This window comes from Streptomyces sp. NPDC002935 (assembly GCF_040611295.1).
Lineage (GTDB): Bacteria > Actinomycetota > Actinomycetes > Streptomycetales > Streptomycetaceae > Streptomyces.
This window is the reverse complement of the sequence record NZ_JBEXNW010000003.1, coordinates 1-57671: the sequence shown is the minus strand read 5'-3', so window position 1 is coordinate 57671 and position 57671 is coordinate 1. Positions and strand designations below refer to the sequence as shown.

The following is a 57671-nucleotide window of genomic DNA, read 5'->3' as shown; positions in this document are numbered from 1 at the left end:
AGGACCTGGTGCTCGTCACCAACGGTTCCATGACCGATGCCTCCAGCCTCGGCTCGCACACCTCCGCGCCTCCGCCGGCTCCGCATCGCTCGGACGCCTGGTTGCTGTGGCACCGGCTGGCCCGTGGCCGCGACGACTTCGGCACCCCCGACGTCTTCGACAAAAGCGTCAAGGAGTCCCGCTGGGAGTCGTTCACGGTCACCGCCAAAGACCCCGCCTTCCTGGCGGCGCTCGAAGAGTTCAGCGGCCGTCCGGCCGGCAAGGGCGGACTGATGACCTTCACCGAATCCAACTGGCTGCTCACCATCGTCGCCAACCGCCAGCCCGTCTACCGCGACCAGCCGGAGGACGTCGGGGTCTGGTGGGGCTACGGCCTGTTCCCCGGCCGCGCGGGCAACCACACGCCCAAACCGATGACCATGTGCACAGGCGCCGAGATCCTCGAAGAGGTCCTGCACCACCTTCCGTTCGACGAGCGGACGGCGGCCCGGGTCCGGGAGACCTCCACCGTCGTGCCCTGTGTGATGCCGTACATCACCAGCCAGTTCCTGGCCCGTCGCCGCGACGACCGTCCCCAAGTCGTCCCGAAAAGGTCGGTCAACCTCGCCTTCATCGGGCAGTTCGCCGAGGTGCCCGACGACGTCGTCTTCACCGTTGAGTACTCCGTACGCACCGCCTGGACGGCCGTGGCGCAGCTCCTGAAACTGGACAAGCATCCGCCGCAGGTCTACAAGGGCCATCACGATCCCCACGTCCTGGCAGCCGCCCTGGAGACCATGCACCGTCGATAGGTCACCGGAGGTACGAGGGCTGTCCGGCCCCGCAATGGGGACCATCGGCACCTGTGGGAACCGTGTGGCCCGAAAGACAGCGAACGCGTGACGTGAGCGGCACCCGTCCTCTGCGGTGTCGGTCCGCCTCCCGTGGGCGCTCGGTCATGCGCGCAATTGTCGGCGATCCGTCCGGTCAGCCACGTCCTGGTCTACGGCGACATCGTCATCCGCACCCATGGTGACGCCACCCTGACCCGGTACACCCGTCAGAATGAAGGTGAGGGGGCGGTCGTCGCGTACGAGGCCGACGACATCGACCCCGACACCCACCTCGGATGAAGCGTCGTCGTCACGGGCTTTGCGCGGCTGATCACCGAACCACGGGAGCTGGCCCGCTATCGGACCGTGTTGCGTCCGTGGGTGTCACAGAGGATGGATCATGCCGTCCGCATCAGCCCCGATCTGGTTCGGACACGGGCGTTCAAGAGTTCGCCGTGACGGCGGGTGAGTGGGCCCGCGCGGCGGGGCCGGCCTGCTTCACGTCCTCGGAGCGACCTCGGTCGGACCTGACCGTGGTGATGTCCGTGTGCCTGCCCGCAGATCTGCGGCCGTACTGAAGCGGGATGCGCGGCGCCGGAGGTGCCGGCGGCCGGCGTAGTGCCTGGGAGCCGGCGAGACGGTGACTTCGGCACCGTAGAACAGCCGCTTGCCGACTTCGATGAGGGCCAGATAGGCGACGACCATGCCGACCAGGGTGGCGAAGAACGCCATGGGAAGTGGTTGGAAGCCCAGTGTGTGGGCGACTGGGGTGGCCGGCAGTACCGCGCCGATCGTGACGACGCTCAGCGCGGCAAGAGTCAGCGGCAGGCTGGGGTGGCTGCGGAAGAACGGGATGCGGCGCGTTCGGATGGCGAAGATCACCAGAGTCTGAGTGGCCAGCGATTCGACGAACCATCCGGTCCGGAACTGGGCCGGCCCGGAGTGGAAGACCCAGAGCATGACGCCGAAGGTGATGAAGTCGAACACGGAGCTGAGCGGGCCGAAGGAGAACATGAATCGGCGGATGAAGGCGATGTCCCAGTGCGAGGGCTTCCGCAGCTGCTCCTCGTCCACGTTGTCCGTCGGGATGGCCAGCTGACTGCTGTCGTAGAGCAGGTTGTTCAGCAGGATCTGCGAAGGAAGCATCGGCAGGAACGACAGGAAGAGCGAGGCCCCCGCGGCGGATGCCATGTTGCCGAAGTTGCTCGAAGTGCCCATCAGCACGTACTTGATGGTGTTGGCGAAGATCCGGCGGCCCTCGCCCACACCGTCGGCGAGAACATTCAGGTCCTTCTCCAGCAGGATGACGTCGGCCGCGTCCTTGGCAACGTCGGTGGCCGAATCGACGGAGATGCCCACGTCGGCCGCGTGCAGTGCGAGGGCGTCGTTGACCCCGTCGCCCAGGAACGCGACGCCCCCGCGGCTGAGCCGTTGCGCGTGCACAATGCGTGCCTTGGCCTCGGGACTCACGCGAGCGAAGACAGTGGTCCCGGCTATCGCTTCGGCCAGTTGCGCGTCGTCCAGGGCGTCGACCTCGCTACCCGTCATCACCCCCGATTCGGGGAGCCCCAGGTCATGGCAGACCTTCGCGGCGACCGCGGCGTTGTCGCCGGTGACGACCTTCACCGCGATGCCCAGCCCGGACAGCCTGCGCAGCGCCATGGCAGCATCCGGCTTGGGCGGATCGATGAACACCAGCAGGCCGGCAAGGGTCAGCCCTCGCTCGTCCTCAGGCCCCACAGCCTGCGTTCCGGTGGCGACGGGCCGGATGGCGACAGCGACCACCCGGTTGCCCGCGGAGAACTCCACCGCCAGCGCGTCACGGGCTGCGGGCGGGACGTCGACACAGCGGTCCAGCACCGTCTCAGGAGCGCCCTTGGTGACCAAGCTCAAGCGGCCGTCACGGTCCCTCAACAGGACGGACACCATGCGTCGTTCGTGATCGAAAGGCAGCACCGAGACCTGCGCGTACCCGTCCAGACCGGCCCGCCCGTCGGCGGTGGCCGGGGAGCGCCACAGGGCCTGGTCCAGCGGGTTTCCCCCGACGTCCTGCGCGTCGCGCGCCTCGTTCTCCGTACCGAGGAGTCCCCACCGCACCACTGCCGCGGCATGTTGGCCGCCGGCCGGCACGGCGCGCATGTACTCGATCCGGCCCGTGGTGAGCGTGCCGGTCTTGTCGGTGAACAGTACATCGACATCGCCCAAGTCCTCGATGCACACCAGCCGTTTGACCAGCACCTTGCGCCGACTCATCCGCCGCGAACCGGCGGCCAGACTGGTCGACACGACTGCGGGCAGAAGCTGCGGGGTGATCCCCACCGCGATGGCGAGCGAGAACAGCAGCGCGTCGATGATCGGCTTGTGCAGCACTACATTGATCACGAAGATCGAGGTCGTCAGAGCGCCCGCGACGTAGACCAGCAGCATGGAAAAGCGCCGCAGGCCGACCTGGAACTCGGTGTCCAGGGGGTGGGTGTCGAGCCCGGCAGCGATCTTGCCGAACTCGGTCCGCGGTCCGGTGGCCACCACGACCCCACGTGCGGCACCGGTACGAACGACCGTGCCCATCAGTGCGCACCCGGACAGCTCTGCCAGGGGGGTCCCGGCCGTGACCGTGGCGAGGCTCTTGTCCACCGGAAGGGACTCTCCGGTCAGCACAGACTCGTCGCACTCCAGACCGGTGACCGCGGTCAGCCGCAGGTCGGCCGGCACGATGTCGCCCAGACGCAATTCCACCAGGTCGCCGGGGACCAGCGCTGTGACATCGACAGGCGTGGCCCTGCCGTCACGCCGTGCCACGGTCTGATGGTGGACCTGGGAATGCAGCGCCTCGGCCGCCTTTTCGGCCCGGTACTCGTTGACGAAGCCCAGTCCCACCGACGCAGTCACGATGAGCCCGATGACCACCGCATCGCTGCGCTCTCCCACCAGGAAGGACGCGACGGCTGCTGCCGCCAACAGACCGAGCAGCGGTGAGCGGAGCTGATGCCACAGGACCGGAAACACACGGGCACGATGCGTAGCCACCGCGTTGGAGCCGTACTGTGCCTGGCGTCGCAGAACCTCCTCGCCGGTCAGGCCTTCGCCGTCGACGACGTCGAGCGCGCGAAGCACATCGGCCGCCGGCAGAGCCGCGGCCGACACCACCCCCTGCGCGAGCGCGGGCGGTTGCGTCGGAGTGAAGACGCTCATCGTCTTCGGCTTCCGGAGACGTCGGAGCCCCCGTGCGAGCACGTGCTGGTCTCCTGATCTCGGCGCTGCAGCCTGGTCATAAGCATCGCGGCCTTTCGCCAGGCTGCGGGGATGGGCGCAGCTGAGGGTGTCGGCTGTCACCGTCGCATCGCCGGACGGCGGGGGGTAGGGGCGGTTCGACCCTTGTCAGGGACGTTCGGCCCAAGCGGTCCGGCCGGAGAGCAGCAGGACGGCCTCATACCCCCTGGACGCGAGGGGTACGTACCGGGAACGCCCGCTTTCCGGCGCCAGGTTTCGATCCGACGCCTCAGCGCGCGACGGACACACGGTTGTCCGTGTCCACCGATCGGGCCTGCACGGCCGTCGGGGACCTGTGCACGTGACGACGCAGCAACCGAACGGCGAGCGCATCGAGTGTCGCCGCGGCGACGAACGTCACGCCTGCGGCAACAATGAGAAGTACCGCGAACATCGTCCAGAACTCCGGCGTGAGACTCGTACCCATGGTTCTCACTTCCTCCGGGTCGCCTTCGTTTCCTTCCCTTGCAGCCAACTCCATGGGGAATCACGGCACATGTGCCAAGCGGTTCGACATGAGGTAGGAACGGGCCCTTGCGCCGCCGAAGCCCCTGCGTGTCGTGGGCCAGGCATCTCGGTCCGACCCGCCGACCTGCGTTTACCGGCCAGGAGAGATACAAGTGATAGGGGAGTCGACGCGACGGACGCGACGGGAGGACACGTACGGCGCGCCACGGCTCTGCTGTGCCTCTGCGGACCGAGAGCCCGGGGGCAGGATGGGCGACGAATGGACATGGAGAACGCCGGCTCCCCCGGAAACGGCCGACTTCCGGATCCGGTCACCGCGGCCACGGCAGTCGTCGACGCGCGCGGGATCGTGACGGGATGGAGCACCGGCGCCCAGCGATTCCTCGGCTACCCGTCCGAGGACGTCGTCGGGCGTCCCGCGGCCGGCCTGCTCGGCCGGAATGCCGACGCCTCGGTGGACTTCTCGGCAGCTGGTGCGGAATGGCGGGGAAACCCGCCCCTGCGACACCGCGACGGCCATGACGTGGAAGCCGAGCTGCAGGCGTACGCGTCAGTCGACCGCGAGGGCGGCACACAGTGGCTCATCGTGGCCACGCCGTCGCAGCAGCCGTATCCGCGTCCGGCGCCGCCTCCGTATGAAGCCGAGGCCACGACAGAGGAAGCCTTCGCGCAGTGCCACCTGCCTGTGATGATCTACGACGCCGAGTTGCGGGCCCTGCGCGGGAGCGCCGGCGCGGTCCGCGCACTGGGGCTCTCGGAGCGGCAGATGCGTGGTCGGCTCGTGACCGAAATCCTGCCTCCGCACATCTGCACCAAGGTCGAGGAGGGGATGCGCAGAGTTTTCGAGACGGGAAGGCCGGAGTATTTCCACGTGCAGGGCCGACCACGGCCAGAAGCCCACGGACGCGACTGGGCCGTCACCGTGTCCCCCGTCAGGAACCCGGCAGGGGAGGTACGCCACGTTCAGCTCGTGGCGCTCGACATCACCGAACTGCACCGGGCCCGAGAGCGGCTCGCCCTGCTGAACGACGTCAGCTCGCACGTGGGCAGCACGCTGGATGTGACACGCACGGCACAGGAAATGGCCGACATCGCGGTGGGCCGACTCGCCGACTTCATCAGTATCGACCTGCTGGACTCGCTGCTGCGCGGCTTGGAGCCCAGGCCGTCCGACGACGGTTCCATCGGTCTGTGCCGCGTCGCGCAGCAGTCCGTCCTGCCCGGTGTACCCGAGTCGGTGATCCAGCCAGGAGACATCGACTACTACCCGGAATCCTCACCCCCCGCCCGCTGCCTGCTCACCGGCCGTTCCTCACTGCACCGCACCCTGGACGCAGCCGTCGGCAGCTGGCAGACGGCCGACCCCGAGCGCGCGGAGAAGGTCCGCTCCTTCGGGATGCACTCGATCATGGTGGTCCCACTGCGTGCCCGAGGTATCACGCTCGGGGTGGCCGTGCTCGTGCGCCACCGGCGCCGGCATCCGTTCGACGACGACGATCTGCTTCTCGCGGACGAGATCGCCGCTCGGACTGCCGTCGCCGTTGACAATGCCCGCCGCTTCACCCGCGAGCGGAACACCGCCCTGGCCCTGCAGCGAAGTCTGCTTCCTCATGGGCTCGCCGCCCAGGATGCCGTGGAGGTGGCTCACCGCTACCTGCCGGCGCGCTCCCGGGCCGGGCTGGGCGGCGACTGGTTCGATGTCATCCCCCTGTCAGGCGCCCGGGTCGCCCTGGTCGTCGGAGACGTCGTCGGCCACGGGCTGCGGGCCTCGGCCACCATGGGGCGGCTGCGGACCGCGGTGCGCACTCTGGCCGACGTCGACCTGCCTCCCGAGGAACTCCTCGTCCATCTCGACGACCTGGTCACTCATCTCAAGTCGGAGGAGGGCGCCACCGCGGATTCGGAACTCGACGTCGTCACCGATCTCGTCGCCACCTGTCTGTACCTGGTCTACGATCCGGTCTCGCGCCGCTGTTCAGCCGCCGCAGCGGGCCATCCCCCACCCGCCGTGGTGACGCCCGACGGCAGAGCCGAATTCATCGAGCTGTCGGCCGGACCTCCGCTGGGGGTGGGCGGCCTCCCCTTCGAAGCCGTCGAATGGGAGGTACCCCGGGGCAGCCTCTTGGCGCTGTACACAGACGGCCTCGTCGAAGTTCCCGGACACGACCTCGACAGGGGCATGGCACTGTTGCTTCGACAACTGGAACAACCCGCGCGCTCACTCGATGCCACCTGCGACGACCTGATCCGGACCATGCTCTCTGCGCAGCCATCGGACGACGTCGCCCTCCTTCTGGCACGCACGCGGTCCCTCGACTCGGACCAGGTCGCCACCTGGGACCTGCCCTCCGAACCGGCGGCCGTGGCGGGCGCTCGGCGCGAGGTCTCCCTGCGAATGGCGGACTGGGGACTCGACGAGGCCGTCTTCACGGCCGAGTTGATCGTGAGCGAACTGGTCACCAACGCGATCCGCTACGGCGACCCTCCCGTCCAGTTGCGCCTGATCCGAGGCACCGCGCTCATCTGCGAGGTCCGTGACAGCAGCAGCACCGCCCCGCACATGCGGAGAGCCCGCACGTTCGACGAAGGCGGGCGCGGCCTGATGATGGTCGCCCAGCTGGCCGAGCGGTGGGGAACGCGCCACCTGCCCGGGGGGAAGTCGATCTGGGCAGAGATCGGCATCCCGAACGAGCAGCCGTAGGGGCGGTCACTGTCCGGCGATGCCGGTCATCGCCGTACCTCCTCGACCGTCGTCGCGTCTGCAGACACCTCCAGTCCATCGCGCCCGGTCCCCTCCCGCTGAGGCCGAACAGCCCCTATCCGGGTCCCTGAAGTCCCTTTTCTCCCGCGCAATCGCCGTCAGACTGTGAGGAAGGGGGGCCTCGACATCCGGCGGCGATCACCATGTCCGACCTCACCAGCACCGAGCTCTACGAAGTGACCATGCCCTCGGACACCGCCGTTTGCCGCTCCCCCGCGTATGACGTCTTCGGCGACGGCAGCGAACCCTCACGCCGCAGGCGATGCGGCGTTCACGGCGGTGGCCCTGCGCGGCGCCGAGCTGCGGGCCGTGCTCGACTGGCCGGACCGGCATGAAGGGAAGCCACCATGACCACGGAACCTCTTGACGTGAACACCGTCACGGCGCTCGTGACGGACGCCACCGCCGCGCCCTCGCTCCACAACGCTCAGCCCTGGGCGTTCCGCTACCTGCGGGACACCGGCGTCCTGCGCCTGTACGCCGACCCGGAGCGCACACTCCCGCGCACCGACCCGGAGAATCGAGGCCTGCGCATAGGCTGCGGCGCCGCCCTGCTCAACCTGCGCGTGGCCGCCGCCGCGGCGGGCCTGGCCCCGGTCGTCCGCCTGATGCCCGATCCGGCCCTGGCGGAGTTCCTCGCCGAGGTACATCTGTGCGGCACCGGACCACCCGACGACGCCCTCGCCCGGCTCGCCCCCTCGATCCAGCTGCGTCACTCCAGCCGCCTGGCCTTCCGCGACAAAGAAGTCCCAGCCGCCACAAAGGAAAGGCTCGCCGAGGCGGCCCGCGCCGAGGGCGCGCAGTTGCGGTTCCCGGACACCTGGCATGTGCAGTCGATTCTCGCGTCGGTGCGGGACGCCGAGGACCGGGAAGCACTCGAACCGGGAGTGCGCGAGGAAACGGTGCGGTGGACACGCACGGAGCCGTCAACTGCCGATGGGGCGGCGGACGGCATCCCCGCCGAGGCCTTCGGTCCGCGACAGCGCGGTGCATCGGCCCCTGTACGTGACTTCGCCGTCGGCCGTCCGGTGCCCGGGCGCGGCTGGGCGCGTTTCGAGCAGAACCCGAACATCGCTTTGCTCGGGACGGCCCGTGACGAGCCGGTGGACTGGCTGTGCGCCGGTCAGGCACTGGAGCGGGTCCTGCTCCAGGCCACCACGGACGGGCTGGTCGCCTCGTTGACGTCCCAGCCCCTGGAGTGGTCGGAGATCCGGTGGGCCGTCCGCGACCCGTTCTCGGCCATGGCGCACGTCCAGATGGTGATCCGGCTCGGCTACGGCCCCGAGGGCCCGGCGAGCCCCCGGCGGCCGGTGGCCGATCTGCTCGACGTCCGCTGACGCGGACACATCCGACTCCCGCTCGCACGCGAGCCGGCGCGCGGTCGCCGTGGGTTACACCAGGAACCCGAGATCGACCGGCTTCTTGAGCTTGTACGCACGGTCGCCGACGAAGAACAGGACCGCGGTGTGGGTCTCGCACATGCCCGCACGGACCAGCGGATCGCCGTCGTGCCGGGCACCCGAGCGGGGCGAGGCAGCGGCGTGAGGCCCCGGCGTCTCGTCGGGGCCTCGCTCAGTCATGAGGAACGACGGCGGCCGGGCAGTGCCCATGGTGAATGGCGGCCTGCGCCACCGGCCCCAGGTGCGGCGCCAGACCATGACGGTGCCGACGCCGGCCCACCACCAGCAGCGCGGCGCCCTCGGCGGACCGTACGACCGCCTTGGCAGGGCTTTCGAGACGGATGCTGTCGGCCACCTCCACCCGCGGGTACTTCTCTCGCCACCGGTGAAGCGCCTTGCTCACCTCCTCGTGCGCCTCGCGCGTCATCTCTTCGGTGACCCCGTGGTCCACGCCCCAGGGCACATGTGCGTGCAGCGGCACGCTGCGACCGTGGACGGCCAGGAGCGGTACGTCTCTTGCCGCGGCGGTCCGGAACGCGAATTCGAGCAGGTCGTCGGAGGATCCGTGCAGCTTCAGGGCTACGACCACAGGGCGCCCGGGCTCGGAAGGCGTCTTCTGTTCCTGGGGGTCGGCGCGGACCAACACCACCGGCCGTTCGGCCCGTGCCACGACGGGCATGCTGATGTCACCCAGGAAATAGCTCTCGACGGACTCCAGCCCGCGCGAACCGAGCACCGTGATCTCCGACTCCGACGCCGCTTGGAGCAGGGCGCTCTGGGCGTCGTCGGCGACCAGGTTCCCGACGACGGACAGGCCCGGGTGGCGGGCTTGGAGCTCCGCCTGGGCGGTGTGGACCAGACGCTTCGCCCAATAGTTCTGATCGACTTCGCCGGCGACCCGGGACGATGCCGGCGCCAGCATCGGCCACGCGTGCAGCAGGCGCAGAGGGAGCTTGCGCTTCTCGGCTTCGTCGGCGGCCCAGCGGGCGGCGGCCAGGCTCTCGGGCGATCCGTCGAGGCCCACGGTGACGGCTGGTTGCATGGCGGCGGCCTCCATCTCGTACGAAGCTGGAAATGATGGTGAACGAGTCCGCGAACGGAGCTTGGTCCGTGCGTCGCCTGCGCACCGGGGTGATGCGTTCTCTCAGGATCACCCCCAACTCCTCCGTGGCGCATGTGGAGCCCCGGAGGAGGAGCCGAAGAGGTGGAATCCGGCATGAGAGGTGACACGAACGTGGCGAGTCCCCTCGTGGTCGGAGTGGACGGATCCGAGACACCTGGAGGCGCCTCGTCGACGAGGGGCGCAGCGCCTTCGCCGTGGTACTGGTGTCCAGAGGACTCGGGGACCTCACCGGCCTGCTCCTGGGCTCGGTCAGTCTTGTTGTGGCGGCACGTACCGACGGCCCGGTCGTCGTGGTCCGCGGCGCTCCCGAGCATCGCGCCGACCGGTTCGGGAGCGTCGTCGTGGGTGTCGAGGACGGGGAGGGCAGCGGCACGGCCGTGGACTTCGCGTTGCGTGAGGCGCGGGTGCGGCGCTGCCGGCTCGTGGCGTCGCACGCCTGGAGCACACCGGCCGGTGCCTGTACGACACCGCGAGCCACGTCGTGGTTGCTGGAGGCTCATCGGCGGCCGCCGGCGCAGGTACTGGACGACGCCCTGCGCGGCCGTGCCGAAAAGTACCGCGACGCCACGGTGAGCCGGCGACTGATCGAGAAACCGGCACGCCCGGCGCTGCTGGAAGCCGCGTCGAACGCGGACCTGCTCATCGTGGGCGCGCGGCGGCGACTTGGGCATCCTGGTCTGCAACTGGGCCTGGAGCTTCTCCTGCCAGTGCGACAGCACCCAGCCGAAGCCGCTGGTTGTCGCATGCTCCGTGCAGTCGGCTACCCCGGGAGCTCCGTGCGCTCCCACCACTCGTAGACGGGCAACTGGCCCTGCTCGGTCTCCTGCTGACGCGTCGTGGCCCGGAAGTGCTCGTACCCTCCACGGAACGGCACTTTGACGTCGAGGTCGGGCGCCGGAACCGAGACGATCCGCTCAGGAAGATCGTCAGGGCCACCCTCAAGAACTGCTCTTGTCGCGTCGGTCATGACCAGATCTTCTCTGCCCATGCCGGAGCGCACCCCCGCGACGCGCCGAGGTGCGCTCCGGCCGTTCGCGTGGCGGGCGATGTTGGCCGACTTCCCGGCGTGGGACCGGCTTTCACCTCGATCGGGGTCGATCGGCCCTGGTGGAACGGGAGGGCGCGTGATGTGCTGGTAGTGGCGGGAAGGACCCCTTCGAGACGCGGAGAAGCGGCCGGCAGCCGCGCACCGCGCAATCCGGACCCGCGAGAAGCGGGTGGCGCCCTTCCCGTCCAGCCATGCCGTGGCCGGGTCGCCGATGCCGCGAGCCTCGGCGGATCCAGGTGACGAGCACGATCCAGGCCTCGATGACATCGCTGTGCCGGCGCAGCGGATTGCTTCGCCAGCGCCACATCCTCACGGTGGTCCGCTTCTTAGGGCGTGTCCGTGTCATCTTCACCGCCCCCTTGCCGTACCGGCGGCTCCACCTCGCTCTGTTCGGGGCGGTCGGGGTCGGTATCGGGGAGGTCGGGGTCGAGGTTCGGGTGGCGGGGCGGCCCGGCCAGCACGCATCGCACGTCGACGACTCCCGGCACCGCCCGGGCGAGCCGGGCGGCCAGCGGAATGAGGGCGGTCTCGTGAACCCGGCCGGCAAGGGTGACGACACTGTCGTGCACCTCGACCCGGATCGGTCCGGTGTGCGTACCGAAGATCCGTAGGACGACCTCCCGGCGCACCTCCTCGGCGATGTCCTCGATCGGTGTACCACCCAAGGAGAACGGGCACCGTCGTGCTTCCTCCCAGCGGAACTCCCTACCCGTGACCGCTGTCCGGATCCAGGCGCGCCAGGGCCGGAAGTCCCGGGAAAGGGCTGGACGGCCCCTGCCACCGCCGGACGCCGGGGACGATCGTGAAAGGTGGTACCCCCAAACCGCACGGCATCGCAGCAAGAGAGAAGGCGGTGGAGACAATGACTCTCCCCCTCGTCGTGGGCGTCGACGGATCGGACGGCAGCCTCCTGGCCATCGACTGGGCGGTGGACGAGGCCACCCGCAACGGGCTTCCGCTGCGGCTGGTCTACGCCTCACTGTGGGAGCGTTACGAGGGAGCGTTGCCGACGATGAGCCGGGAGCGCACCTCCGAGAAAGTGCTGGCGGAGCACATCGTCGGTTCGGCGGCGGAACGCGTCCGCCGGCACAACCCCGATCTCAAGGTCTCCACGGAAGCGGTGGCCGCCGAGGCGGTGTCCGCGCTCCTGGACGAAGGAAAGAATGCCGCCGCCCTGGTCACCGGTTCACGGGGCCGCGGAGAGCTGAAGGGGACGCTGCTCGGCTCGGTGGGTCTGGCGGTCGCGGCCCGCGCGTCCTGCCCGGTCATCGTGGTCAGGGGTGACAAGGCCGCTCTGGCCGGCTCGCACGGGCGCATCATGCTCGGCGCCGGAGACCCCGAGACGGGCCATGAGGCCGTCCGGTTCGCGTTCCGGGAAGCCGAGGCACGTGGGTGTGAGCTGGACGTCGTCCGCGCCTGGCGCTGTCCTGTACGCGAGACGGCCGAGGACCGGGCGTCGGCCGAGGAGCCGGCCCATCAGCATGAGCAGCAGGCTTCCGCCCTGCTCGACACCCTTGTCGCCGACGCGGCGGCGGAGCATCCCGATGTGCGGCTGCGCAGGACACCGATCGAAGGATCGGCCCGCAAGGTGCTCGTCCAACGCTCGGCCGCCGCCGACCTGGTGGTCCTCGGGGCGCGGCGCAGGTCCGGTCGCTTCGGTCTCCAGCTCGGCCGTGTGTCCCACACCTTGCTGCATCACGCGGCCTGCCCGGTGGCCGTCGTACCGCAGACGGTCTGATCCGTCGCCGTCCGAGGGCGCCCATCAGGCGTTTCCGCGGACGGGGTCGTCGGCATCGTCAACGGCCTGGGCACCGGCGCCGATCCGGGGCCGGTCGGCCCCGCAGAGGGACCAATGGGTCCTGGGTCGGAGGCGCCGAGAAGAGAGACGCTCATGCTCGGAGCCGCACCGATCTCTGATGGTGCCGACTCCCTTCACGCACCGCCGCTCACGCGGCGGTGCCCTCTCGACGACGGAGGCTTGCTCCCATGACCCGCCAAGACGATCCCCGCGCAGCCGCCGAGCCCGCCGCCCCGCCGACCGAGATCGCCATCGCGGTGGACCGGCTGGTGACGAACGGGCTCAAGGCGCTCGCGGAGTACGAGGCACTCGATCAGGAGCAGGTCGACCTCATCGTCAGGAAGGCCTCGGTGGCGGCCCTGGACCAGCACACGGCGCTCGCGCGGCTCGCGGTGGACGAAACCGGGCGGGGCGTGTTCGAGGACAAGGCCGCAAAGAACATGTTCGCCTGCGAGTACGTCACCCACAGCATGGGCCCGATGAAGACGGTCGGCGTCATCGCCCGCGACGACATCGACGACATGATCGAGGTGGCGGAGCCCGTCGGCGTGGTGTGCGCGATCACACCCGTCACCAATCCGACCTCCACCACCATCTTCAAGGCGCTCATGGCGCTGAAGACCCGTAACCCGGTCGTGTTCGCCTTCCATCCCTCCGCCCAGCGCTCCAGCGCCCGAGCGGCCCGCATCGTCCGCGACGCGGCGGTCGCCGTGGGCGCGCCGGAGCACTGCGTGCAGTGGATCGAGGCCCCGTCCGTCGAGGCGACCGGCGCCCTGATGCGGCACCCGGGGGTCTCACTGATCCTCGCCACCGGCGGCAACGCGATGGTCAGGGCCGCCTATTCGGCCGGTAAGCCTGCCCTGGGGGTAGGCGCCGGGAACGTCCCCGCCTATGTCCACCGGGGCGCCAAGGTGCGCCGCGCCGTCAATGACCTGGTGCTGTCCAAGTCGTTCGACAACGGCATGATCTGCGCCTCCGAACAAGCTGTCATCCTGGACGGGGAGATCTACGACGCCGTCCTGGCGGAATTCCGCACCCTGCACGCCCACTTGGCCACCGCCGAGGAGAAGGCGATGCTGGAGGCGTTCCTGTTCCCCGTCGGCGCCGCCGGCTCGGGCTGCGAGCCCAAGGTCAATTCGGCGGCTGTAGGCCGGAGTCCGGCCTGGATCGCCGAGCAGGCCGGGTTCTCCGTACCGGCCGGCACGTCGCTGATCCTGGTCGAAGCCGACCGGGTCGGCCCGGACGAGCCCCTCACCCGGGAGAAGCTCTGTCCCGTCCTCGCCGTCCTGCGCGCCGACTCCGAACAGCAGGGCTTCGACCTGGCCGCCGACATGGTCGCCTTCCACGGGCAAGGCCACAGCGCCGTCATCCACACCGAGGACCCCGCGCTGGCGGAGGCGTACGGAAAGTACATGAAAACCGTGCGGATCATCGTCAATGCCCCTTCCTCCCAGGGCGCGATCGGCGGCATCTACAACAGCCTGCTGCCCTCGCTGACCCTGGGCTGCGGTTCGTGGGGCAGCACGTCCGTGTCCAACAACGTCAGCGCCGCTCAACTGCTGAACGTCAAGCGGGTCTCGACCCGTCACAACAACCTTCAGTGGTTTAAGGTCCCACCGAAGATCTACTTCGAGCCGGGGGCCATCCGCTACCTCGCCTCGATGCCGGACGTCCATCGCGTCACCGTCGTCACCGATGCGACGATGACCCGTCTGGGCTTCGTCGACCGGGTGGAGCGCGTGCTGCGGCGGCGCGGGGAGCCGATCACCATCCAGGTCATCGACAACGTCGAGCCCGAGCCCAGCATCGACTCGGTCCGGCGCGGCGCCCGCCTCATGGGCGACTTCCGCCCCGACACCATCATCGCCCTCGGCGGCGGCTCGCCCATGGACGCGGCCAAAGTGATGTGGCTGCTGTACGAGCAGCAAGCCGAGGGCAAGGACGTCGACTTCGCCGACATGCGGCACAAGTTCTCCGACATCCGCAAGCGCGCCTTCCGCTTCCCCGTCCTGGGCAAGCTCGCCCGTCTCGTGTGCGTCCCCACCACCTCGGGCACCGGCGCCGAGGTGACCCCGTTCGCCGTCATCTCCGACCCCACCACGGGCAAGAAGTACCCGCTGGCCGACTACGCGCTCACTCCGAGCGTCGCCATCGTGGACCCGCTCCTCACCACCGGGCTGCCCCGCGCGCTGGCCGCCGACAGCGGCTTCGACGCCCTCACCCACGCCGTGGAAGCGTACGTGTCCGTCTACGCCAACGACTTCACCGACGGCCTGGCCCTGCACGCGATCCGGCTGATATTCGGCAACATCGAGGCAGCGGTGAACGACCGAGCGGACCGGCCTCAGGCCAGGGAGAAGATGCACAACGCCGGCACCATCGCGGGCATGGCCTTCGGCAACGCGTTCCTCGGCATCGTCCACGCCATGTCGCACACGCTCGGCGCCACCTTCCACATCGCGCACGGCCGGACCAACGCCGTTCTGCTGCCGCATGTCATCCGCTACAACGGGACCGTCCCGACGAAGCTCACCGGCTGGCCCAAGTACGAGGACTACCGCGCTCCAGAACGCTTCCAGGACATCGCCCGCACGCTCGGCCTTCCCGCGACCACCGCGGCCGAGGGCGTCGAGTCACTGGCCGCGGCGGTGGAGCGGCTCCGCGACTCTTTGGGCATCGAGTCGTCGTTCCAAGCCCTCGGCATCGACGAGCGCACCTTCCTCGACGCCTTGCCCCAGCAGTCCCTCAACGCGTACGAGGACCAGTGCGCGCCCGCCAACCCGCGCATGCCCATGCTCGATGACATGCAGGAACTCATGCGCGCGGCCTACTACGGCCGTCCGGGCGCCGAGCCGTCGAAGCGACCGTAGACCGTGGATCGGCCCCGCCACTGCTGCCGGCCTCGGCCGAGGCCGGACATCCCTGAGGAGGAACTCCGTATGAGCACCGAGGACACCGACGCGACCCCCCTGGTTCGGTTGCGCTTCGATGGTGCCGTGGACGAGCAGACCCTGGCGTACGCCCGCGCGAAGATCGACGCCGTCGTGAACAGGCCGGGGCTTCCCGCCGTCACCGGCGAGGTTCGCATCGTGCGCGCCGCCGCTCACCACACGGACCGGCCTTGGTCGGCCACCGCCGAGCTGCATGTGGGTGGTCACCAGGTGATCGCCACCGCCGAGGAGAGGACAGGCACGGAGGTGGTCGATCGGCTCCAGGACAGGCTTCGCCGTCAGACCGACAAGGCCGGGCACACCCGGGACGCCGGGCATCGGACCGCGCCCCCGCCCTGGCGCGACCTTGACCAGCCGTCGCATTCGGCCGAGGAGCCCGGCCGTGCGGCGGAGGCCTCCCCCACGGCGTGAATCCAGGGGTGGCATCTGCAGATTCGGTTCAGACCACGATCCGCCGTCCCGTGACGGCGTGCGGCTCGATGCGCACCCAGACGTCCCGTCTGCCTCCGGCCCACGGGGCACTGTATGCCTGTTCCGCGAGCCGACGCGCCTCTCCGGGATCCGTCACCGTCTGGGCCTGGCCTCGGACGAGTACGCTCCATCCCTGGCTGAATGTGTCGTCGATGCGGTCGACCTCGAAGGCGACCTGCGAGCCGGCCGCCAGCGACGGAGTAGCACCGTGGGCGGTTCTGAAGACGATGGCGGTGTCGATCACGCTGTAGTTGACAGGGACAATCACCGGGCCCTCGGCTGTGGACACCGCCAGCCGACCCACACCGTGCTGTGCCAGCAGGTCGGCGCATTCGGCACTGCTCAGGTGGGTGAACTCGGGGGCGCGACCAGCCTGTGCGGAGCCAGGGGGCAGGTCGACGTCCCCGCCGGTCAGCGCCGACGCCGTGGTCCGCAGAGCGGCGGCCAGCGTGAGCAGGACTTCCCGGCTCGGGGCGGTGCCAGAATGCTTCTCCAAGTGCGCCAGATACGTGGAGGCCATCCCTGCTCGGGCGGCCACCTCCTCTGTCGTCAGCCCGAGTTGAGTGCGGCGCGCGACAAGCCGGCGGCCCAGATCACCCGAGGACACACCCTCCGACACGTGCGTGTGGGTCCGCTCGTCCATAACCTGTCACGTCCTCTCATGAGGCGGTCCGTGCGGCGGCTTCACCACCCGCCACAACCTGAGAAATGCCGGAATTGCACGATAAGTTCATCTTGGACCTCTCTTGCTGTGCCTCGCATGGGCCGTCCGGCCCATGCGGGCGATCCAGTCGGCCCGGGCGCCCAACCACACGGGCCGGACCCAGGTGAGCAGCGCTCTCAAGGCCGGAGTCAAGATCACTGTCTGGCAGGATCGACAGGGCCGGCTTGACCGCCCCGGCATCCGGCTGACAGCCGTCGGATGCTTCCGCCGATCGCGAGGTCCCTATCAGCCCCGGTGGCACGCGCGCAATCCGTGTGAGGTCGACTGACGCGAGGCCGGCTGTGGTGCCCGGTGCCATGTCGGCTCCGCCCGCCCGCTTCTAAGGTTCCGCAACGCCTCGATGTGCCCGGCGCCCAGTGATGCGCCGACGGCCGTAAGAGCACCGGGGCACTCGACGAAGGAGCCGCCGATGCCACATCCATCAGCCCATGGACGCCACTGGAGCCGGTGGGGCGGCGCCCTGCCCCGTCTCCTCACTGTCGTCGCCCTCGTCCTGGGCGTCGCGCTGACCGGTCCCGCGCCCGCTCACGCCGCCGTCGCACTCACGCGCGTCGGCAACTTCGGCTCCAATCCCGGCGCGTTGAACATGTACGTGTACCGGCCGGCGTCCCTGCCCGCGAACCCGCCCGTGGTCGTCGCGCTGCACGGGTGCACCCAGAGCGCCCAGGTCTACGCGGACAACTCCGGGCTGCCCCAACTCGCCGACCGGGACAAATTCCTGCTCGTGCTCGCGGAGACCACCTCTTCGAACAACCTCAACAAGTGCTTCAACTGGTTCCAGTCGAGCGACAACCAGCGCGATCAGGGGGAAGCCCTCTCCATCAGACAGATGGTGAGCAGCGCCGTCTCCACGTACGGAGCGGACTCCCGGCGCGTCTACGTCACCGGTCTGTCCGCGGGCGGCGCCATGACCGCGGTCATGCTCGCCACCTACCCGGACGTCTTCTCCGCCGGCGCGGTCGTCGCGGGACTGCCCTTCAACTGTACGAAGGACAACAGCCCGTACGTGTGCATGAACCCCGGGGTCGACCTCAGCCCGAGCGACTGGGCCCAGCGGGTGCGCGACGCGTACCCGTCGTACACCGGACCGTGGCCGCGCACGGCCATCTGGTACGGCGACCAGGACACGACGGTCGCTCCGCTCAACGCCGGTGAGCTGCGCGATCAGTGGACGGCACTGCACGGGCTGCCCCAGACCCCCACCCGCACCACCAGCATCGGGCCCGACTCCACCCGGCACGACGAGTACCTGGCCGCGGACGGCACGGTCGCCGTCGAGGTCGACCGGGTTCCCGGCATCGGTCACGGCACCCCGGTCGAACCGGGCACCGGCGCCCAGCAGTGCGGCAGCACGGGCGCCCCGTACTTCCTGAGTTCGATCTGCTCCAGTCACTGGATCGCCCGGTTCTTCGGCCTAGACGGCTCCGGGACCGGAACGGGCTCATTGCCCGCGCCGACCGGGCTGGCGGCGACCGGAGCCACCGACACGAGCATCAGCCTGAGCTGGAACGCCGTCAGCGGCGCCACGGACTACGTCGTCCACCGCGACGGCACCCCGGTCGGAACACCGAGCGGCACGTCGTACACGGACACCGGGCTGCAGACGGGCACTTCGCACGCCTACACGGTCGCCGCCCGGGACGCCGGCGGCACGGCGGGATCCGGCTCGGAGGCGATCACCGCAACCACCACCGGCGGCACCACCGCCTGCTGGACGGGCAGCAACTACAGCCACGTCCAGGCGGGACGGGCCACCACGAGCGGTGGCTACAGCTACGCCAAAGGCTCCAGCCAGAACATGGGTCTCTACAACACCTTCGTCACGCACACCCTGAAGGAGTCGCCCACCGGCTACTACACCGTTGCCGACAGCGGCTGCCCCTGACCGGCCCGCAGCTCTCCAGTCCGGCGAGGCGACCAGGCCCGCCATGGTGGCCGGCGACCCTATCGGGGCCGCCACCATGGTGGGCCGGCACATGTCCCGAGCAGTCACGTCGCCCCTAGCCTCCGGTGCGTCCACCACGAACCACTCGACCCGGAGGCCCCGGATGCCCTCAGCCCGTACGACCGTCGCCCCGCCCCGCGGACGACGGCCCAGATGGCGCGTCGCTCTCGGAGCACTGTCCCTCGCCGCCGCCTGTTCGACCGTCCCCGCGCCGGCCGCGGCGGCGCCCGCCGTGGTCGGCGACGGGACACCGGGCGGGCACTGCGCCGCACGCGATCTGCCGCCGCGCGTGCCGGGCGCGGACTTCCAGCAGGCCGACTGCCTGGACGAGTTGACCACCGCCGGGACCGTGGCCTCGGGCCACACCGACCCGGCCGACTACGCGGGCCTCACGCCCAAGGACCTGCCCACGCCCAGCGGAGTCCCCGGGATCCAGATCGACGGCTACTTCCCCGACACGTCCACCACCGACACCAACCACGGCTGGAACCACGACGCGCAGTTCGTCATCCGCCTTCCCGACCGCTGGAACGGCGGGCTGGTCGTCGCCGGAACACCGGGCAACCGCGAGCAGTACGCCAACGACCGAGCGATCTCCGACTGGGTGCTCTCCCGCGGCTACGCCTACGCCGCCACCGACAAGGGCAACACCGGGCTCGCCTTCTACCGCGACGGCCGCCGGCCCGGCGACGCCATCGCCGAGTGGAACATGCGGCTCACCCAGCTCACCCGGGCCGCCCGCTCCGTCGTCAGGCAGCGATATCACCGGCCCCCGGCCCGCACCATCGCCACCGGCATCTCCAACGGCGGCTACCTCGTCCGCTGGCAGCTGGAGAACCATCCCGAGCTGTTCGACGGAGGAGTCGACTGGGAGGGCACGCTGTGGCGCTCCGACGGCCCCGACCTGCTCACCTTCCTGCCGCCCGCACTCCGCCACTACCCCGTGTACGCGGCCGGGGGCGCCGGGAGCGAGCAGGCCCAGGAGGCCATGCACGCCGCGGGCTACCCGGCCGGCTCGGAATTCCTGTGGCCGTATCACCACCAGGTGTACTGGGACCTGACCCAGCGCATCTACCGCGAGGAACTGGACCCCGGGTACGACGGCGCGACCGAGGCGGGAACCCCGTACTGCGCCTCCGGCACCCCCGGCTGCGACGCCGACTACGACTACGCCACCCGGCCGGGAGCGGTCCACCGCGCCGTCGACCGCATCGCGCTGACCGGACGCATCGGCAAGCCGCTCATCACCCTCCAGGGCACACTCGACGTGCTGCTGCCCATCAGCCAGGACTCCGACGTCTACGCCCGCATGGTGCGCGCGGCCGGGCGGGGCGGGCTGCTGCGCTACTACCGCATCGAGGACGGGACGCACACCGACTCGCTCGTCGACACCTTCCCCGACAAACTCCGACCGATGGTCCCCTGCCACCGCTCCGCCTTCACTGCCCTCGAACGATGGCTGGCCGGCGAGGGCCGTCCTCCCGCGGGCCACACCGTCCCGCGCCCGGCCGACGCCGACCGGACGACGCTGCTGACCAGTTGCCCGCTGGAATGAAGCGTGTCTCTTCGCGGCTCCCGACGGTAGCGGCCGGACACCGCGACCGGCGCTCGGCTCTCAGTAGGCGGACACACCGTGATCCCTGAAGCGTTGACGGACCCGGTCGATCATGGCGGGATCGGGAACGGGGTTGTCTCGCAGCGGGAACGGGATCCCGAGAGCGTCGTACTTCTCCGCACCGAGCTTGTGAAAAGGCAGTACGTCGACCCTGTCGACTGTGCTGAGCTTCGCGACGAACCGGGCCAGGGAGTCCACCGATTGCGGATCATCGGTCCAACCGGGGACCAGCACGTAGCGGATCCACATCGGGACGCCGAGGCGGTCAAGGCGCGTGGCGAAGTTCAGGGTGGGTTCGAGTCGACCGCCCGTCAGCTCACGATAGGTGCCGGTGTCGAAGGACTTGATGTCGAGGAGCACCAGGTCGGTGTCGGCGAGGAGTTGGTCGGTGGCGCGGGTGCCGAGGAAGCCGGAGGTGTCCAGGGCGGTGTGCAGTCCGGCTTCCTTGCAGCGGCGTAGCAGTGCGGCGGTGAAGGCGGGCTGGAGCAGGGGTTCGCCGCCGGTGATGGTCACGCCGCCGCCGGCGGTGGTGACGAACGGCCGGTACTTCTCGATCTCCGCCATGACCTCGTCGACGGTGGCCTCCCGGCCGTCACGCATGTGCCAGGTGTCGGGGTTGGCGCAGTAGAGGCAGCGCAGCGGGCAGCCGTTGACGAAGAGGACGAACCGGGTCCCGGGACCGTCCACGCCGGTGGACAGGTCCCAGGAGTGGATCCGGCCCGTCGTCATCGTCCTCACAGCGTTCCGTGGAAGGTCCGGCTGATCACGTCGAGCTGCTGCTCACGGGTCAGGCGTACGAAGTTGACGGCGTAGCCGGAGACCCGGATGGTCAACTCCGGGTACTTGTCCGGGTGTTCCATCGCGTCCTCCAGGGTGGCCCGGTCCAGGACGTTGACGTTCATGTGGAAGCCGCCGGAGGCCATGTACGCGTCGAGGATGCCGACCAGATGACCGGCGCGCTCGCCGGGCACGTGCCCCAGTCCCTCCGGAGTGATCGTCGTCGTCAGCGAGATGCCGTCGCGGGCGTGCTCATAGGGCAGTTTGGCGACGGAGAGCGCGGAGGCGGCCACCCCGTGCCGGTCGCGGCCGTTCATCGGGTTGGCGCCGGGTGCGAAGGGCTGTCCCGCGCGGCGGCCGTCGGGTGTGTTGCCGGTGTGCTTGCCGTAGACGACGTTCGAGGTGATCGTCAGCACCGACTGGGTGTGTTCGGCGTCCCGGTAGGCGGGGTGCTCACGCACCTTCGCCATGAAGGAGTCCACCAGGCCGACGGCGATGGCGTCCGCCCGGTCGTCGTTGTTCCCGTACGCCGGGTGGTCGCCCTCGATCTCGTAGTCCACGGCCAGCCCGGTCTCGTCGCGGATCACCTTGACCCGGGCGTACTTGACGGCGGACAGGCTGTCGGTGGCGACGGAGAGGCCGGCGATACCGCAGGCCATGAAGCGGTGCACGGGGTGGTCGTGGAGCGCCATCTCGATGCGTTCGTAGGCGTACTTGTCGTGCATGTAGTGGATGACGTTGAGCGCGTTGACGTAGGTCTCCGCCAGCCAGTCCAGCATGGCGTCGTAGGCCTTCGACAGTTCCTCGTACTCCAGGTACTCGCCGGTCAGGGGCGGCATCTCGGGGGCGATCCGCTCGCCGCTGATCTCGTCCCGGCCGCCGTTGACCGCGTACAACAGCGCCTTGGCGAGGTTGACCCGCGCGCCGAAGAACTGCATCTGCCTGCCGACGGCCATCGCGGAGACACAACAGGCGATCGCGGTGTCGTCGCCGGTGCACGGGCGCATCAGCTCGTCGGACTCGTACTGGATCGCGCTCGTGTCGATGGAGACCTTGGCGCAGAACTCCTTGAATCCGGACGGGAGTCGGGGCGACCACAGCACGGTCAGGTTGGGCTCGGGGGCCGGACCCAGGTTGTAGAGGGTCTGCAGGAAGCGGAAGGAGGTGCGGGTGACGAGCGGGCGGCCGTCCTCGCCGATGCCGCCGATGGATTCGGTGACCCAGGTCGGATCGCCGGAGAACAGCGCGTCGTACTCGGGGGTGCGCAGGAACCGTACGATGCGCAGCTTGATCACGAAGTCGTCGACCAGTTCCTGGGCGCGGGTCTCGTCGAGGACGCCCTTGGCCAGATCGCGCTGGAGATACACGTCCAGGAAGGTCGAGGTGCGGCCCAGCGACATCGCCGCCCCGTTCTGCTCCTTCACGGCGGCGAGATAGCCCAAGTAGAGCCACTGCACAGCCTCGTGGGCGGTTTCGGCGGGGCGGGAGACGTCGCAGCCGTAGGTCGCGGCCATCCGGGTCAGCTCGTCCAACGCCCTGATCTGCTCGGCGAGTTCCTCGCGGTCGCGGATGATGTGCTCGGTCGACGGCGCGGCGTCGAGTCCGGCGCGTTCCGCGCGCTTGGCGACGATGAGCCGGTCCGTGCCGTACAGCGCCACACGCCGGTAGTCGCCGATGATCCGGCCGCGGCCGTACGCGTCGGGCAGACCCGTGATGATGCCGGCCTTGCGGGCGGCGCGCATCGCGGGCGTGTACGCGTCGAAGACACCGTCGTTGTGGGTCTTGCGGTAGGTGCCGAAGACGCGGGTGACGAAGTCGTCGGGCTCGTAGCCGTACGCCTTCAGGCTGTTCTCGACCATCCGCAGGCCGCCGTTCGGCATGATGGCGCGCTTGAGCGGCGCGTCGGTCTGCAGGCCGACGATCAACTCCCGCTCGCGGTCGATGTATCCGGGCGCGTGCGAGGTGATCGTCGAGGGGGTCCCGGTGTCGACGTCGAGGATTCCCCTGCGCCGCTCCTCCGGGAAGAGCGCGCTGACCGTGCCCCAGACGGCCCGGGTGCGCTCCGTCGGGCCGGCCAGGAAGGCCGCGTCTCCTTCGTAGGGCGTGTAGTTGGCCTGGATGAAGTCGCGGACGTCGATGCGCTCGCGCCACGCCGTCCCGGCGAAGCCCTGCCATGCCTCGGCCGTCCGGCCACCAGCCGTCACCGTTGCGGTCATCGCCGGTCTCCCTTCACGCTGCGCGGAATGTCCTGCACTGCCGATACTTGTCGGCCGGGGTGACCGGGACGAGGGCCGGACAGTACCGGCCGGGACGCCGAACGCCCTCGCCCGAGGGCCGTTCGGCCCACCCCGTGATCGCGGAAGGTCAGGAAGGCCCCTGCAGCCCGTACTCCGGACGACCTGCGACGAGTTCCCGGCCGGTGACCAGTTCGGACACGATGCGGATGAAGACATCGCTGGGCGAGGCCACCCAGGAACGGGGTCCTGTCCGGGTCAGGCGATGGTGCTCGGCGGGATCGCTCACCACCATGGCGCGCCCCGTCACGACCACGCTCCAGCCGGAGTGCGCCGCCGCGTCCACCACGTCGGCCTCGAACGCCACCACCACACCGTCGATGGAACGGGCCAGTTCCGAGTCCGCCGACGTCCGCAGCACGACGGCGGACTCCGCGTCGAGACAGAAGTTGACCGGCAGGACCGCGGGCAGGGCGTCCCGTGTGTGGACGACCCTGCCGATGGGCACCCCGCCGAGCCGGTCCAGGCATTCCTGCCTGCCGAGTTCACGAAATCCGTCGTCGGGGTTCATCAGCGGAGCCAACTCTCACGCGGTACAGCGCTTCGGCCACAAGCGACGCCTCTGCCTGTGGCAAGACAGCAATCGGGGCCAGGTCTCATCGGCCTCAGCTCGGCCTCAGCGGTCTCCGGAGAACGGAGAAGGTCACTCCTTCCTGGTGTCGGGGCGCGGCGCCCGTATCACCGCACCGCGATCCGGCGTCCGCTGATCCGGTCCTGCTCGACGCGTACCCACAGGTCGCGCTCTTCGCCGCCGGCCCAGGGACGGCTGTAGGCGAGAGCGTCGAGCCGGCGCCTGATGTCGGGGTCGGTCACGGCCTGGGCGCTGCCCTGGACAAGTACGCTCCAGCCCTGGCTGAGGGCCTCGTCGACGTGATCGACCTGGAAGGCGACAGGGGATCCGACCGCTGCCGCAATCACCGAATCCGGCGCGGTCCTGAAGACGATCGCGCCGTCGATGACGCTGTAGTTGACGGGAAGGATGACAAGGCCGTCCTCGGTATCGGTGGCGAGCCTTCCGACGCCGTGCGTGGACAGTCGTGCAAGGCAGTCCTCGGGGCCGAGTTCGATCAGTTCGGAGTGCCCGGCGGCCTGGCCGAGGCCCGGCGGCAGGTCGGCCTCGCCGCCGTACAGGGCGGCGACGCTCGTGTCGAGGGCGTCCGCGAGCCGGATCATGACGCCGGCTCCGGGCGTCGCCGTGGACTGTTCTTCCAGGTACTGGAGGTAGCCGGCAGCGGTGCCCGCGCGGGCGGCCGCGTCGTCCCGGGTCAGGCCGAGTTCCTCGCGCCGCGCGGCGATACGCCGCCCGATGTCGCCCGGTGCCGCCGCGGGCGAAGCCGCCGTGCGGACCGTCGGCTGCGGTGTCTCCCTGATGTCCGGTGTCGCGACCGACATCGCCCCGGCTGTGCCCTCGTCCTGCGGTGTCCCGCTGGGCATGCCCCTTCGTGTCTGTTCGGACATGGCCTTCGCTTCCTTCCGTCAGGGCGTCCTGACCGTCAGGGCGTCGTGCCGCGGCTCGCCCAGGACCACCTTGAGCGCGCCGGTGTCGGCCGCCCGTGCGAAGACGTCGTACGCCTCTTCCATGTGGTCCAGCGGGAACGTGTGGGTGATGAGTGAGGCCGCCGGGAGCCGGCCGGCGGCCATCATGCGCAGCAGGGTGGGGGTGGAGTGGGTGTCGACCAGGCCGGTGGTGATCGTCACGTTCTTGATCCACAGGCTTTCGAGGTGCAGGGTCGCGGGCCGGCCGTGCACGCCGACGTTGGCGACGTGTCCGCCGGGCCGCACCATGCGCGTGCACATCTCGAAGCTCTCCGGGACGCCTACCGCTTCGACGACGACGTCGGCGCCGAGCCCGTCGGTGAGGTCGGAGACGAGTTGCTCGGCCTCCTCACCCGCCATCGCGACAGCGTCGGCGCCAAGACGCTTGGCGGCGTCGAGACGGGCCGGAGCGAGATCGACGGCGATGATCTTCTCCGGCGAGTAGAGGCGCGCCGTCGCGATCGCGGCGAGCCCGATGGGCCCCGCTCCTACGACGGCGACGGCGTCTCCAGGGCGTACCCGCCCGTTGAGCACGCCGACCTCATAGGCGGTGGGGAAGATGTCGGCCAGTAGAACCGCGTCCTTGCTGTCCACGGCTCCGGGCAGGAGGTACGTGGACAGGTCGGCGTGCGGGACGCGGACGTACTCGGCCTGCGTGCCATTGATCAGGTGGCCGAGGATCCAACCGCCGCCGCCGCGGCACTGGCCGTATGCGCCCTCCCGGCAGAAGCGGCAGCGGCCGCACGCCGTGATGCAGGAGACCAGGACACGATCGCCCGGTCGGACCGTGCGCACATCGCTGCCGACCTCGACGATCTCACCGACGGCCTCGTGGCCGAGGACCGTGCCAGGAGTCACCTCCGGCACGTCGCCCTTGAGGATGTGCAGGTCGGTGCCGCAGATGGTGACGGTGTCGACCCGGACAATGGCGTCGGTGGCCTCCTGAATACCGGGATCCGCCACGCTCTCCCACGCGGACTTTCCCGGGCCGTGGAACACGAGTGCCTTCATGACGATCCCTTCACGTCGCGACGTGACCTGGTGGTTCCAGCCTGACCCCTGCGGACGCCTCACGCATGGGCCGGTCGGTCCCCACCGCGGGACCGGGCGGCCCCTGCCGCCCCATGAGGGCGCCGCGAACCCCAGGGCTGCTCATGGCACACCCCGATCCGGACGCTCAGTCGTCCGGGACCACCGCGACCGGTGCGGCGGAGCGGTTCAGCGCCGCGTTGATCCTTCAGCGGCCCGCTCCGCCCTCGTGCGACAGCACCCCGCTCAAGGCCGGCGTCAGCCTTTCCGAACGCCTGTCGTCAGCACGGTGCAGATGTCTGCCGCCCATGCCTCGATCTGCTCGAAGTCTCGGAAGTCGCCGCCTTTGCCGGAGGAGACGATCTTCCGGGCGATGAATCCCTTCGCCCCCTCTTCGAGGCACCCGCCGAACGTGACGTGTTCCGTCACGTCGAGCCGGTGCATCGCCCGCTTCACGCCGGGCACGGGCGGGATGTCGCGTTCCGAGGCAGAGGCGTCGAGCGGGCCGCTGCTGAAGAACCACAGGGGGAGCCCGGCGAGCGCGCGGCCGTGCCGGCGCACGAAGCGGCGCGCGTCCTTGTGCCAGCGCCCCGCATACAGGCCGCCACCGACCACGACGGCGTCGTACGGCTCAACGCTCGTCACGGAGCGGGCGGGCACCGCCTCGGCGGACATCCCCTCCTTGCGCAGGACCTCGGCGACGGTCTCCGCGATCCGCGCCGTGGATCCGTTGGTCGTCCCATAGGCGACCAGAACGTTGCTGAGCATGGTGGTACGCCTCCTCTCACAGCTTCCGCAGCCAGTCCTCGGTCACTCCGTGCACGGCCGGCTCGTCCGGGCGCAGGTGTGCGTCGTCGAAGCGATAGGTGAGCTTGTCGACGACGCTGACAGCCCCGTCGATCCGGCGGCTCATGGCGACCGCGATCTCCGCCTCGCTCCGGCGCTCCACGTGGCCGTCGAGCGTGATCACCCCCTCGTGGACCGTGACCGTCACGATCTGCGGTGTCAGCCACAGCGACCGCACCAGGACCTCGTCGATCACCTCGGAGCGGATCTCCCGGTCCGGGCGCAGGAAGACCTGGAGCAGGTCGCGGCGGGTCACGATGCCGACGAGCCGGTCCTCCTCGTCCACCACCGGCAGCCGCTCCACCCGGTTCTGAGCCATGGTCCTGGCGGCTTCGGCGATGGTGTTCTCCGCGTAGACGGTCACGGGCGGTACGGACATCAGCTGTCCGGCGGTACGGGCTCGCGCCTTGGCCGCCTGCCGACGGGCACCGCGGGTCGGCAGGACGAGCCGGAAGCGGCGATTCGGCGCGTACGGGTCGGGGGTCTGTGCCTGCCGGGCGAGGAGATCGGACTCGGAGATCACCCCGATGACCTTCTCGTCCTCGTCGACGACCGGCAGCCCGCTGATGCGGTGGCCGGCGAGCAGCCGTGCCACCTCCTTGAAGGGGGCGCCGTACGGTGCCCGGACGACGTCCGTCGTCATCACGGATCCGACTTTGTCATGCTTCATGTCCGTTCCTCCTCAGCGCAGTCGGCGCAGATAGGGGTCCTGCGCGCGGCGCGGCAGCAGGCGGACGCGTGCGTCGAGCACGCTGACCGCGCCGGGGGTCGCGAGGACGGGGTTGAAGTCGGCCTCGGCGAGCTGTGGAAGATCGCTCGCCATGCGGGACAGGCGCAGCAGCACCCGTTCCAGACCTTCGAGGTCCACCGGTCCGGCGCCATGTGCGCCGAAGAGCAATGGTGCGCAACGCGGCGAGGTGATCAGGTCGTGGACGTCGTGGTCGGTCAGAGGGGCGAGGCGGGCCGCGTGGTCGGCCAGTACCTCCGTCGCCGTACCGCCGAGGCCGAACAGCACGAGGGGTCCGAAGACCTCGTCCTGGACGACCCCGGCGAACAGTTCGGTGCCGCGCGCGGCGAGCGGCTGGACGACCACTCCGGTCAGGAGTCCGGCGAACCGGGTCTCGAAGTCCCGGAAAGCGGCGCGTACTTGGGCGTCGCCCTGGAGGTCGAGGTGCACGGCGTTCTGTTCGCTCTTGTGGAGCACGCCGGGCCAGTGCGCTTTCATGACGACGCGGCCGTCGGGCCCCCGCAGCCGTTCGGCGGCGATGACGGCGTCGTCCTCGGTCTCGGCCCAGGTCCAGTTCAGTTGCGGAACGCCGTAACAGGCGAGCAGTTCCGCGCAGGTGCGGGGGTCGAGCCAGCCGCCGTCGGGGTGTGCCGCGAGGAAGGTCTCGGCGACCGTCCGGGCGCGCCCGGTGTCGATGTCCGGGAGGTCGGGGACGGTTCCGGCGGGCCGGCTCAGCCAGGCCGCACGGTGGGCTGCGTGGGCCAACGCCCGTGCCACCGCGCCCGGTTCGGAGTACGACGGAATGGTGCCGCCGTCCGCGGCGGGCAGCAGCTCGACCGGCAGTGCCTGCTCCAGTCGTACGACGGCGACCGGACGCTCCCGTCGAGCGGGCCCGTCGGTGAGCGCGCGGACCAGATCGTCGCCGGTCGCCGTGGCGACGGCGGTGGGAACGAGGGCCACCAGGACCGCGTCGATACCCGGGTGCCGGGCGACCCGCTCCACGCAGTCCCGGAGCTGCTCCTCGCTGACGGCCGCGGTGGCGTCGACGGGGTTGCCCACGGCGGCGCCCTCCGGCAGCACACCGAGCAGGTCGTCCATCAGCGCAGATGTCAGGACCGGGAGGGCGAGTCCGGCCTCCGCGCAGGCGTCGGCGGCCAGGACGCCCGCGCCGCCCGCGTTGGTGACGATCGCGACGCGGCTGCCGGTCGGCAGCGGCTGGGCGTGCAACAGGGCGGCGGTTTCCAGGAGTTCGCCCACGGAACGGGTGGCGGTGATGCCCGCCTGGGTGAACAGCGCCTGCCGGGTCATGGTGCGGGTGGCGGCGGCCGCGGTGTGCGAGGCGGCGGCACGGCGGCCCGCGTCGGTGCGGCCCGCGTCGACCGTGAGGACGGGCATCCGCCGGGTCACCCGGCGGGCGGTGCGGGAGAACGCGCGGGGGTTGCCGAACGACTCCAGGTGCAGCAGGGCGAGGTCGGTGCGGCCGTCGCTCTCCCACCACTGGAGCATGTCGTTTCCGCTGACGTCGTACTTGTCGCCCAGCGAGGCGAAGGAGGAGACGCCGATGCCGAGCCGGGACAGCCCGTCGAGCAGCGCGATACCGACGCCGCCCGACTGCACGGCGACCCCCGCCGTCCCGGGGCGCGGGTGCCCGGCGGCGAACGTGGCGTCGAGGGCGAGTTCCGGGTCGGTGTTGGAGACACCGAGGCAGTTCGGCCCGACGAGCCGCATGCCGTACGTGCGGCACGCGTCCAGCAGTCCCCGGCCCTGGTCCGCGTCCAGCCCGGCCGTCACCACCAGCAGCGCCCGTACGCCGGCCTTGCCGCACTCCTCGGCGGTGGCGGGCACGGCGGCGGCCGGGATCGCGAGGACCGCGAGGTCGGGGACGCGGGGCAGGGCACTGACCGAGGGGTAGGACGGCACGCCGAGGATCGAGTTCACGCCGGGGTTCACGGCGAACAGCCGCCGGGTGAAACCGCCCGCGTGCAGATGGTGCAGGAGGGCCCGGCCCACCGATCCCGGCCGGCGTCCCGCGCCGATCACGGCCACGGTGTCAGGGCGCAGCAGCGGCTCCAGGCTCGCCACGTCGGCTCCCTTGCCGCGGGTCTCGACGGCCGCGAGGTAGGTGTCGTCCTCGGCCAGTTCGATGGTGCAGCGCACTTCTGGGCCCTCGAAGTGCCGGGACGTGCGCAGGCCGAGGTCGGCGAAGAGCCGCAGCACCTCGTGGTTCTCGGACAGCGCGTCGGCGGTGAAGGTGCGGACGCCCGCCTGGCGGGCGGCGGAGACCAGGTGCTCCACGAGCAGGGTGCCGACGCCCCGGTGGTGCAGCCCGTCGGCGACTGCGATGGAGATCTCGGCCGTGCCGTCACCGCTCTCGTCCCCGGTCTCGCCCCCGGTCTCGTACTCGGCGAGACCGATGACCTGGCCCTGCGTCTCGGCGAGCAGCGCCCGGTAGCCGGTCCGCGGCGGGGCACAGGCCCTGTCTGCGGCCATCTCGGCGGAGCGGTGGCTCGCGGCGAAGAACCGGAGGCGGAGGTTGTCGGGGGACATCTCCTCGTACAAACCGTGCAGTTGCTCGTGGTCACCGGGCAGCACGGAGCGTATGCACACCGTGGTGCCGTCCTGGAGCAGGGCGTGCGTCAGGGGGCGGTCGTGGTCGTCGTCCGTCATCACTGGCCTCCTCGAAACCTGTCGACACTTCGATCATCCAGCGATCCAGGGGCCGGCCCCAGGGGCTGACCGGGTGCACCGCATGGGCCGGTCGGCCCCGATCCGGTATTCAAGAAGCGCAAGGCAGGGGCATCGACCGCGCCAGAAGCCGCTCTTGCTCCGGAGGCAGTTCAGAAGCACGCCGGGCTCGCTCCCTCTGGAGGGAGCGAGCCCGGTGTCTCGGGTCCGTGGGTGTGCAGGATTCGCCCGGGCCCGCGGTCACCGTGTGCTTGGCCGGTGCCGCATGGGGCCATCGCCTGCGGGTGTACGTCAGTCGTCGGCGACCAGCGCGGTGAGGTCGAGCAGGCGGTTGGTGTACCCCCACTCGTTGTCGTACCAGCCGAAGACCTTCGCCAGCGTTCCGTTGGCCTGGGTCAGGGCCGGGTCGAAGATGCAGGACGCCGGGTCGCCGATGACGTCGCGGGAGACTATGGGCGCCCGCGAGACACGGAGAAAACCCTTCAGGGGACCCTCTGCGGCCTCGGCGAAGGCGGCGTTGATCTCGTCTGCCGTCACTTCGCGGCGCAGCACCACCGCGAGGTCGGTGAGCGAGCCGTCCTCGACGGGCACGCGGACCGCGATACCGTCCAGGACTCCGGCCAGCTCGGGCAGGACCAGTCCGACGGCGCGGGCGGCGCCCGTACTGGTCGGGATGATGCTGAGCGCCGCCGAGCGGGCGCGGCGCAGGTCCTTGTGCGGGCCGTCCAGCAGGGACTGGTCGTTGGTGTAGCCGTGGATGGTGGTCATCACGCCGCGCTCGATCCCGAAGGCTTCGTGGAGCACCTTGACCATCGGGGCGACGCAGTTGGTGGTGCAGGAGGCGGCCGACACGATCCTGTCGGAGGCGCGGTCGTAGGTGTCGTCGTTGACGCCCATCACGATGGTGGCGTCCGCGTTCTTGCCGGGTGCCGACAGCAGCACCGTGTGGGCGCCGCTCTTCAGGTGCAGGGCGGCGCTGTCCCGGTCGCGGAAGCGGCCGGTGGACTCGATGACGATGTCGGCGCCGTTGTCGGACCATTGGAGGGCCGCCGGGTCCCGCTCGGCGGTGACGGCGATGCGCCGGCCGTCGACGGTGATCGAGCTGTCGTCGTGCAGCACCTCGCGCCCGAGACGTCCGAACGTCGAGTCGTACTCAAGCAGGTGGGCCAGGGTGGCGGGCGGCGCGATGTCATTGATCGCGACCACCTCGACGTACTGGGTGCCCGCCTCGGCTCGGTCCAGTGCCGCGCGCAGATAGGTGCGGCCGATGCGGCCGAAGCCGTTGATACCGACGCGTACGGTCATGACGTTGAACTCCTTTGCAGGGTGAGGGTTTCAGCACATATTCAGTCGGCGGACTCGGGATGTGGCCGGTGCGAGAGCGACGCCGACACCGAGCAGACCGGCCGAGACCCCGGCCTCACCCGGCGCCTGGGCCGAACGGGTCCTGCGCAGCGACGGGAAGCGGAACCCTGCACGCTGATGGGTGCTCGTGGACTGCCATCGGGTGACCCCCTTCGGAAGAAGGACGATGCCGAGCTGGTACCCGACACGGATCACTCTCCCGACACGGAGCACGCCGTGCCCGGATGCCGAAGGGCCGTGCCCTTTGGGCTGAACGGCCCTATCCTGCAACCCGGTTGGTCCCACCGATCCGGGCTGGACCAACCTGTACGGCCTGTTGGTCCGACTTCGTCCGCACTTCACCCGGGAGGAGAGAGCAACTGCCTCTCCCTCGTGCCGGGACGGCCGCCACCCCCACCGGGTGCCGGGCGTCCACCGCGGTGCCGAGAACCTCGTGCCCGCACAGCCCAGGACGTGGGGCCGGTCGGCCCCTTAGCAACCTCCGCCCGTGACGGCAGTCTGAGGAGATCCGCACGCTCACAGCACCTCGTCCGGCAGGAGGTCCTCATGTCTTCGACCTATCCGGACTCGTCGACGCTGGAGACTCTCATCTCGGCCGCCATCGCGGCACCTTCGATGCACAACACACAGCCGTGGCGCTTCCGTCTCGCCGACGAGTCGCTCACTGTGGAAATACACGCGGCCCCCGCGCACGGGCTGCCCCGCGAGGATCCCCAGGGCCGGGGTCTGCACATCGCCACGGGCGCGGCCCTGTTCAATCTGCGGGTGGCGGTGACGCACCTCGGCTGGAAGCCGGTCTCGCGACTTCTCCCCGATCCCCACGACCCCGGGTTGCTCGCCTCCGTCCGGCTCACGCAACAGGCGAGCCCTCGCGCACTGCACGCCGGCGACCTGTACGAGGCAATCTGGCGCCGGCACAGCAGCCGGTTCCCCTTCCATGACGAGGCAGTGCCCGGCAGCGTCATGAACGACCTCGTGGAAGCCGCTCAACTCGAAGGCGCCAAGCTGACCGTGACCGCCCCACGCGAGGCGGAGCGGCTGCTGCGGATCACTGCGGAGGCGGAGCACCGAAACCACTGCGACCCTTACCGCAGCGCCGAAAGCCGCCGCTGGACGAGCCGGGCCGAGGCGGCGGACACGGGCATCCCGTCCGCCGCCCTCGGACCGCAGGACGCCTTCGAACGACTGCCCATGCGCGACTTCTCCGCACAGCGCTCGATGGAGCGGTTGCCTGCCCGACCGTTCGAGCGCACTCCTACCCTGGTCTCGTTGGCCACGGGGCACGACAGGCGCTCCGACTGGCTGCGCGCCGGTCAGTCACTCCAGCATGTGCTCCTGGTCGCGACCACGCACGGTCTGCGGACCTCGCTCCTCCACCAGGCGCTGGAGTGGCCCGACTTACGCGACGAACTGCGCAGCCCGACAGCGTCCTTCGACCACGTCCAGATGCTTATCCGTCTCGGTTACGGCCCGGAGGGCCCTGCTACTCCCCGCCGCTCGCCACCCACGTTCCTGGACGTCGACGGGGCTGCCCGTCATCAGGGCCGATACGCCCCATCGGGCGCACCTCCATCAGCCACGGCCCCGTCCCTCACGTCCCGTCGGCCGCCAGGATGTCCGTGATGCGGCCGGAGGCGCGCCGGGCCTCCGTCGCCGGGTCGGCTCCGCCGAGGATCTTCGTCATGCAGTCCTTGATCGGGTTGTCGGCCTCGACGGCGGCCCACTGGGGTGAGGACGGGGTGGCCCGGCCCTGCGCGGCGCCCGCCGCCATGGCCGCGACACCTTCCTCACCCGCCACGGCGTCGGCGAGCGTCGTCTTGTTGGGGACGTAGTTCATCGTCCGGGCCAGCTCGGTCTGCCACTTGGCGCCGGCGAGCGCGGCGATGACGGCCGTGGCGCCGTTGCGGTCGTCGGTGTTCTGGGGCACCACGAGGTCGGAGCCGCCGGTGAAGACCGCGCCGGGCTTCGCGGCCGTCTTGCCGGGGACCGGGAAGAAACCGATCTTGTCCTTGAGGTCCGGGTTCGTCCGCTCGATGGCCTGGACGAGTCCGGGCACGGCCACGATCTGGGCGACCCGGCCCTTGGCGAACACCCCTGACTGCGGCGGGTGTTCCTCGTCGGCGTCCACGGGTCCTTCGCCGAGCGCCTGGAGGCGCCGGTAGAAGTCCATGCCGCGCAAGGCGGCAGGCGTCCCCAGCGTGCCCTCCCAGTTCCCGGAGCCCGACTCCTCGGCGAGGTCGCCGCCCTCGTCCCAGATGAATCCGGAGAGGGTGTACCAGTCCTGCCCGGCCAGGTAAATGCCTTGCCTCCCACCGGTGTTGAGCCGCTCAGTGTCCGTGAGCCACTGCTCGCGGGTCTTCGGCGGCTGCTTGATGCCGGCGCCGGCGAACAGGTCCTTGCGGTAGATGACGACACGGTTGGCGGCATACCAGGGGACGCCGAACTGGTGGGTTCCGAACCGGCCGGGTTCGGCGAGGCCCGGCAGCCAGTGGTTCATGCCCCAGTCGCGCATCGACTCGAGGGTCATGTCGCTCAGGCCGCCCCCGTCGACGTACTGCGCGACCTGGGTGTTGCCGACCTCGATGACGTCGGGCGCGGCCTTGTCGTCCCGCTTCAGCGCCGCCTGGACCTTCTCACCGATCCCGGTCCACTCCTGGATGCGGATGTCGAGCCGGAGGTCGCTGTGCTTGTGCTCGAAGTCCTCGGTGAACCGCTTCAGGAATTCCTTGGAGGCGCTGTCCTTCATCAGCCACACCGTGACGGTCCTCCGGTGCGCGCCGCTGCCCGGCAGGGCGCCGCAGGCGGTGAGCAGGGAGGCGGTGACACAGACAACGGCGAGGAGTCGACGTTTCACGAGGGTCCTGTTCTGTCTTGCGGACAGGGGCAAGGGGCCCGACGTGGGGGAACGAGCCGGTCGCTCGCACGGGTGTCTGGAGTTTGGTATGGACCAATCAGCCCCGTCAAGGGCCCGCCGTCACCCGGGCCACCCCTGTCGTCTCGCGGAGCGCCACGCCGTGGGGCACCGTGGAATGACGCCTGGCACTCGCGCCACGGCGGAGAGGAGCAGCCGCATGTCCGACCACACCTACCGGGTCACCGAGATCGTCGGGACCTCCCACGAAGGCGTCGACCAGGCCATTCGCAATGGGATCACCCGGGCCTCGCAGACCCTGCGCAACCTCGACTGGTTCGAGGTCACGCAGGTCAGGGGCCAGATCGAGAACGGGCAGATCGAGCACTACCAGGTCGGCCTGAAGCTCGGCTTCCGGCTGGAGGACGCCGACTGACGCGCCCTCCGCCCACAGGCCCGCCTTCCGGCGAGGCCCTCCTCGGATCCGCTCCCGGGTGAAGCCCCCTCGGCCCGCCTCCCGGCGAGCGCGCCCTCAGGTCCGCCCCTCCCGCCCCTGCGCGTCCTTCAGTGCCGCCGACGTGGCCGCCCACCGTGCCCGTACGACCTTGAAGCCGGCCCGCTCCGCGTCCACGCAGACGAGTTCGTCGTCGTCGACGAGGACGCGGACCTCCCGGTCGCGGGCCAGGCGGCGAAGGATCTCCAGCTTGGTGCGGCGGGCGGGCCTGCGGTCGTCGTTGCGCCGCATCCAGATGCGCCCCTCGGGCAGTCCCTGCGCGGCCAGCCAGTCCACGGTGTCGCGGCGGCACCGCTCGGGACGGCCGGTCAGATAGACCACCTCGCACTCCTGAGCGTTCTTCAGCGCCAGCGCGACGCCCTCCGCGAGCGGCGGGTCCTCGGACGCCGCCGCGAAGAACGCGTCCCAGTCCCGCGGCTGTCGCTCCAGAAACCGCTGCCGGTGCGCGGTGTCCGCGAGGGTGCCGTCCAGGTCGAACACGGCGATCGGCCTGCTTGTCCGCTCCTTCACGCGGCCCAGCCTAGACAGCGGCGGCACCGACATCGAGCGCGCCTCGATGCCCGGCCCGCGCGAGAACACGCTCAACTTCCGCCTCGACAGGCCCTGTTCACACCACCCAGCAAGCCCTTACCGTAATGCCTCGCACAGCATGTCGCACAGCATTCGGTATTTCGAACAGGAGAGGCGCGGTGGAGGGACACCACCGCCCCGCTCTTCGGCATGCGGAGGTCTTGGTGAACCCCCTCCGTCTGTGGTGAACCCCCTCGCGCAGGCCCCGTGACCCATCCGAGGAGAGCCGCACATGACCACACCCGACACGGCGTCACGTCCACCGCAGCCGTCCCGCCGGAGCCTGCTCCGCGCGCTGGCCGCCCTGCCCGCGACCGCCCTCGTCCTGGGCGAACTGCCGGGGCTGCTCGGCACCGCCACGGCCGCGGCACCCGCCCGGGGCCGCGCGACCCGCTACACCATCGTGCCGTTCCTCAACAGCGACGACGGCACCGTCAACGTCTACGAGTCGGACGACGCGACCGACTTCCGGCTGCTGAAGGCGTCCGCGTACACGCCGCCGAGCAACCGGATCCGCGACGCCAGCGTGTTCAAGCACACCGACGGCTCCTACTACGTCACCTACACCACGCACACCTGGCAGGACGTCAGCACCACCATCGGATTCGCCCGCAGCTCGGACCGGGTCAACTGGACCTTCCTGTACGACTACACGGTCCCGGTCGCCGGCCTGTCCCGCGCCTGGGCACCCGAGTGGTTCGTGGACAGCGACGGCAGCGTGAACATCATCGTGTCCTGCTCGGTCACCAGCGACGAGTGGATCTTCACGCCTTATCTGCTGAAGGCAACCAACTCCGCGCTGACCGCGTGGAGTTCGCCCGTGGCACTCGCGGGCATCGGCTCGAACCACATCGACACCTTCATCGTGAAGGCCGGGTCGACCTATCACGCGTTCACCAAGAACGAGACGACGAAGTACATCGAGTACGCGACCGCGTCCGCCCTCGCCGGCCCCTACACGATCCGGCGGACCGGCGACTGGGCGGGCTGGGGCGGTACCCGTGAGGGGCCGGCGCTGATCCAGCTCGACAACGGCGGTTGGCGGATCTTCTTCGACGGCTACGGCGACGGCAGTTACTACTACAGCGACAGCTACGACACCTTCGCCACCTGGAGCGCGCCGAAGAAGCTGCCGGGGATCTCCGGCACCGCCCGCCACTTCACCGTGGTCAAGGAGACGGTCTCCGGCGGGCCCAGTCTGTCCACGGACATCACCAGGTCGTTCCGGTCGGGCAACTACACCACCCGGTACTGGCAGGAGCAGTCGGCGCTGCTCAACCTCCCCGTGGTGAGCGCCTCCAGCACCACCGCCGAGAAGCAGGCGTCCGCCTTCACCGTCGTGGCGGGCCTCGCCGACGCCAACGGCTGCTCCTTCAGGGACGCGGCCGGCAACTATCTGCGGCACTACGACTTCCGCGGCCGTTTCGACGCGAACGACGGGACCGCGACCTTCGCCAAGGACGCCACGTTCATCGCCCGGACGGGTACGCCCAGCGGCTCCCTGCGCTTCGAGTCGTACAACTACCCCGGCTACTACCTGCGCCACTACAACTACCAGCTCCGTATGGACGTGGCCGACGGCACCGCCCTCTTCCGCCAGGACAGCTCCTTCGTCCCCGTCACGGCCTGGGCCTGACCCCGCATGAGCATCGAGGAGACCGCCATGAACGACAGGCCCGTTCAGCCGTCCCGACGCGTCGCGCTGGGGGCGATGGCCGGCCTCACCGCCGCCTTCGCCCTCGGCACCCCGGCCGCCCGCGCCGCGGCCGGAACCGCCTACGTGATGGGCTACTTCACCGAGTCCCCGAACGGCGACGGAGCGGACTACGGCCTTCATCTGGCCGTCAGCACCGACTCCCTCCGATGGACGCCGCTGAACCAGAACAAACCCGTGGTGACCCCGACGGGCGGCACCGGCGGTCTGCGCGATCCCTTCGTCCTGCGCAGGCAGGACGGCACGTTCGTGGTGCTCGCCACCGACCTCAAAGGCACCGACTGGAGTCTGCAGAGCCAGTACATCCACGTCTGGGACTCGGCCGATCTGCGGACCTTCAGCGGCTACCGCCGGCTGAAACTGCACGACATGGCCACCCACAGCTGGGCGCCCGAGGCGTACTGGGACGCGGGGCGGGGCCAGTACGGGATCATCTACTCCGCGGTCGACTCCAGCGGCCACAACGTCCTCATGGTCAACTACACGACCGACTTCGTGACGGCGTCGACGGCCCAGGTCTTCTTCGACCCCGGCTACGACGTGATCGACGGCGATCTGGCCGTCGGTGTCAACGGCGTCAACTACCTGTATTTCAAGAAGGACCAGACCCTGGTGGGCGCCAAGTCGGCGTCCCTGAACCCCGGCAGCTTCACCGTGTTCAGCACCCCGGTGGCGCACGGCGGCACCGAGGCCCCGATCCTGGTCAAGTCACCGTCGTCCGGCCTCTGGTACCTCTGGGGTGACACCTACACGCCCAACGGGGTCTTCTACGCCTGGCAGTCCGCCGACCTGGCGAGCGGCACCTGGACCCCGGTCGACCAGCGGCTCTACACACAGCCGCTCAACTCCAAGCACGCGGGCATCCAGCCGATCACCACGACGGAGTACGACAACCTCCTCGCGAAGTGGGGCGCTCCCGCCTGGAACCGGCTCAAGTCCTACAACTATCCGGCCCGTTACGTGCGGCACTCCAACTACGTCGGCCGGATCGACGAGTACCCCTTCGACCCGTACACGGACTCCCAGTGGACGCTGGTCCCGGGACTCGCCGACACTGCGGGCGTCTCGTTCCGCTCGGTCAACTACCCGACGCGCTACCTGCGGCACAGCAACTACCAGATGGCCCTCGCCGTCAACGACGGCACCACGACGTTCGCGCAGGACGCCACGTTCTACCGGACGGCGGGCCTGGCCGACACGTCGTGGTCATCCTTCCGCTCCTACAACCACCCGGACCGTTACCTCAGGCACGCAGACTACGTGCTGCGCATCGACCCGATCTCCACGTCCACCGACAAGGCCGACGCCACCTTCTCGGTCGGCTTCTGATGTCCCTTCGCCCCCCTGGAGACACCCCCATGTCCCCTCTCCGCAGACTTCTCGCCGGGGCGGCGGCGACAGCCGCCGCACTCGGCGGACTCACCGCGGCCGCTTCCCCCGCCACGGCCGCCGACTCGGGCACCTTCAGCGTGCTCACCTACAACGTCGCCGGGCTGCCCGACGGCATATCCAGCGCGCCCACACCCCGCGAGTCCAGCACCACGACGATCGGCGGACGCATCGCCCCCTACGACATCGTCCATGTCGAGGAGGACTTCAACTACCACGCGTACCTGTACGCGGCCGACACCGCGCACCCCTACCGCACCCCCACCAGCGGCGGCGCCGGCATCGGCAGCGGCCTCAACTCCCTCTCGAAGATCTCCTACGACACCGACGACTTCGAGCGGGTCGGCTGGAACTCCTGCCAGATCGACTCCGGCGACTGCCTCACCCCCAAGGGCTTCACCTTCATGCGGGAACGCCTCGCCGAGGGCGTCTACGTCGACTTCTACAACCTGCACACCAACGCGGGCACCAATGCCGGCGACCTCGCGTCCCGCGCCGACAACCTCAACCAGCTGACCGCGTTCATCACCTCCCATTCGGCGGGCAACGCCGTCGTCGTCATGGGCGACACGAACACCCGCTACACCCGCTCCGGCGACACCATCGCGGAGTTCGCCGCCGCCAACGGGCTGACGGACCCCTGGGTCCAGCTCGTCCGCGGCGGAACCCCGCCCGCCAAGGGAAGCGACGCGCTCGTCTGCGACCAGAGCGGCGCCACCGTGCCCAACACCTGCGAGGTCGTCGACAAGATCCTCTACCGGGGCAGCAAGCTCGTCACGCTCGACGCCACCGGCTACAACAACGAGCACGCGCGCTTCCTGACCTCCGACGGTCTGATGCTCTCCGACCACGACCCGATCTCCGCCGCGTTCAGCTGGTCGCGCAACGCCGACTTCCAGCTCAGCGACCAGTTCGGCGGACCGCACGGCACCTACTTCACCGACATCGCCGCAGTACCGGCCGGCGCCCGCGCGACCACCGTCTCCCTGAGCAGCGGCGCACGGGTCGACCGGATGGGGCTGACGCTGAGCAACGGCACGACGTTCGCGCACGGCGGCACGGGCGGCACCGCCGCCTCGCTGACGCTGGGCAGTGCTGAGTACGTCACCTCCGCGCAGTTGTGCCAGGGAGCGAAGGACGGCCGCACCCGGATCTTCTCCGCGAGGTTCACCACGAACCTCGGCCGCAGCCTCGCCGGGGGCACGACGACTTCGGACTGCGTGACCCGCACCGCGCCCACCGGCTGGCAGTTCGCCGGCTTCCACGGCCGCACGGGCGACGAGGTCGACAAGATCGGCTTCATCTACACCCGTCGCTGACCGGACAGCACCGAGCCCGTTCCCCGCCGACGACCGGACAGCACCCGGCGGGGAACGGGCTCACCTCGTCAGGACGCCTCGGACAGCCAGGGCCTGACCCTTCTGCGTGCCTCGTGCAGGCGGGACTTGAACGTGCCGAGCGGAACGCCGACGCGTTCGGCGGCCTCCGCGTACTCGAGCCGGCAGATGTCGCGGTAGACCAACGGCGCGACCAGGTGCGGGTGTTCGCGCTCCAGGCGTTCCAGCGCCTCCAGCAGGTCGATCCGGGAACCCGCGATGACACTCGTGGTGCGCGGATCGACGTGCCGCGCGGGGTCGATCGCCTCCGGCCGCTCGGCGGCACGCCGCTTCAGCTCGCGGTACTTCTGCCGGGCGCAGTTGGCGACCACCGTGTGGAGCCAGGTGCTGAAGCGGCTGCGGCCCTCGAACGTGGTGATCTTCCGGGCCACTTGGAGGAGGACGTCCTGGGCCGCCTCCTCGGCGTCCTCACGGCAGGGCAGAAACCGTCCGCACCGCCGCACGACCTCGGGCCGGATCCGCTGGAGCAGCACGTCGAGCGCCGCCCCGTCACCGGCTGCCGCCCGCAGGGCGAACTCCTCGGTCTCGGCCGGTTCCTGCACCCGAGCGCTCCCCTCGGTGTCGATCAGAGGCCAGGCATGATAGTCGCATGCACTCCCTGGAGCGAATCGGCCGCTACCGTCCGGAGCGGCGCCTGGGCGCCGGTGGCTTCGGCGTGGTCTGGCTCGCCCACGACGACGTCCTCGAGGCGACCGTCGCGGTCAAGGTGCTCTCCGAGAACTGGGTCGATCGCCTGGACATCCGGGAGCGGTTCCTCGCCGAGGCCCGGCTGCTGCGCAGGGCCGACTCGAACCGGGTCGTCCAGGTCTACGACATCGGTGAACTCTCCGACGGCAGGCCCTACTTCGTCATGGAGTACGCCGACGGGGGCACCCTCGCCGACCGGATCGAGGCCGGACCGCTGCCGGTCGCCGAGGCGTTGCGTCTGACGGCCCTGGCGGCCCGGGGCGCGGGCGCGCTGCACGAGGCCGGGATCGTGCACCGCGACATCAAGCCCTCCAACGTCCTGTTGCGCACCACACCCGGCGGAGCCGACCGGGTGCTGCTGGCCGACCTCGGTCTGGCCAAGAGCCTGGCCCAGGCCTCCGGACTCACCCTGGCGGCGGGTTCGGCGGGCTACACCCCGCCCGAGCAGGCCCGGCCCGGCTCCGGGATCGACGCGCGGGCCGACGTGTACAGCCTGGGCGCCCTCGGCCACCACCTCGTCACCGGCTCGGTACCGGGCCCGCCCGGCAAGGTCGAACGGCCCGACCGGCTCCGTACGGACCTCGGCCCGGTCCTCGGCCCGGACGTCCGACGGGTGCTGCTGCGCGCCTGGAGCCCGACCGGGAGCGGCGCTGGCCGACCGCGGCCGCGTTCGCCGCGGAGCTCGACCGGCTGGCCGAGGCGGCCTCGGGCGGGGACGTCCCCCGGCGCCGGCGCCGGCGGCGCACCGCTCTCCTGGCACTGTCCGGCGTCGTCGTGGCCTGCGCGGTCGGCGCGACCACCGTGCTGGTGACCCGGGAACCCGCCGCGAAGACCCTCCGGGTCGAGGACGGCACGGGCCGGGTCACGGTGGAGGTGCCGGCCGGCTGGGGCGGGCAACTGCGCGGCTCCGGCTGGAATCCACGGACGCTGGGCCTCGAAGACGGTGCGGAACCCGGTCTCGCCGTCGCGAACCGCCTGGCGCGCTGGCAGGATCTCGGCTCCGGCGTCGACGGGGCCTTCGTCGGACTCAGCGAACACGGCGACTTGACCGGCGAGGTCCGCGCGATCGCGCACACCGGATGCCACTACGCCGGCAGTCGCGCCTACTCCAGCACCCGTTGGCACGGGCTGATACGGACCTGGGACGACTGCTCGGGCGAGGACGGGTCCCTGACCGAAGCGGCGCTCACCGCGGCGGGCGGCGCCGGGCAGCCTCAGGTGTACGTCCAGATCCGCCAGGAGAGCGGCGACGACGACACGGCCGACGGCGTCATCGGCTCCGTACGCGTCGAACCCTGATGCCGGGCGGGCGATCCCGGTGGAATTGGTCGGCCGGTCCCGCGAACTTTTCGGTCCCCCGGCGCATCGGAGAGTGATGACGGGGCACAACGCGCCGTGCGCACGGGCGAGGAACTCGTGCGGAGACACCAAGGAGTGGTGACATGTCGACCTTCCGGCACACGGGGGCGGACACGGACCGGCCCGAAGCGGTGCCCGCGCACCGCGCCTCACCCGCCGCACGACGGGCTGCGCTGCTCGCGGGTCTCGCGCTGCTGAGCGTGCTCACCGCCTGCGGCAGCGACACCCCGGCCAGTTCCCCGCAGAGCCTTCCCGGTACGGCCGAACCGGCCTCCGGCGACCCGAGCACCAACGCCGGTTCCGGCGGCCCGTCCGGCCCTGCCGAGAGCGCCACCTCGAAGGAAACGGGACCGGGAACGGGGACGGCGACGGGGACGCCATCGGGCTCCGCCTCGGCCTCCTCGGGGCACACCGCCGCCGGCAGCCGCTGCCACACCTCGGAGCTGCGCGCCTCGGTCGGCCGCAACGACCCGGGAGCGGGACAGGAGAACTTCCCCATCGTCCTGACCAACCGCTCCGGGCGCACCTGCACGGTGCGCGGCTACCCCGGAGCGGCGTTCGTCGACGCGTCCGGCAAGCAGCTCGGCCCCGACCCGCGCCGGTCCTCGGGCACGCCGACGACGGTCGAGCTGGCGCCCGGGCGGAGCGCCTGGTCGGGCCTGACCTTCTCCAACCCGGAGATCAGCGGGGCCCGTACGGCGACGCCCGCCTCGCTGATCGTCACACCGCCCGACGAGAGGGACTCCCTCACGGTGAGGTGGACGCAGGGCAAGGTGCCCGTGTCCGGCAACTCCTCGTCGGTCTCCCTGACGGTCGTCCGCCCCGGGAGCGGCGCCTGACCGTACGTCCACGACGTCGTCCACGGCGTCGATGGCGCCCGGCCCCGGCCGTCCCACTGGCGTTCCCCGGCACGACGGCCGGCCGGTGACCGGCGGGCCCGCCGCTGTCCGGGTGAATCCGGCCGCGTGGTGCGTGGCAGTCGCCGAGCCTGCGGGAAGACCCTTGCACAGACCGGACAAGCGATGGGCAGGGAGCATCCCGATGCCGAAGTTCCTCATCCAGGCGACCTACACGCCCGAAGGCACCAAGGGGCTGCTCAAGGAGGGCGCGAGTGGCCGCCGCGCCGCCGTCGACCAGGTCGTCACCGGCCTCGGCGGCACGGTCGAGGCCATGTACTTCGCCTTCGGTGAGGACGACATCGTCCTCATCGTCGACTTCCCCGACCCGGTCTCCATGGCCGCCGTCAGCCTCACCGTCAAGGCCAGCGGCGCCCTGCGCACCCGGGCCACCCCGCTCCTCACCCTCGACGAGATCGACGAGGCCGCCCGCCGACAGGTCGCCTTCCGCGCCCCTGGCGCGTAGCGGACAAAGAGACCTGCGAGCTCAGCGGCGGGCAAGCCGCTGCGCAGCCGGCGTCCGGGCCTCGAACGCCGTGACCGACCGGGGCCGGGGCTCAGCGCACCGGGAAGCCGAAGGAGTAGCCCTGCTCCTTGAGCCAGGGGAGGATCCGGCGCAGGGCCTCGACGGTCTGGGAGCGGTCGCCGCCCGCGTCGTGGAAGAGGAGCGTCGGCCCGTTGGACACCTCCCGCTCGACGGTGGCGACGATGGCGTCCGTGCCCGGCCGCTCGAAGTCCTTGGAGTCCACGTTCCAGCCCAGCGGGCGCATGCCCCGGGCGGCGGCCAGCTTGCGGCTGTAGGGGGTGAAAGCCCCGCCGGGCGCCCGGTAGTACATCGGCCGTACGCCCCCGGACGCCTCGGTGATCATGCGTTGGGCGTCGAGTATCTGCTGCGACTGGTACGCCTGGGACTTGGTGTCCATGGTGGTGTCGTGCGACACCGAGTGGTCGCACAGCCGGTGCCCGGCCTCGACCACCTTCTTCACGAGCTCCGGGTGGGCCTGTGCCTGCGTCCCCACCATGCAGAACGTGGCCTTGACCCCGTACTCCCGCAGCACGTCGAGCACTTGAGGGGTCCATACGGGGTCGGGGCCGTCGTCGATGGTGATGTTGACGCCGCGCGCCCCCTTGTCCGAGGCGTGCACGATGGTCACCGCCACCGGCTTGCCGTCACTGCCCGGTGTGGCCGACGCGGCCGCCTGAGGCGACGAGCCGCCCACGGCACCGGCCTGCGCGGTCCACACCGAGGCACCGACGGCCAGCACCGTCACCCCGAGGGCCGCCCCGATCACCTTGCCGTACCAGCCCCGCCCGCCGCCGTGCCGTGCCATGTCCGCCCCGCTTCCGCGCAGTTCCTCGCCGGTCCTTGGTCGTCTTGCGACCACCTGGCAGGACGAGAGACCGCGGCCATGGGATGCGTCCGTTACCGATCACGAACAATTCCGGGGTAGTTCACGGACAACTCGGCGAGCAGCGGGCGGGGAGCGGCTCCCGGACCCGACCGGCCAACGGGCGGAATGGGACATTCTGGTGGCAGGGGTCGGGGGACAGCCAGAATGATGTGGGCGGGAGCCCGGTCCGGTGTACCTGTCCGGTTGCGCGCGGGAGGCTCAGAACGGATGGGGGGACCCGTGTCGCGGAAGCCTGGGGGCGACGAGCACGCGCAGGGAGAAGCCGGGGATACGGCAGGCCGGCATACCGCATCGGCGCCTGACGCGACTGCGCCTCGCGAGGCCGCGGCAGCCGGGACGTCGGGGTCACCGACCGCCGGGCGGGACGAGGCCGACACAGCCCCTGACGGTGGTTCATCGCCGACGGACGTGCCCCTCACCGTGGCAGCGACCACTGACGCTCTCCGGGGACCGGTGGGGCCGTCGGCCGCCGTGTCGGACGAGCCCGCCGCACAGGCGCCGGCGGGCAGCGGATCGGTGGCTGTGGAGGGCGACCTCACCGGGTCGCAGGTGGGTATCGGCGGCAAGGTGGTGCAGATCCAGGCGGACGGTTTCGCGACCGTGCTGTTCGTGGACGGCACCGAGGTGGCCCGTGCGGAGCGGCGCCCGCTGGCCCGCTCGGTCCAGGCCCGCAAGTCGCTCGTCGCCCTCGGCCGTGAGCGTGAACTCGCCCGCCTGGCCGACGCGGTGGACGCGGCTGAACCGGTGCAGGTGTACGGTCCGTCCGGTGTCGGCAAGACCACCCTGCTGCTGCACGCGACCGGCCGGGGCACGCTCGGCACGGCCGCGGTCGCTCCGGAGGGCACCGTGCTGCTCTCGGCACGCGGCCTCCCGACGGAGGAGGTGTTGCAGGAAGTCTTCCTCGCCACCTACCAGGTCGCCGGTCTCCACCTCCCCGCGCAGGCGGAGCGCCGCAGTCTGCTCGCGGCGTTGCGCGTCCTCGTGGTCCTGGACGATCTCGACTGCTCTGCCGAGGAGTTGGCCGACCTGGTGCATGCGCTGCCGCACTGCGTGGTCGTCACCGCCTCGGGGCGGATGAACCTCACCGGCGGCTGCACGGTGGGCCTGCGGGGCCTGCCTCTGCCCGCAGCGCTCACGCTCTTCCAGGACGCCCTCGGCCGGCCGCTCACCGATGAGGAATCCGCGCAAGCGGAGCAGGCGTGGCTGACGACGGACGGTCACCCGGGACGCCTCGGCCTGGTCGCCGCGTATCTGCGGGAGGCCGCCGAACACGGCATCCCGCCCGAGGTACCCCCGGCGGACGGCCTGGCGCTGCTGGTTCCCAAGCTGGTGGCCTGGCTCAGTACCGCGGCAACGGGGCTGCTGCGGCATCTCGCTGTGGCCGGTGACACCGAGTGGGGCGCGCCCCTGGTCACGGCGTTGCCGGGCGGCACCGCCGCGGTCGTGGAGGAGTTGGTCCGCGCGAGACTGCTGGTCCAAAACGAGACGCGGCTGCACCTGGCGGAGGGCGTCGCCGCCGGGCTCGGGGAGAACCCGGACGGTGCCGGCCTGCCCGCCGTGGCGGAAGCCGTCGCCGACTGGCTGGCCCGCAGCGCGCCCGCGGACGCCGCCGCCGAGGTCGAGGTGGTGACGGCCCTCGTGCAGCGGGCGGCCGACGCGGGGCTGGACACGCTGGTGACACGCCTTGCCCGGGCGGGCGCTCCACGACTGATGCTCGGGCTTCGCTGGCGGGCGTGGGGGCGGCTGCTCGACGCGGGCCTGCATGCGGCGCAGCGCTCCAAACTGCGCGATGACGAGGCGTACTTCACTCACGAGTCAGGTATTCGCGCCCTCTGCCTCGGCGACGTGGCCAAAGCGGCCGTGCTGCTCTCGGCCGCCGCCGCGCTCGGCGTGCGGGGAGGAGAAGCGCTCCGAGAACTGCTGAGCGACCCACCTGCCCCACCGGATCCGGGCACGGCGGTGGCGCAGCACCCCTCCCCGCCGTCCACCACACCCCCGTCAGGTCCGTGGCACCACGGCCTGCTCACCGGGAAGGCCCTGCTGGCAGCGGCGGCCGCGGTCGCGGCGGCGACGCTCTGCGTCAACGCCTTCGGCGGGGAGGGAACGTCGAATGCCGGACCTTCGTCGTCCACCGGGCCGCTGGTGACCGACGGGCACACGCGGGAGGCGACGGCGCCAACGCGCTCCGCCGCCTCCCGCGGTCCCGACTCCGGCCAGAAGGGGGGCGGGGGAGGACACAATTCCTCCTCCCACCGAGCGAGCGGTCCTTCCACGGCAGAGTCGGACCCGTGGAAGGACTTCCCCTTCGGCGGGCGCCGCGTCGACACGACGGTGTACGCGGACGGCTTCCGCTACGACGTCGTCGGCGCCCTCGTCGACCGCGACACCAGCGGCCAACCGCAACTGCTGCTCACCGCCACGGTGCGCAACGAACTCACCGGGCCGTCAAGCCGGCGGCTGGAGAACACACCGACCCTCCAACAGGGCGGCAGGCGGACGGTCTCGCTCACGGACACCACCTCGGCGGGCCGGGAGGGGCGCCGGGCGACGTTCACCTTCCCGCTGTACCAGGGCTTTCGCTGGGAAGATGCCCAGCTGGAGTTTCCCGCGTACGCGGACGACGTCACCACACTGCCGCTCGTCCCCGGCGGGAGCGGTGGGCCCCTCGTCGCGCACGCGCCCTATGAGGTGGTCATCGGCGGAAAGCTGCGCAACACATGGATGGAACTGACCGTGATCGGAGGTCAGTACCGCACCGACGTGGCCCTCGATGCCCCCGGCGACATGGCGCCCAAACTCCGTGCGGGCCGGGCCGGCCTCCTGCTCACCTTCGCCGTGGAGATCCTCGATGCCCCGCCTGGAGGGGTCGGCCTCAGAGCGCAGGACTTCGATGTCGTCCAGCCGGACGGGACGCGCCTGCCCTTCGAGGTCGGAACGGATTTCGGCGGCTTCACCAAAGGCCGCACTCCACAGCAGCAGTACATCGCTGTCCAGGTGACACCCGCGGCCGGGACCTACACCCTCGCCTTCACCCATGCCAGCCAGGACGCCGGCACATCAGGCGGCCCGGAGGACTCCCTCTCCTTCACGGTCAGGAAATGATCATGGCTCAGGAACCGCCCACCGGCGACCACATCAGCATCAGCTTCAGCGGCGCGGTCACAGGCTCCCAGGTCGGCGCGGGCCGCTCCGTCCACCAGCGCCAGGAGCACCGCACCGCCCCCCACGCCGCCGCCCTTCACGCTGCCCTCGTCGGCCTGCGGCGCGACATCGCCGCCCTCGCCGAAGGCGAAGACCGCACCGAGGCGGACACCCTCCTCGACGAACTGGAAACCGAGGCCAATGCCGGTCGGCCCGTCCACGGCATCGGCGCCCGCCTTCGCCAGTGGATCGCCGCCCACACTCCCGGTCTCGTGGAGACCGTCACCACCGTCGTCGTCCCCGTTGCCACCCAAGCCGCCGCGGCAGCGGCCAACAGCGTCGTCACCAACGTTCTCCCGCCGGGCAGCTGACACAGCGCCAGGGCCGGGCAAGGGGCAGATGAGCCATGTGCCGGGCTGCAGGGGTTCCGTCACGGCCCACCGCGTCAGCGGTGGCTTCCGTGACCTCCTCCGCCGTCCGATCCGTAGCCGCCGTCACCGGAGCCCGTACCGTACCCGCCGTCCCGGTCCCAGCCGGTCTGCCCGTCGCTCGTACAGAGATCGGAGAGGGAGGAACAGGAGCCGTCCGACGTAGCGGCGGACGAAGGGGTCTGCTCCGGAGTCGAGGGTGTCGCCGTGGGCGCCCCTGTGCCGACGGGTGCGGGTGCTGTCGAGGACGTGGGCCCGTCCGGTCCGGCGGACGCCGCCTCATCGGTCGTGGAGCCCCAGTTGACGACCTCCAACTGGAGCGAGGGCGACGGGGTTTCGAGCGTCCAGTGCTGGGCCGGCTCGTCCTCGCGGAGTTTGAGGACGAGCGCCGACTCCCCCTTGGCCGCCGCGGGGGCGAGGGCCAGGTCCTGGTTCCAGCGCGGCACCAGCATGCCCTGGAGGGTGAAGTCGTAGCGGGCGTTCTTGGCGCCGGGCTGCGACGGCCCCGGGCAGGAGGCCAGTTGGACGGAGTAGCCCAGGTGCGAGTCAAGACACAGATCGGGGTGGGCCGCGTCGCGCAGCAGCCCGTCCGTCGCGTACGACCATTCCATCGCCGATTCCGAGGTGCAGGAGACGAGCCGGGTCTCCATGCCCTTCGCGGGCTTCTTCCCGGCGATGCCGACGCACAGCCCGGTCGCGGCGTTGCGCAGCCGGCCGCGCACGGTGCCGTCCGTCTGCTCGCCGGTCCCGACCCAGGACGGCTTCGTACCGGGACTCGGCGCGCCCGAGGAGCGGCTGCTGTCGGCCGTGCCGTTCTGGTTGTCGGAGCCCGAATCTGACGCCCACAGGACCAGCGGGACCAGGATCAGAGCGCTGACGGTCAGCACGGCGAGGGCGACATTGCGGCGGCGCTGGGCGCTCCGGGGTGCCTTGTGCGGTGTGGCCCTGCGGGACGAGCGCCGGCCCGCGCCGGACGGGGGCGCGCCTCGACGGGAGGGGCGGGTGTCGCCGCCCGGCGTGGGCGCGCCCCGCCGGGACGGGGCAGCCGGGTGCGGCGCGCCCGCGTCGGGGGCCGTGGGCGGGAAGTCGTTGTTCTGCGGGGCGTTCTGCGGGGCGTTCTGCGGGGTGCTCGGGGGAAAGCCCGGCGGGCGGGCGGCGTCGCCCTCGGGCCGGAACTCGACGATGGGGTCGGACTCGGCGGCCGGCCCGCTCCCGGCAGCGGTCGGTCCCCCCGCGACAGCCGTGCCCTCGGCGCTCCGGCCGGTCCCCTGCGCCTGGGCCGCCCCCGCGCTCCCCGCGCTCCTCGTGGTCCGCGCCGGACGGGAAGCCACATAGGCGCGCGCGCCCCAGCCGAGCACGCCCTCGGCGAGCGGGACGGCGAGGTCGCCGTTGAAGTGGCTCAACTGGTCGGCGGCGTACCGGCAGTGGCCGCAGCGGGACATGTGACGCCGGAGGTCCGGGTCGAGGTCGGCGCCGCCGCGTCTGAGGGAGACGTCGAGCATGCGGTGATAGCGGCGGCACTCCTCCGTGGGGGCGAGTTCGCGGTGGATCTCGAGACAGCCGTCGCGCAGCCGCTCCCTGGCCCGCTCCAGTTCGGCGGCCGCGTCCTGCGGGGAGATCCCCAACAGGGCTGCGGGCACTTCCAGTTGTTCGGCCTCGATCTCCCCGTGCCACAGCAGGCAGCGGGCCGGTTCGGGCAGCCGTTGGAACGCCCGGGACAGCAGGCGCCTGCCCTCCGGCGGAAGCAGTCGAGCCGCCGCCCGGTCCCCCTCCCCCCGGTCCTCCCGGTCCGCTTCGGCGAGGAGTCCGGGATCGAGCAGTTCACGCCGCTGGTCCCTGAGCCACTCGGCGGCGATGCGGCGGACGGTGACGAGGAGTTGGGGCCGCCACGCGGCGCTCGGCCCGCCCTGGTGCAGCGAATCCCCGAACAGGCGCGTGAATGAGGCGGTGGTGAGCATTCCGGCGGGACGTACGCCGTCGGTGCACAGGCGTGCGTAAGAGAACACCGCTTCCCAGTGACGGTCCAGGAGTTCACCGACGGGATAGTTCGCGGGCGTGGCTCCCGGGCTCTTCAGCTCGGCGGCGAGCCGCTCATCCGAAACCTCGAACAGGCGATCGCGGTCGGACGAATGAGACAGCGTTCCGTCATTCACGTCCGCTTTCCTCCCAAAGGTAGCGCGGCAATTAGTCCATACCAATGGGTATGTAGACCCCCCGACGGAGCCGGAGGGTCTACCCATGGGGGGTCACGCCACGAACGACCACCTCTGACAGCCGTTTCGGGCGAGGCGGGGAACGGGCGCGCCGTACGCGCGCAGAAGGAAGCCAATATTGTCTGCACGCCGACAACGCACACCTTTGCACAGGGCGCCGAGCCGGAACAAGCGATCCCGGATTTTCTCCGAATACGGCTCGGCCCCGAATATTGACCAAATGTCAGTCAAGCGCGCGCTAAAAGGAATTCGGAAACCGAAGCACCTACCATCCGTCCCGAACTATCCATCATGGGAGCGCTCTCACGCGCTCATCCGAGCGGCTTTCCGCACAGCATTCCTGTCGCTCCGCGCCGCTCTTCGCGGTCGTTGCCGGGGTGCTATGGGGGCATCGTGGACCGGACCGGCCGTCGCGGCCTCGATGGGCACTATGACGGCCGGCGCTATGACTTCGGGCGCTATGACTTCGGGCGCTATGACTTCGGGCGCTATGACTTCGGGCGCGGTGCCTGCGGGCGCGGTGCCTGCGGGCGGGCGCTTTAGTGGCCGCTGATCGCCCGGGGCGTGTACGGCTGTCGCAACTCCTCGATCTCCTTGTCCGTGAGCTCCACGTCGAGCGCGGCGACCGCGTCTTCGATGTGCAGCGGCTTGGTGGCGCCGACGATGGGCGCGGTCACGGTGCTCTGCCGCAGCAGCCAGGCGAGCGCGATCCTGGCGCGCGGCACTTCGCGCTCGGCGGCGATGCGCGCGACCGCGTCGACGATCTCGCGGTCGCCGTCCTGGTACAGGTTCCGGCCGAAGTCGTCGTTGCGGCTTCGCTCGGTGGCCGTGTCCCAGTCGCGGGTGAGCCGGCCGCGGGCGAGCGGGCTCCACGGCAGGACACCGACGCCCTGGTCGGCGCAGAGCGGCAGCATCTCGCGCTCCTCCTCGCGGTAGAGGAGGTTGTAGTGGTTCTGCATGGAGACGAACCTGGTCCAGCCGTGCAGCGAGGCCGTGTACTGGGCCTTGGAGAACTCCCAGGCGTACATCGAACTCGCCCCGATGTAACGGGCCTTGCCCGCCTTGACCACGTCGTGCAGGGCCTCCATCGTCTCCTCGACGGGGGTGGCGGAGTCGAAGCGGTGGATCTGGTAGAGGTCGACGTGGTCGGTGCCGAGGCGGCGCAGGCTGTTGTCGATCTCCGTCATGATCGCCTTGCGGGACAGGCCGCGGCCGTTGGGGCCGTCGTGCATGGCGCCGTTGACCTTGCTGGCGATGACGATCTCGTCGCGGCGCGCGTACGCGCCGAGCACCCGGCCGACGATCTCCTCACTGGTGCCGTCGGAGTACACGTTCGCGGTGTCGAAGAAGGTGATGCCGGCGTCCAGTGCCTGGCGGATCAACGGACGCGAGGCCTCCTCGTCGAGCGTCCACGCGTGGACGCCCCGGTCGGGGATGCCGAAACTCATGCAGCCCAGGCAGATCCGGGAGACGTCCAGACCCGTCGAACCCAGTTTCACGTACTGCATGCTCACTCCTGCTCTCGCTGCCGGTGGGGGATCCGAGGACAGAACCATGCCCGCCCCACGTGCCCGGCAGCCCTACTCCACGGGGGCTTCCACGTCGTCGTACACGCGCGCCGACGCGATCAGGCCATCGCCGCCCCGGGTGCAGACCGCGAGTCCGGGCTGCGGCGGCAGGTCGGTGCCGCCCCAGCGGTCGCAGATGTACTCGAACGCGCTGCGGGTGCCGTCCTCGGTCACGGTGCACAGCTTGAGCGGGATGCCGCCGCCCGCGGAGAAGAAGGCGTCGTAGAGCTCGGTCAGCTCCTTGGTCCCTACGTGCCGGTACGCGTCGCCGGACGGGCCGCGGAAGGTGCCGTCGGGCGCGAAGGCGGCGACGACGGCCGCGGTGTCCCCCGCGTCGAGGGCGGCCTTGTAGGCGCCCACCACGTCGGAGGCGTGCGCCTCCGGGTCCGGCGGCACCATCGGGCGGCGGACGACGTGCCGGCCGAGAAGGGGCAGGCGGGAGTGGTGGAGCCGCACCGGCAGCGGGGAGGACGGTTCCACGGCGGCGGCCACGGGCAGCCCCGTGCGCTCGCCGTCCGGGCCCTCCAGGTGCACGACCCATTCGCCCACGGCCCGGCCCTCACCGAGCGTGGTGGCGACCTCCTCGATCTCCACCTTCCGATCCGCGCGCCACGTGTCCTGCACGGCCAGCCAGGCGGCCAGGACACCGACGCCGCTGATCCGGCCCGCCTCGGGGTCGTCGAGGGCGACGGACACGGTGGCCGACGCGGGGTCGCGCAGCGCGTCGGCGAGCTCGGCGGCGCCGAGCCGGTCGACGAGGTCGGAGATCTGCGGGATCCAGACCATGTGGACTCCTGGGCCGTGCGGAGTGGTCGACTTCGATCGTGGGCCCGTACCGGCCCGGGCGCGACCTCAACAGGTGGGGACGGTGACCCGGCGGGCGCCCTGCGGTCCGCGCCCCGCCCCCGGCAGGCGGCACCCCCGACCGCTCAGCGCGATGTCCGAATCCCGCCGGACGGAATACCGCGCGGGACGCACTGTTGAAGGTGAACACGGTGGGAGATCTTGGAAAGGAACCGGCCCGATGACGGTCTACACGACGATGGACAGCCCGCTCGGCCGACTGCTGCTGGTGGGCGAGGAGTCGGCCGGCGCGAAGGGCGGCACCGCGCTCGCCGCGCTGTCCATGCCCGGCCAGAAGTACGGCGCGGTAGTCCAGGACGACTGGCGCGAGGACGCGGACGCCTTCCGCGAGATCGTCTCCCAGCTGCGCTCGTACTTCGACGGCCGGCTGACCGCCTTCGACATCGACTTCGTGACGGGCGGGAGCGACTTCCAGCGGCGCGTCTGGACGGCCCTGGAGGACATCCCGTACGGCACCACCCTCAGCTACGGCGAGATCGCCGCGCGGATCGGCGCGTCCAGGGCCGCCGTCCGTGCCGTCGGTACGGCGATCGGAGCGAACCCGCTGCTGGTCGTCCGCCCCTGCCATCGCGTGATCGGCGCGAGCGGGGCGCTCACCGGCTATGCCGGGGGCCTGGAGCGCAAGCGGCAGCTCCTGGACCTGGAGAACGTGCCTTCATGACCGACGCGAACGCCTCGGCCGGTCCGCACGCCGTGCGCTTCTCGGTGCTCGACCGGTCCCGCACGCGTGAGGGGCACGAGGTTGCCGAGGCGCTGCGGGACACGGTGGAGCTGGCGCGCGAACTGGACCGGCTCGGTTATCACCGGTTCTGGGTCTCGGAACACCACGGTGTGCCCGGCGTCGCCGGGTCCGCGCCCACCGTGCTGGCCGCCGCGGTCGCCGCCGCCACCCGGACGATCCGGGTCGGCACCGGCGGCGTGATGCTCCCGAACCACCGGCCCCTCGTCGTGGCCGAACAGTTCGGCGTCCTGGAAGCCCTGTTCCCGGGGCGGATCGACATGGGTGTGGGCCGCTCCGTCGGCTTCACCGACGGGGTCCGCAGGGCACTCGGGCGGGACAAGGACGCCGCCGGGTCCGCGGACTACACGGAGCAGCTCGACGAGCTGCTCGGCTGGTTCCGCGGCACCTCGCCGACCGGGGTGCACGCGCGCCCCTCGGAGGGGCTGACCGTGCCGCCGTTCGTGCTGGCCCTCGGCGAGGGCGCCACGATCGCCGCCCGGGCGGGCCTCCCCCTGGTCATCGGGGACCTCAGGAACCGGGAGAAGATGCGGCGCGGCATCGATCAGTACCGCGAGACCTTCCGCCCCTCCGTCTGGGCGGCGCGGCCCTACGTCGTCGTCTCGGGCACGGTCGCGGTGGCCCCGAGCCCGGAGGAGGCGCGCCGGCTGCTGCTCCCCGAGGCCTGGTCGATGGCGTACGCCCGCACCCACGGCACGTTCCCGCCGCTGCCGCCCGCCGAGCGGGTCGAGTCCCTCACCATGACGGACAAGGAGCGCGGCTTCTACGAGTCCGGGCTGACCGGCCACATCGCCGGCACCGAGGACCAGGTGGCCGACGAACTGCGGAGGCTCGTCAAGGAGACCGGCGCCCAGGAGGTACTGATCACCACCAGCACCTACGACCGGACCGCCCTCCTGGACTCCTACCGGCGCCTCGCCCGGGTCGCGGGACTGACCACGGCCTAGAATCGTGGGGTTTGCCCCGTGCCCCACCGACGCCCGGGCTCCCGGGTCCACCGGCCCGCGCACCGGGCCGCCCACAGGAGTCCCGCCGATGCCCAGCCCCGACGGCCGCCCCCACGACCCCTACGTCCGCGTCCGCGGTGCCCGGGAGCACAATCTGCGGGGTGTGGACGTCGACATCCCCCGGGACGTCCTCGTGGTGTTCACCGGGGTGTCGGGGTCCGGGAAGTCGTCGCTCGCCTTCGGGACGATCTACGCGGAGGCGCAGCGGCGGTACTTCGAGTCGGTCGCCCCGTACGCGCGGCGGCTGATCCATCAGGTGGGAGCGCCGAAGGTCGGGGAGATCACCGGGCTGCCTCCGGCGGTGTCCCTTCAGCAGCGGAGGTCGGCGCCGACCTCGCGCTCGTCCGTGGGCACGGTCACCAATCTGTCCAACTCGCTGCGGATGCTGTTCTCGCGCGCGGGTGACTATCCGGTGGGCGCCGAGCGGCTCGACTCGGACGCGTTCTCTCCGAACACCGCGGCGGGGGCGTGCCCCGAGTGCCACGGCCTCGGTCAAGTGCACCGTACGACGGAGGAGTTGCTCGTCCCCGACCCGTCGCTGTCGATCCGTGGGGGCGCGATCGCCGCCTGGCCCGGGGCCTGGCAGGGCAAGAACCTGCGGGACATCCTCGACACGCTCGGGTACGACGTGGACCGGCCCTGGCGCGAACTGCCCGCCGAGGAGCGGGAGTGGATCCTGTTCACGGACGAACAGCCGGTGGTCACCGTGCATCCGGTGCGCGAGGCCGAGCGCATCCAACGCCCGTACCAGGGAACGTACATGAGCGCCCGGCGCTACGTCCTGAAGACCTTCTCCGACACGAAGAGCACCACCTTGAGGGCCAAGGCGGAGCGGTTCCTCGCCGGCGCTCCCTGTCCGGTGTGCGGCGGCAGCAGGCTGCGGCCCGAGGCCATGGCGGTGACGTTCGCGGGGCGGACCATCGCCGAACTGGCCGCGCTGCCGCTGATCGAACTCGCGAAGTCCCTCACGGGCGACTCCGAGACGGCCCGCGTCCTGACCGAGGACCTCACCTCCCGGATCGCGCCCGTCGTCGAACTCGGACTCGGCTACCTCAGCCTCGACCGGGCCACCCCCACTCTCTCGGCCGGTGAGCTCCAACGGCTGCGTCTGGCGACACAGTTGCGGTCCGGGCTCTTCGGTGTGGTGTACGTCCTCGACGAGCCGTCCGCCGGACTGCACCCGGCGGACACGGAGGCTCTGCTCACGGTGCTGGAGCGGCTGAAGGCGGCGGGCAACTCGGTGTTCGTCGTCGAGCACCACTTCGATGTCGTACGTGGCGCGGACTGGCTGGTCGACGTGGGCCCGCAGGCCGGGGAGCACGGCGGGCGCGTCCTGCACAGCGGTCCGGTCGCCGGGCTCGAAGGCGTGCGGGAGTCCGCGACGGCATGCTTCCTCTTCGACCGCTCCCCCGCCCCGGCACGCCCGGCGCGCCCACCCCGCGGACAGGTGAGGGTCGGCCCGGTGACCCGGCACAATCTGCGCGACGTCACCGCCGAGTTCCCGCTGGGCGTGTTCACCGCGGTCACCGGGGTCTCCGGCTCCGGTAAGTCCACGCTGATCGGCGAGGTGACGGAGGAGTTGGCGGGAGTCGGCCGGCTGGTGAGTGTCGACCAGAGGCCCATCGGCCGTACCCCCCGCTCCAATCTGGCCACGTACACGGGGCTGTTCGACGTCGTGCGCAAGGTGTTCGCCGCGACGGAGGAGGCCACGGCGCGCGGCTACGGCGTGGGGCGGTTCTCCTTCAACGTGGCCGGAGGGCGCTGTGAGACCTGTCAGGGCGAGGGCTTCGTCAGTGTCGAGCTGCTGTTCCTGCCCAGTACCTACGCGCCGTGCCCGGACTGCGGCGGCGCCCGCTACAACCCCGAGACCCTCGAAGTCACCTACCGGGGACGGAACATCGCGCAGATCCTGGATCTGACGGTGGAGGCGGCGGCGCACTTCTTCGCCGAGACGGACACCCCGGCCGTCACGCGCAGCCTCGGCACCCTGCTGGACGTGGGCCTCGGTTATCTGCGACTCGGCCAGCCCGCTACCGAGTTGTCGGGCGGCGAGGCCCAACGCATCAAACTGGCGAGCGAGTTGCAGCGGGTTCGCCGGGGGCACACCTTCTATCTGCTCGACGAGCCGACGACAGGACTGCATCCGGCCGATGTCGAGGTGCTGATGGGCCAGTTGCACGGTCTGGTGGACGCCGGTCACACCGTCGTGGTGGTGGAGCACGACATGACGGTCGTGGCGGGCGCCGACTGGGTGATCGATCTGGGTCCCGGCGGAGGCGACGAGGGGGGCCGGATCGTGGCCGCCGGGCCACCCGAGCGGGTGGCGACGGCGGCCGGCCGGACGGCGCCCTACCTCGCCCGCGTGCTCGGGCCGGCCTGATCGCCGGCCCCGTCCGGTGACGCGCCCCTCGCATGTCAGGGGTGATGTCAGGGGTGCGCCTCGGAACGTGAACCGGTGCGGTGCGCACCCCCCCGTGCCGCGTCGGTCAGGGCGCGCCGGTCCGCGTGGCCGCCCGGCGGGATCTCGGGCCGCAGGCCGACCTCGGCCACCAGCCCGCGCGCCGACGCCACCCGCCACAGCGAGGCGAGCAGCGAGTCCTCGCCGACGAAGGCGGGCACCGTGCTCGCGGCTCCGTCGGCGAGCCGGTAGTGGATGCGCACCGGCTGGACCGGCACACCGGCGTCCAGCGCGGCCTGGAAGACGGCCCGGCGGTAGTGGCCCTGGGCGCGGCCGCACCACGTACTGCCCTCGGGGAAGGCGGCGACGGCGGAGCCGCCGCGCAGGGTCTCGGCTATCCGCTCCACCGTGCCGGGCAGGGCGCGCAGCCGGTCGCGGTCCATGAAGAGGGTGCCGCCGCGTGCCGCCAGCGCGCCCACGACGGGCCAGCCGCGCACCTCTGTCTTGGCGACCATCCGCGCCGGGCGGATGGCGGCGAGCAGCGGGATGTCCAGCCACGAGATGTGGTTGGCCACGATCAGCAGTCCTCCGGTGGGCCGGGCCGCGCCGGTGATCCGTGTGCGGACCCCGGCGGTGTGCACCACGGCGAGGCACCAGCGGCGGATCCACCTCTGGCGCGGCTGGTCCCGCAACAGGCCGACCAGCGGGATCAGGGCGACCCCGAGGACGACCACGGCCAGCAGCGCGGCCAGCCGCAGGACGGCGCGCGGCGCGCCTGTCCAGGGCCGCCCGGACTCCACGCAGTCGCGCGGCGAGCAGGGAGCGGTGGGCAGCCAGGCACTGGCTGCCCGGACGGGACCGGCGGCCCGCCCCCCCCGC

General features: G+C 70.8%; 45 protein-coding genes and 3 pseudogenes (1 of these 48 running past the window's edge). 24 read left to right on the top strand and 24 right to left on the bottom strand.

Annotation, left to right across the window (positions count from 1 at the left end; genetic code table 11):
• Window positions 1-791, top strand: partial view of an oleate hydratase gene (locus ABZX90_RS04330; RefSeq protein WP_355201378.1) — the 3' portion only. 781 nt of this gene lie to the left of the window's left edge; only the last 791 of its 1572 coding nucleotides appear in the window; its start codon lies beyond the left edge, outside the window; it ends in the stop codon at window positions 789-791.
• A 165-nt stretch (window positions 792-956) separates the two neighbouring features.
• Window positions 957-1271: pseudogene (locus ABZX90_RS04325) on the top strand (pyridoxamine 5'-phosphate oxidase family protein); the annotation flags it as partial.
• A 39-nt stretch (window positions 1272-1310) separates the two neighbouring features.
• On the opposite strand, the gene mgtA reads toward ABZX90_RS04325, so the two are convergent.
• Both mgtA and ABZX90_RS04315 read right to left on the bottom strand, forming a co-directional pair.
• On the bottom strand, window positions 1311-4004 hold the full coding sequence (gene mgtA / locus ABZX90_RS04320; RefSeq protein WP_355201376.1) for a magnesium-translocating P-type ATPase: 2694 nt from the start codon (window positions 4002-4004) through the stop codon (window positions 1311-1313).
• A gap of 307 nt (window positions 4005-4311) precedes the next feature.
• On the bottom strand, window positions 4312-4563 hold the full coding sequence (locus ABZX90_RS04315) for a hypothetical protein (RefSeq protein ID WP_355201374.1): 252 nt from the start codon (window positions 4561-4563) through the stop codon (window positions 4312-4314).
• Window positions 4564-4809: 246 nt separating this feature from the next.
• On the opposite strand from ABZX90_RS04315, the gene ABZX90_RS04310 reads away from it, so the two are divergent.
• Together ABZX90_RS04310 and ABZX90_RS04305 are read left to right on the top strand one after the other, a co-directional pair.
• Window positions 4810-7251 (top strand): SpoIIE family protein phosphatase, encoded by a 2442-nt coding sequence (locus ABZX90_RS04310; RefSeq protein WP_355201372.1) that lies wholly within the window; start codon window positions 4810-4812, stop codon window positions 7249-7251.
• Between the two features lie 407 nt (window positions 7252-7658).
• Window positions 7659-8648 (top strand): nitroreductase family protein, encoded by a 990-nt coding sequence (locus tag ABZX90_RS04305; protein ID WP_355201370.1) that lies wholly within the window; start codon window positions 7659-7661, stop codon window positions 8646-8648.
• A gap of 57 nt (window positions 8649-8705) precedes the next feature.
• On the opposite strand, the pseudogene ABZX90_RS04300 reads toward ABZX90_RS04305, so the two are convergent.
• Window positions 8706-8891, bottom strand: a pseudogene (locus ABZX90_RS04300) (hypothetical protein); the annotation flags it as partial.
• Complete coding sequence (locus ABZX90_RS04295; protein WP_355201368.1) at window positions 8884-9753, bottom strand: universal stress protein; 870 nt, start codon at window positions 9751-9753, stop codon at window positions 8884-8886. The pseudogene ABZX90_RS04300 and the gene ABZX90_RS04295, both read right to left, overlap by 8 nt.
• Window positions 9754-9998: 245 nt before the next feature.
• Here ABZX90_RS04295 and ABZX90_RS04290 point away from each other — a divergent pair.
• A pseudogene (locus ABZX90_RS04290) lies at window positions 9999-10631 on the top strand (universal stress protein); the annotation flags it as partial.
• On the opposite strand, the gene ABZX90_RS04285 reads toward ABZX90_RS04290, so the two are convergent.
• Both ABZX90_RS04285 and ABZX90_RS04280 read right to left on the bottom strand, forming a co-directional pair.
• Entirely contained in the window at window positions 10595-10801 is a 207-nt protein-coding gene (locus ABZX90_RS04285; protein ID WP_351120151.1) for a DUF5988 family protein, read from the bottom strand. The pseudogene ABZX90_RS04290 and the gene ABZX90_RS04285 sit on opposite strands and share 37 nt — an antisense overlap.
• 407 nt (window positions 10802-11208) lie before the next feature.
• Window positions 11209-11547, bottom strand: coding sequence for a BON domain-containing protein (locus ABZX90_RS04280; RefSeq protein ID WP_351120149.1), 339 nt, complete (start codon window positions 11545-11547; stop codon window positions 11209-11211).
• Between the two features lie 197 nt (window positions 11548-11744).
• Here ABZX90_RS04280 and ABZX90_RS04275 point away from each other — a divergent pair, with 197 nt between their 5' ends.
• From ABZX90_RS04275 to ABZX90_RS04265, 3 genes are all read left to right on the top strand, one after another.
• Window positions 11745-12620 (top strand): universal stress protein, encoded by an 876-nt coding sequence (locus ABZX90_RS04275; protein ID WP_355201365.1) that lies wholly within the window; start codon window positions 11745-11747, stop codon window positions 12618-12620.
• 248 nt (window positions 12621-12868) lie between these two features.
• Window positions 12869-15550: a bifunctional acetaldehyde-CoA/alcohol dehydrogenase gene (adhE, locus tag ABZX90_RS04270; RefSeq protein ID WP_355201364.1), complete on the top strand. Its 2682-nt coding sequence runs from the start codon at window positions 12869-12871 to the stop codon at window positions 15548-15550.
• Between the two features lie 69 nt (window positions 15551-15619).
• Window positions 15620-16042 carry a hypothetical protein gene (locus ABZX90_RS04265; RefSeq protein ID WP_355201362.1) on the top strand — a complete coding sequence of 141 codons (423 nt, stop codon included), beginning with the start codon at window positions 15620-15622 and terminating at the stop codon, window positions 16040-16042.
• Window positions 16043-16070: 28 nt separating this feature from the next.
• On the opposite strand, the gene ABZX90_RS04260 is transcribed toward ABZX90_RS04265, so the two are convergent.
• A complete protein-coding gene (locus tag ABZX90_RS04260) occupies window positions 16071-16745 on the bottom strand; it encodes a pyridoxamine 5'-phosphate oxidase family protein (RefSeq protein WP_355201360.1) in 675 nt (224 codons plus the stop codon).
• A 490-nt stretch (window positions 16746-17235) separates the two neighbouring features.
• On the opposite strand from ABZX90_RS04260, the gene ABZX90_RS04255 reads away from it, so the two are divergent.
• Window positions 17236-18711, top strand: a complete 1476-nt coding sequence (locus tag ABZX90_RS04255; protein ID WP_355201358.1) for a PHB depolymerase family esterase — start codon at window positions 17236-17238, stop codon at window positions 18709-18711.
• A 163-nt stretch (window positions 18712-18874) separates the two neighbouring features.
• Window positions 18875-20326: a 3-hydroxybutyrate oligomer hydrolase family protein gene (locus tag ABZX90_RS04250; RefSeq protein WP_355201356.1), complete on the top strand. Its 1452-nt coding sequence runs from the start codon at window positions 18875-18877 to the stop codon at window positions 20324-20326.
• A gap of 60 nt (window positions 20327-20386) precedes the next feature.
• Here ABZX90_RS04250 and pflA read toward each other — a convergent pair whose 3' ends face one another.
• The 9 genes from pflA to gap all read right to left on the bottom strand — a co-directional run bounded on the left by pflA (window position 20387) and on the right by gap (window position 31585).
• Entirely contained in the window at window positions 20387-21115 is a 729-nt protein-coding gene (gene pflA / locus ABZX90_RS04245; protein ID WP_355201354.1) for a pyruvate formate-lyase-activating protein, read from the bottom strand.
• A gap of 5 nt (window positions 21116-21120) precedes the next feature.
• A complete protein-coding gene (pflB, locus tag ABZX90_RS04240) occupies window positions 21121-23379 on the bottom strand; it encodes a formate C-acetyltransferase (protein ID WP_355201352.1) in 2259 nt (752 codons plus the stop codon).
• A 148-nt stretch (window positions 23380-23527) separates the two neighbouring features.
• Window positions 23528-23968, bottom strand: a complete 441-nt coding sequence (locus ABZX90_RS04235) for a pyridoxamine 5'-phosphate oxidase family protein (RefSeq protein WP_351120131.1) — start codon at window positions 23966-23968, stop codon at window positions 23528-23530.
• Between the two features lie 167 nt (window positions 23969-24135).
• Window positions 24136-24915, bottom strand: a complete 780-nt coding sequence (locus tag ABZX90_RS04230) for a pyridoxamine 5'-phosphate oxidase family protein (RefSeq protein WP_351120129.1) — start codon at window positions 24913-24915, stop codon at window positions 24136-24138.
• Window positions 24916-24933: 18 nt separating this feature from the next.
• Window positions 24934-26004 (bottom strand): zinc-dependent alcohol dehydrogenase family protein, encoded by a 1071-nt coding sequence (locus tag ABZX90_RS04225; RefSeq protein WP_351120127.1) that lies wholly within the window; start codon window positions 26002-26004, stop codon window positions 24934-24936.
• A 276-nt stretch (window positions 26005-26280) separates the two neighbouring features.
• Window positions 26281-26790 carry a flavodoxin domain-containing protein gene (locus tag ABZX90_RS04220; RefSeq protein WP_355201349.1) on the bottom strand — a complete coding sequence of 170 codons (510 nt, stop codon included), beginning with the start codon at window positions 26788-26790 and terminating at the stop codon, window positions 26281-26283.
• A gap of 16 nt (window positions 26791-26806) precedes the next feature.
• Window positions 26807-27538, bottom strand: coding sequence for a CBS domain-containing protein (locus ABZX90_RS04215; protein WP_355201347.1), 732 nt, complete (start codon window positions 27536-27538; stop codon window positions 26807-26809).
• Between the two features lie 12 nt (window positions 27539-27550).
• Window positions 27551-30262, bottom strand: a complete 2712-nt coding sequence (locus ABZX90_RS04210; protein WP_355201345.1) for a GNAT family N-acetyltransferase — start codon at window positions 30260-30262, stop codon at window positions 27551-27553.
• A 309-nt stretch (window positions 30263-30571) separates the two neighbouring features.
• Window positions 30572-31585 (bottom strand): type I glyceraldehyde-3-phosphate dehydrogenase, encoded by a 1014-nt coding sequence (gap, locus tag ABZX90_RS04205; RefSeq protein ID WP_351120119.1) that lies wholly within the window; start codon window positions 31583-31585, stop codon window positions 30572-30574.
• A 606-nt stretch (window positions 31586-32191) separates the two neighbouring features.
• Here gap and ABZX90_RS04200 point away from each other — a divergent pair.
• Window positions 32192-33268 (top strand): nitroreductase family protein, encoded by a 1077-nt coding sequence (locus tag ABZX90_RS04200; RefSeq protein WP_351120117.1) that lies wholly within the window; start codon window positions 32192-32194, stop codon window positions 33266-33268.
• On the opposite strand, the gene ABZX90_RS04195 is transcribed toward ABZX90_RS04200, so the two are convergent.
• Window positions 33237-34499 carry an extracellular solute-binding protein gene (locus ABZX90_RS04195; RefSeq protein ID WP_355201343.1) on the bottom strand — a complete coding sequence of 421 codons (1263 nt, stop codon included), beginning with the start codon at window positions 34497-34499 and terminating at the stop codon, window positions 33237-33239. The two genes, ABZX90_RS04200 and ABZX90_RS04195, sit on opposite strands and share 32 nt — an antisense overlap.
• 217 nt (window positions 34500-34716) lie before the next feature.
• Here ABZX90_RS04195 and ABZX90_RS04190 point away from each other — a divergent pair, with 217 nt between their 5' ends.
• Entirely contained in the window at window positions 34717-34932 is a 216-nt protein-coding gene (locus tag ABZX90_RS04190) for a dodecin (RefSeq protein WP_266764246.1), read from the top strand.
• Between the two features lie 96 nt (window positions 34933-35028).
• On the opposite strand, the gene ABZX90_RS04185 is transcribed toward ABZX90_RS04190, so the two are convergent.
• Window positions 35029-35520, bottom strand: coding sequence for a hypothetical protein (locus ABZX90_RS04185; RefSeq protein WP_355201340.1), 492 nt, complete (start codon window positions 35518-35520; stop codon window positions 35029-35031).
• Window positions 35521-35812: 292 nt separating this feature from the next.
• Between ABZX90_RS04185 and ABZX90_RS04180 the strand changes: the two genes are divergently transcribed.
• From ABZX90_RS04180 to ABZX90_RS04170, 3 genes are read left to right on the top strand one after another with little or no spacing between them, the layout of a single operon-like run.
• Window positions 35813-37216 (top strand): glycoside hydrolase family 43 protein, encoded by a 1404-nt coding sequence (locus ABZX90_RS04180; RefSeq protein ID WP_355201338.1) that lies wholly within the window; start codon window positions 35813-35815, stop codon window positions 37214-37216.
• Between the two features lie 27 nt (window positions 37217-37243).
• A complete protein-coding gene (locus ABZX90_RS04175; RefSeq protein WP_351120109.1) occupies window positions 37244-38623 on the top strand; it encodes a glycoside hydrolase family 43 protein in 1380 nt (459 codons plus the stop codon).
• A 29-nt stretch (window positions 38624-38652) separates the two neighbouring features.
• Window positions 38653-40002, top strand: a complete 1350-nt coding sequence (locus ABZX90_RS04170; RefSeq protein WP_355201336.1) for a jacalin-like lectin — start codon at window positions 38653-38655, stop codon at window positions 40000-40002.
• A gap of 68 nt (window positions 40003-40070) precedes the next feature.
• Here ABZX90_RS04170 and ABZX90_RS04165 read toward each other — a convergent pair whose 3' ends face one another.
• Complete coding sequence (locus tag ABZX90_RS04165; RefSeq protein ID WP_351120105.1) at window positions 40071-40622, bottom strand: RNA polymerase sigma factor; 552 nt, start codon at window positions 40620-40622, stop codon at window positions 40071-40073.
• Between the two features lie 47 nt (window positions 40623-40669).
• Here ABZX90_RS04165 and ABZX90_RS04160 point away from each other — a divergent pair, with 47 nt between their 5' ends.
• The 4 genes from ABZX90_RS04160 to ABZX90_RS04145 all read left to right on the top strand — a co-directional run bounded on the left by ABZX90_RS04160 (window position 40670) and on the right by ABZX90_RS04145 (window position 43488).
• The gene (locus ABZX90_RS04160; protein WP_355201334.1) at window positions 40670-41578 is read left to right on the top strand and encodes a serine/threonine-protein kinase; all 909 of its coding nucleotides are present in this window, start codon (window positions 40670-40672) and stop codon (window positions 41576-41578) included.
• Window positions 41575-42066, top strand: coding sequence for a hypothetical protein (locus ABZX90_RS04155; RefSeq protein ID WP_355201332.1), 492 nt, complete (start codon window positions 41575-41577; stop codon window positions 42064-42066). The genes ABZX90_RS04160 and ABZX90_RS04155 overlap by 4 nt, the downstream gene beginning before the upstream one ends.
• A 143-nt stretch (window positions 42067-42209) precedes the next feature.
• Window positions 42210-42965 carry a DUF4232 domain-containing protein gene (locus tag ABZX90_RS04150; protein ID WP_351120101.1) on the top strand — a complete coding sequence of 252 codons (756 nt, stop codon included), beginning with the start codon at window positions 42210-42212 and terminating at the stop codon, window positions 42963-42965.
• 202 nt (window positions 42966-43167) lie between these two features.
• The gene (locus tag ABZX90_RS04145; RefSeq protein ID WP_351120100.1) at window positions 43168-43488 is read left to right on the top strand and encodes a GYD domain-containing protein; all 321 of its coding nucleotides are present in this window, start codon (window positions 43168-43170) and stop codon (window positions 43486-43488) included.
• 91 nt (window positions 43489-43579) lie between these two features.
• Here ABZX90_RS04145 and ABZX90_RS04140 read toward each other — a convergent pair whose 3' ends face one another.
• Entirely contained in the window at window positions 43580-44353 is a 774-nt protein-coding gene (locus ABZX90_RS04140) for a polysaccharide deacetylase family protein (protein ID WP_351120098.1), read from the bottom strand.
• Window positions 44354-44854: 501 nt separating this feature from the next.
• On the opposite strand from ABZX90_RS04140, the gene ABZX90_RS04135 reads away from it, so the two are divergent.
• Together ABZX90_RS04135 and ABZX90_RS04130 are read left to right on the top strand one after the other, a co-directional pair.
• Entirely contained in the window at window positions 44855-47536 is a 2682-nt protein-coding gene (locus ABZX90_RS04135; RefSeq protein ID WP_355201329.1) for an ATP-binding protein, read from the top strand.
• Between the two features lie 2 nt (window positions 47537-47538).
• The gene (locus ABZX90_RS04130) at window positions 47539-47946 is read left to right on the top strand and encodes a hypothetical protein (protein WP_351120094.1); all 408 of its coding nucleotides are present in this window, start codon (window positions 47539-47541) and stop codon (window positions 47944-47946) included.
• Between the two features lie 74 nt (window positions 47947-48020).
• Here the strand turns inward: ABZX90_RS04130 and ABZX90_RS04125 are convergent, their stop codons facing one another.
• From ABZX90_RS04125 to ABZX90_RS04115, 3 genes are all read right to left on the bottom strand, one after another.
• Window positions 48021-50156 (bottom strand): ricin-type beta-trefoil lectin domain protein, encoded by a 2136-nt coding sequence (locus ABZX90_RS04125; RefSeq protein ID WP_355201327.1) that lies wholly within the window; start codon window positions 50154-50156, stop codon window positions 48021-48023.
• 599 nt (window positions 50157-50755) lie between these two features.
• Window positions 50756-51724, bottom strand: a complete 969-nt coding sequence (locus ABZX90_RS04120; protein WP_351120090.1) for an aldo/keto reductase — start codon at window positions 51722-51724, stop codon at window positions 50756-50758.
• 72 nt (window positions 51725-51796) lie between these two features.
• The gene (locus tag ABZX90_RS04115) at window positions 51797-52570 is read right to left on the bottom strand and encodes a nuclear transport factor 2 family protein (RefSeq protein ID WP_355201325.1); all 774 of its coding nucleotides are present in this window, start codon (window positions 52568-52570) and stop codon (window positions 51797-51799) included.
• Between the two features lie 238 nt (window positions 52571-52808).
• On the opposite strand from ABZX90_RS04115, the gene ABZX90_RS04110 reads away from it, so the two are divergent.
• From ABZX90_RS04110 to ABZX90_RS04100, 3 genes are all read left to right on the top strand, one after another.
• The gene (locus ABZX90_RS04110) at window positions 52809-53309 is read left to right on the top strand and encodes a methylated-DNA--[protein]-cysteine S-methyltransferase (RefSeq protein WP_351120086.1); all 501 of its coding nucleotides are present in this window, start codon (window positions 52809-52811) and stop codon (window positions 53307-53309) included.
• On the top strand, window positions 53306-54334 hold the full coding sequence (locus tag ABZX90_RS04105; protein WP_355201323.1) for an LLM class flavin-dependent oxidoreductase: 1029 nt from the start codon (window positions 53306-53308) through the stop codon (window positions 54332-54334). The genes ABZX90_RS04110 and ABZX90_RS04105 overlap by 4 nt, the downstream gene beginning before the upstream one ends.
• An 88-nt stretch (window positions 54335-54422) precedes the next feature.
• Complete coding sequence (locus tag ABZX90_RS04100; RefSeq protein ID WP_355201321.1) at window positions 54423-56774, top strand: excinuclease ABC subunit UvrA; 2352 nt, start codon at window positions 54423-54425, stop codon at window positions 56772-56774.
• A 47-nt stretch (window positions 56775-56821) separates the two neighbouring features.
• Here the strand turns inward: ABZX90_RS04100 and ABZX90_RS04095 are convergent, their stop codons facing one another.
• Complete coding sequence (locus tag ABZX90_RS04095; RefSeq protein ID WP_355201763.1) at window positions 56822-57625, bottom strand: lysophospholipid acyltransferase family protein; 804 nt, start codon at window positions 57623-57625, stop codon at window positions 56822-56824.
• Between the last annotated feature and the right edge of the window lie 46 nt (window positions 57626-57671).

Coding starts and splice junctions, on each gene's coding strand:
- mgtA (WP_355201376.1), bottom strand. CDS start 4,004: ATGAGCGTCTTCACTCCGACGCAACCGCCCGCGCTCGCGCAGGGGGTG.
- ABZX90_RS04315 (WP_355201374.1), bottom strand. CDS start 4,563: ATGGAGTTGGCTGCAAGGGAAGGAAACGAAGGCGACCCGGAGGAAGTG.
- ABZX90_RS04310 (WP_355201372.1), top strand. CDS start 4,810: ATGGACATGGAGAACGCCGGCTCCCCCGGAAACGGCCGACTTCCGGAT.
- ABZX90_RS04305 (WP_355201370.1), top strand. CDS start 7,659: ATGACCACGGAACCTCTTGACGTGAACACCGTCACGGCGCTCGTGACG.
- ABZX90_RS04295 (WP_355201368.1), bottom strand. CDS start 9,753: ATGCAACCAGCCGTCACCGTGGGCCTCGACGGATCGCCCGAGAGCCTG.
- ABZX90_RS04285 (WP_351120151.1), bottom strand. CDS start 10,801: ATGACCGACGCGACAAGAGCAGTTCTTGAGGGTGGCCCTGACGATCTT.
- ABZX90_RS04275 (WP_355201365.1), top strand. CDS start 11,745: ATGACTCTCCCCCTCGTCGTGGGCGTCGACGGATCGGACGGCAGCCTC.
- adhE (WP_355201364.1), top strand. CDS start 12,869: ATGACCCGCCAAGACGATCCCCGCGCAGCCGCCGAGCCCGCCGCCCCG.
- ABZX90_RS04265 (WP_355201362.1), top strand. CDS start 15,620: ATGAGCACCGAGGACACCGACGCGACCCCCCTGGTTCGGTTGCGCTTC.
- ABZX90_RS04260 (WP_355201360.1), bottom strand. CDS start 16,745: ATGGACGAGCGGACCCACACGCACGTGTCGGAGGGTGTGTCCTCGGGT.
- ABZX90_RS04255 (WP_355201358.1), top strand. CDS start 17,236: ATGCCACATCCATCAGCCCATGGACGCCACTGGAGCCGGTGGGGCGGC.
- ABZX90_RS04250 (WP_355201356.1), top strand. CDS start 18,875: ATGCCCTCAGCCCGTACGACCGTCGCCCCGCCCCGCGGACGACGGCCC.
- pflA (WP_355201354.1), bottom strand. CDS start 21,115: ATGACGACGGGCCGGATCCACTCCTGGGACCTGTCCACCGGCGTGGAC.
- pflB (WP_355201352.1), bottom strand. CDS start 23,379: ATGACCGCAACGGTGACGGCTGGTGGCCGGACGGCCGAGGCATGGCAG.
- ABZX90_RS04235 (WP_351120131.1), bottom strand. CDS start 23,968: ATGAACCCCGACGACGGATTTCGTGAACTCGGCAGGCAGGAATGCCTG.
- ABZX90_RS04230 (WP_351120129.1), bottom strand. CDS start 24,915: ATGTCCGAACAGACACGAAGGGGCATGCCCAGCGGGACACCGCAGGAC.
- ABZX90_RS04225 (WP_351120127.1), bottom strand. CDS start 26,004: ATGAAGGCACTCGTGTTCCACGGCCCGGGAAAGTCCGCGTGGGAGAGC.
- ABZX90_RS04220 (WP_355201349.1), bottom strand. CDS start 26,790: ATGCTCAGCAACGTTCTGGTCGCCTATGGGACGACCAACGGATCCACG.
- ABZX90_RS04215 (WP_355201347.1), bottom strand. CDS start 27,538: ATGAAGCATGACAAAGTCGGATCCGTGATGACGACGGACGTCGTCCGG.
- ABZX90_RS04210 (WP_355201345.1), bottom strand. CDS start 30,262: ATGACGGACGACGACCACGACCGCCCCCTGACGCACGCCCTGCTCCAG.
- gap (WP_351120119.1), bottom strand. CDS start 31,585: ATGACCGTACGCGTCGGTATCAACGGCTTCGGCCGCATCGGCCGCACC.
- ABZX90_RS04200 (WP_351120117.1), top strand. CDS start 32,192: ATGTCTTCGACCTATCCGGACTCGTCGACGCTGGAGACTCTCATCTCG.
- ABZX90_RS04190 (WP_266764246.1), top strand. CDS start 34,717: ATGTCCGACCACACCTACCGGGTCACCGAGATCGTCGGGACCTCCCAC.
- ABZX90_RS04180 (WP_355201338.1), top strand. CDS start 35,813: ATGACCACACCCGACACGGCGTCACGTCCACCGCAGCCGTCCCGCCGG.
- ABZX90_RS04175 (WP_351120109.1), top strand. CDS start 37,244: ATGAACGACAGGCCCGTTCAGCCGTCCCGACGCGTCGCGCTGGGGGCG.
- ABZX90_RS04170 (WP_355201336.1), top strand. CDS start 38,653: ATGTCCCCTCTCCGCAGACTTCTCGCCGGGGCGGCGGCGACAGCCGCC.
- ABZX90_RS04160 (WP_355201334.1), top strand. CDS start 40,670: ATGCACTCCCTGGAGCGAATCGGCCGCTACCGTCCGGAGCGGCGCCTG.
- ABZX90_RS04150 (WP_351120101.1), top strand. CDS start 42,210: ATGTCGACCTTCCGGCACACGGGGGCGGACACGGACCGGCCCGAAGCG.
- ABZX90_RS04145 (WP_351120100.1), top strand. CDS start 43,168: ATGCCGAAGTTCCTCATCCAGGCGACCTACACGCCCGAAGGCACCAAG.
- ABZX90_RS04140 (WP_351120098.1), bottom strand. CDS start 44,353: ATGGCACGGCACGGCGGCGGGCGGGGCTGGTACGGCAAGGTGATCGGG.
- ABZX90_RS04130 (WP_351120094.1), top strand. CDS start 47,539: ATGGCTCAGGAACCGCCCACCGGCGACCACATCAGCATCAGCTTCAGC.
- ABZX90_RS04120 (WP_351120090.1), bottom strand. CDS start 51,724: ATGCAGTACGTGAAACTGGGTTCGACGGGTCTGGACGTCTCCCGGATC.
- ABZX90_RS04115 (WP_355201325.1), bottom strand. CDS start 52,570: ATGGTCTGGATCCCGCAGATCTCCGACCTCGTCGACCGGCTCGGCGCC.
- ABZX90_RS04110 (WP_351120086.1), top strand. CDS start 52,809: ATGACGGTCTACACGACGATGGACAGCCCGCTCGGCCGACTGCTGCTG.
- ABZX90_RS04105 (WP_355201323.1), top strand. CDS start 53,306: ATGACCGACGCGAACGCCTCGGCCGGTCCGCACGCCGTGCGCTTCTCG.
- ABZX90_RS04100 (WP_355201321.1), top strand. CDS start 54,423: ATGCCCAGCCCCGACGGCCGCCCCCACGACCCCTACGTCCGCGTCCGC.